This window comes from Herbaspirillum sp. LeCh32-8 (assembly GCF_017814915.1).
In the GTDB taxonomy this organism is placed as follows: Bacteria; Pseudomonadota; Gammaproteobacteria; order Burkholderiales; family Burkholderiaceae_D; genus Herbaspirillum.
Genome location: NZ_JAGIPZ010000006.1, coordinates 228,347 through 283,617, shown reverse-complemented (window position 1 = coordinate 283,617; position 55,271 = coordinate 228,347). Strand labels below are relative to the sequence as shown.

Sequence of the window (55,271 nt, the reverse complement as noted above, 5' to 3'; positions counted from 1 at the left end):
GCCGGCAAAGTCGAAATGGCCGTTGCCCGCGCCGCGCATCGGATAGCCGACCAGCTTCAACTTGCTGCCGCCGTCTTCGAAGCTGGATTGATAGATCGCCACGTTCTTGTAGATCAGCGGCTCGTTGACCTTGATGGTGGCGGCGGTTTCGTGGCCGGTCTCATGATCGCGCACTACCACTTCGCTGGCGAACAGCTTGGGCATGCCGGTCGAGTAGAACTCGATGATGAAGCGCTTCAGGTGGATGGAGAACGGCAGGTCCTGGATCATCACGCCATCCTGCTGCGGGATGATGGCGGTGCTGCTGGTCGAACCTTCCGGGATCATGGTATTGCCGCGGAAGGTCGGGTTGCCGATACCCAGGCGATAACGGTCGGGGATCTGCGAGATGATGCCGTTGCCGGCGAAGGCCTGCTTGCCGTAGAACCATTGCTGGAAGCGGATCGGCAAGTCGGAGTCGAGCAAGCCGCCCAGGCAGATGATGACGATGGCCGCATGCGCGAAGATGTAGCCCCACTTGTTGGCCGCGCCCTGCTTGGCCGCCAGCAAGGTGCTGCCGTCTTTGTCGACCAGCTTGACCTTGTAACCGCGGCCGGCCACCTGCCTGGCCAACACCGCCGCCGCTTGCGCCGGCGCGCCGGCGATGCGCCATTCGGCCTTATGGTGGAAATTGCGCAGCGACTGCTCGCGCACGTTGTCGCGCCAGCTCTTGACGTCGCGCAGCATCTTGGGCGCATTGCGCGCGATGCACAGCGAGGTCGACAGCACCAGAAAGCCCATGATCAGCAGGAACCACCATGCCGAATACACCGCATACAGGCCCAGCTTGTTGAACACCTCGAACCAGAACGGGCCGAACTGGTTGACGTAGTTGGGCATCGGCTCGTTCTGCTTCATCACCGTGCCGATCACCGAGGCGATGGCGATCAGCGTCAACAGGCTGATGGCAAAACGCATCGATGACACCAGCTCCACCGCGTCGCCGAGCCAGCGCTGCCGGGTCCTGAGTTGTATGCCTGCGGTACTGCCTGTCATAAGTGCTACCTTTAAATACTGCTCAGCCCTGCTCCGTCCTCCGGCAGGAAGCCGTCAACAGGCCTCCTGCCACACAGGCGTTGAAGGGGTGTTCAAGAAGATTCGTGACAATAGACGATGCGCCAGCCTTCAGGGCGCTTTTGCCACACAGCGGAATAAATGGTCATGGAGCGCAGCTGTTTGCCGTCTGCCTGCGTGCGAACTGAACCGATGCTTGCCGTTTCCAACATGAGATCGGGGGAGAGCACCTGAAAAACCGGCTGATCTTCCCTCGTATACACGGCATCGGTTTTTCCGTTACCCCACCAAGCGGTCTGCTGCACATGCAATGCATCCCAGCCCCTCACTTTTTTCGTATTGTAGACAAAGATCAGGTCGGGTTCTTTGACGTAGTACTTCAAATGCTTGTCGACGTTGTGCTCGTTGGCCGCGGCCAGCATTTCATTTGACATGGCCCGGATCTCTTCTTCGGGCGTTGCCGCACTCGCCGGAGCCGTCACGGTCAGCCCCGCCATCATGGCCACAGAGACAATAAGAAAGTACCAACGCCCCACACGGGCCTTGCATTGCGCTTGAAACTTCATAACACACCTCCAAAGTTAGACTCAAAAAACGCACGGACAGCTGTGCGAGTTGCGACTCTAACGACGGGGGTAACATTTATTTCCAAAGTAGCGATGTTAACACCAACAAATAAAAAAGGAGCGACACCCCTGCCGCTCCTCTTTATTGACTGCCACCCGACGCTTACTTCAGGCCGGCGATGTAGTCCGCCACCGCTTTGATTTCCTTGTCCGACAGGCGCTCGGCGATGGCCGTCATCTGCGGGCTGTTGGTGCGGCCGCCGCCACGGAAGTTGGTCAGCTGGGCCACGGTGTAGTCCTGATGCTGGCCCGCCAGGCGCGGATACTGCGCGGGGATGCCGGCGCCGTTGGGGCTGTGGCAGCCGGCACAGGCCGGTACGTTCTTGGCGGCAATGCCGCCGCGCCAGATGTGCTTGCCCAGGTCGATGGTGTCCTTGTTCTTGGCCGCGCCGGGCTTGGGCGCCTGCGCCGACAGGAAGGCCGCGAGGTTCTTGATGTCCTCGTCGGTCAGGGCCTTGGCCAGCGGCGACATCACCGGGTTGTTGCGCTCCGGCGTGCGGAAGTTCATCAGCTGCTTGGCGATATAAGCCTCATGCTGGCCGGCCAGCTTGGGGTTCTGCGTGATGGTGGAGTTGCCTGCGGCACCGTGGCAGGACACGCAGGCCACGATGTTGCGGGCGTTATCGCCGTTGGTGTAGAGGGTTTCGCCTTTGGCCGGATCGGCTTTGGCTACTGCTTTTTTTTCATCAGCGGCATGTGCCAGGGAAGACACTGCCAGCACTGCAACAAACACGGACTGCAAGAATGGGGAAAAGGCACGGTTCATTCGTCACCCTAATACTTATTGTGGTTGTGGAATTAGAGCGTATTAGGCACTTTTACAGGCCCCGCGCAGCCCCGGGAAGGGATTGGCTGCAAGGCGCGGCAACGCGCCGTAGCGGTGCTACGGCAAGGCGTCGCAACGCCGCAGACGGTCCCTTCGCGGGGCTGCCCGAAGGGTTCGGTCAAGGAGAGCACATGTCAGCGTTGCGATGCTCGTACAGGGCACCGCCCTGTACAGCACACCGCGCCTTGCCCTGCACTCTCCTCGACCGAACGCGGGGCCTGTAAAAGTGCCTAACACGCTCTGCGATTCTGCCCGTTTGGCGGCTGGCTGCCCCCTACTCAAATGCCGGTCTTTTGACCTGTCTCCAATGGCCGCCATATTTTTTGATTGCTTGGCGTCAACACGGCAATGGGTATCGGGCCATTGTACAATAGCTTTTCTGCGTTTCCAGTCCCCTCTTTCGGATTTCCCCCCACCATGTCGCAACTTTGGCAAGCCCGCTTTTTCACCACCGTCAACCATCTGCGGGACCTGCCCAAGACTACCGTGCCGGAAATCGCCTTCGCCGGCCGTTCCAACGCCGGCAAGTCGACCGCGATCAATATCCTGTGCAACCAGAAGCGCCTGGCCTTCGCCTCGAAGACGCCGGGTCGCACCCAGCACATCAATTTCTTCTCCGTCGGCGGCGCCCACGTGGGCCAGCACCGCAATGACGAAGCGCGCCCGGACGAGATCCGCGCGATGATCGTCGACCTGCCGGGCTACGGCTACGCCGAAGTCTCGGGCGGCGCCAAGCATCACTGGCAGGCGCTCTTGGGCGACTACGTGCGCCTGCGTCCGCAGCTGGCCGCGCTGGTGCTGATCGTCGATTCGCGCCGCCCGTTCACCGAGCTGGATATCCAGATGATCGAGTGGTTCGCCCCCACCGGCAAACCCATCCATTGCATCCTCAGCAAGGCCGACAAGCTCAACCGCAACGACGCCACCAACGCGTTGCGCCAGGCGCGCACTTTCCTGGAAAGCTATGTCGATGCGGATGGCAAGCCCTTCCCGTTCACGGCCCAGCTGTTCTCGGCATTGAAGCGCATCGGGCTGGACGAGGCCAACGACCGCATCCTGGAAATGGCCGGCCTGCTGGATGAGCCGGACACCGGCGAGACGCAGGTCGCAACCGACGACCAGACCGAACAATGATCGCCGACAAGGCGCATTGGATCGAAAAAAGGTAAAAGAGGAAAACCGGAGGAGAGAAAAAAGACCCTGGAGAAAGTGAACCATCTCCAGGGCCGAACGCCTTTCGCTCGCGCGATCGGCCCCGCTCAGGGAGGGAAGGGGAAGCGGGGGGCAACGAATTGCCCGAACACAAGATAAAGTAATCTTCAAGGAAGGTTGTCGAGTCCGCCCCAAAACCCGGCAACTTTCAGAATTTAACGAGAAATATCTAGAATTTATTCTAGGTTATCGTCCGTTAGCCTCATTTTGAACTGAAAGAAGCCAATGCCAGTTTCCGATTCCCGTCCGCAAGCCGCCTACCCCGCCATCCGCATGCGCCGCATGCGCCGCGACGCCTTCTCGCGCGCGCTGATGGCTGAAAACGTGATCACCGCCGCCGACCTGATCTACCCGGTCTTCGTCCAGGAAGGCCAGAATCTGCGCACAGCGGTGCCCTCGCTGCCCGGCGTCGATCGCCTCTCGCTGGACACCCTGCTGCCGGTGGCCGAAGAATGCGTCAAGCTGGGCGTGCCGGTCATGGCGCTGTTCCCGGTGATCGATCCTGCGCTGAAGACGCCTGACGGCATCGAAGCCACCAACCCGGACGGCCTGATCCCGCGCGTGGTGCGCGCGCTGAAGGATCGCTTCCCCGAGCTGGGCGTGCTGTGCGACGTCGCGCTGGACCCCTACACCAGCCACGGCCAGGACGGCGTGCTCGACGACACCGGCTACATCCTCAACGACGAAACCATCGCACTGTTGGTTAAACAGGCCAAGACCCAGGCCGATGCCGGCGTCGACGTGGTCGCCCCGTCGGACATGATGGACGGCCGCATCGCCGCCATCCGCGCCATGCTGGAGTCGAGCGGGCATATCTACACCCGCATCATGGCCTACTCGGCCAAGTACGCCTCGGCCTTCTACGGTCCCTTCCGCGACGCGGTCGGCTCGGCCGCCAACCTCGGCAAGGGCAGCAAGTCCACTTACCAGATGGATCCGGCCAACAGCAACGAAGCGCTGCGCGAAGTCGCGCTGGATCTCCAGGAAGGCGCCGACATGGTGATGGTCAAGCCCGGCATGCCCTATCTGGACATCGTGCGCCGCGTGAAGGATGAGTTCAAGGTGCCGACCTTCGCCTACCAGGTCAGCGGCGAATACGCGATGATCAAGGCCGCCGCCCAGAACGGCTGGCTGGACCACGACAAGACCATGATGGAAGCCATGATGGCCTTCAAGCGCGCCGGCGCCGACGGCGTGCTGACCTACTTCGCGCTGGACATCGCGCGCAAGCTGAAGCAGGCCTGAGCCGCCCGCCATGAGCGCCGACGCCGGCGGTATCGATATCTTCAGCCGGCACCGGCCGCGCCTGTTCGGCGTCGCCTATCGCATGCTGGGCTCGCGCAGCGACGCCGACGACGTGCTGCAGGATGCCTGGCTGCGCTGGCACAACCAGGACGCCGCGGCGCTGGATTCGCCCGAGGCCTGGCTGGTCACCGTGGTCACCCGGCTGTGCATCGACCGCCTGCGCCAGGCGCAGCAGGAACGCCTGTCCTACGTCGGCCACTGGCTGCCGGAGCCGCTGGTGGACCTGGCCGAGGCCGGCCCCGATATCGACCTGTTCGGCCACGCCATGCTGGCGCCCTCGCCCGAGTCGCTGCTGGAACAGCACAGCGACGTCTCCTTCGCCTATCTGCTGCTGCTCGAGCGCCTCAAACCCGAGGAGCGCGCCGCCTTCCTGCTGCGCGAAGTGTTCGACAACGACTATCCCGACATCGCCGCCATCCTGCAAAAGAGCGAAGCCGGCTGCCGCCAGCTGGTGCATCGCGCGCGCGAACGGCTGGCCCGGCAGGAGGATGCCGGCCCGCGCAGCGCAACGCCGCGCAAGGCGCTGCGCGCGGCCTCCAGCTCGCCCAATGCCGTCTCCCGCGAAGCGCACCACACCCTGCTGCAAAAGTTCATGCAGGCGGTGCAAAGCGGCGAGCGCGAGGCCATGCTGAGCCTGCTGGCGGAAGACGCCCGCCTGATCGGCGACGGCGGCGGCAAGGTGTCGTCCTTCCCCCACCCGCTGTTCTCGGGACAGCGCATCTCCTGGCTGTACTACGCCAACATGCGCCGCTTCGGCCAACGCATTGCCTATCGCGCCGCCTGGATCAACGGCAGCCCCGGCCTGCTGCGTTATGTGGATGGCAAGCTGGAATCAGCCCAGGTGCTGGAGACCGAGAACGGCCTCATCGCCGAGATCTACGTAGTGCGCAATCCCGACAAGCTGGCCGCGATCGCGCGCCAGACCCTGGCCGCCTGAGATCTTTTTTCACTTTTTTCGCAAAAGCTGTCACAAGCCGACCGGCTGCTCCGTCTTGTGGAGGTACAGCGGCAATTCATGCCGATGTCCCATCCCAACCCAAAGGAGAAAGCCATGTCGGACTTCAAGCAACGCCTGCAACACACCAAGCTCGCCGCGCCCGCCTTCAACGCCCTGCTCAAGGCCAGCGAGGCCGTGCACACCAGCGGCGTCGATCCCAAGTTGCTGGAACTGATCTTCCTGCGCGTGTCGCAGATCAACGGCTGCGCCTTCTGCGCCGACATGCATTCGCACGACCTGCTCAAGTCCGGCGAAGACCAACAGCGCCTGAACACCCTGGCCGCCTGGCGCGAGATCGCCTTCTTCACCGAACAGGAACGCGCCGCGCTGAACTGGGCTGAGCGTTTCACCGACCTGAAGAACCAGGACGGCGAGCAAGAAGACGCCGCCTTCGCGCTGATGCAGCAGCACTTCAGCGAATCCGAGATCGCCAACATCACCTTCGCGGTGGCGATCATCAATGCGTGGAATCGTCTGGGTGTATCGATGCGTCCGCAGGTGATGCGTCGTAGCTGAGCGTCGTCAACGTCACACGAACGCGACGAACGACACTGGGTCCCGGCCTGCGCCGGGACGACACTGAAGAGGGGACTTGAACCGCTGCCGGTTCGAGTCGCCACAGAGTTGTCGCCCTGACGAAGGTCAGGACCCAGCGTCGTTAAGCCTGTGCCGCACTTCACGAAACACATCTGAGCACACTCGCTTGATCTGATCGACGTGCAGAGCCCCGACGGACGAAAAAAAACGCACCCCGGTTTCCCGGGATGCGCTGAACATGGTCCGATCCACATCAGACTTGGTGCTCAAAATCGTGCGGGCGGCGATGCATCAGCCGCCCGGCTTGTTATGTCAGCTTGCGCCGGCCGTGATCACTTCCACAGGGCGCACTTCGACTCGGCCTTGGTCATGTAGGCCTGCTCCCCGGGGATGGTCTGTACCAGCTTGTAGTAGTCCCACGGGCGCTTGGATTCCGACGGCTTCTTCACTTCCATCAGGTACATGTCGTGCACCATGCGGCCGTCCGGGCGGACCACGCCGTTGCTGGTGAAGAAGTCGTTGATCTTGTTCTTGCGCAGGTAGTCCATCACCTTGTCGGCGTCGGTGCCGCCCACCGCCTTGACCGCCTTCAGGTACTGGCCCACGGCGGAGGCATCGCCGGCCTGGAACATGGTCGGCATCTTCTTCATCTTGCCGAAGTAGCGATTGCCCCATGCACGCGCCTGGTCGTTCATGTCCCAGTACCAGCCGTCGGTGAGGTACATGCCTTGCGTGACCTGCAGGCCCAGCGCGTGGGTGTCGGTGATGAAGATCAGCAGGCCGGCCAGCTTCATGGTCTTGTTCACGCCGAACTCGTTGGCCGCCTTGATGGCATTGATGATGTCGCCGCCCGCCACCGCCAGGCCCAGGATCTGCGCCTTGGAGGACTGCGCCTGCAGCAGGAAGGACGAAAAGTCCGAGGTCGCCAGCGGCGCACGCACCTGGCCCACCACGGTGCCGCCGCCGGCCTTGACGACGTCGCTGGTGTCCTTCTCCAGCGAGGTGCCAAAGGCGTAGTCGGCGGTGACGAAGAACCACGACTTGCCGCCCTGCTTGGTGATGGCCGCACCCGTGCCGCGCGCCAGCGCGGTGGTGTCGTAGGCGTACTGGATGGTGTAGGCGTTGCATTCCTCGTTGGTCTGGCGCGTGGTGCCGGCGCCGACCGAGATGAAGACCTTCTTCTTCTCGCCCGCGACCTTGCCCATGGCCAGGCTGGCGGCGGAGTTCACGCCACCGACCAGCATGTCCACGCCGTCGCGGTCGAACCATTCACGCGCCTTGTTGGCGGCGATGTCGGCCTTGTTCTGGTGATCGGCGAAGACGAACTCGATCTTCTTGCCGTTGATGCTGCCGCCGGCATCGGCAATGGCCATCTTGATGGCTTCGATGCCGCCCTGGCCGTCCATGTCGGCGTAGGTGCCCGACAGGTCGGTGATGAAGCCGATCTTGATGGTGTCGCCGGCGGCTTGGGCCGGCAGGGATGCGCCGAACGCGGCGCAGACGGCGGCCGACAATGCCGCGCGTTTGATGATGTTCTTCAACAAGGTCTCCTCCTGATGATGTAAGCCGCGGCGGTGCGCCGCGAACCCGTTTCGATTTCTTGTGGTGTTCTTGTTCGACGCCGCAATCGAGTGCGGCGAAGCTGGTGCAAGTGCTGGTGCTGCAGGAAACTGCAATGTTGCCGGCATGCGCCGCGCATTCACGCGCGGCGCACACCTTGTTGAGAAAGGACGATCAGCCCACGGTGGCGCGCGTCTGTTCGCCATCCACCAGGCGCAGCAGGCCCAGCGGGTTGGCGTTCTTCAGCGGCGCCGGCAGCATGCTGTCCGGGTAGTTCTGGTAGCACACCGGGCGCAGGAAGCGCTCGATGGCCAGCGTGCCCACCGAGGTGCCGCGCGCGTCGGAGGTGGCCGGGTACGGACCGCCGTGGACCATCGCGTCGCACACTTCAACGCCGGTCGGATAACCGTTGAGCAGCAGGCGGCCGGCCTTCTGTTCCAGGATCGCGATCAGGTCTTCATTACCCTGCAGGTCGCCGATCTCGGCTTGCAGCGTGGCGGTCAGCTGGCCGTGCATGTTGGCGGCGAAGTCCAGCAGCTGTTCGCGGCTTTCCAGTTCGACGATCACGGTCGAGGGGCCGAACACTTCTTCTTCCAGCGGCGCTTCCTTGGAGAACAGCAGCGAAGCATCCGCCTGGAACAGGTGCGGCACCGCCTGGGTGTAGCTGCTGCCGCCGGTGGAGATCACCTTCACGCCGGGCAGCTGGGTCAGGCGCGCCACCCCGCTGTTGTAGTGCGACAGGCCGCCGCTGTTCAACATGGTGGCCGGGTTGGCGCCGCCGAAGGCCGCCGACAGTTGCTCGATGAAGGCCGACAGCTCGGGCGACTTCACGCCCATCAGCAGGCCCGGGCTGGTGCACAGCTGGCCCACGCCGACGGTGACCGAGCCGGCCAGGTCCTTGGCGATGGATTCGCCGCGCACCTTCAGCGCCTCGGGCATCAGGATGATGGGGTTGATGCTCGACATTTCGGCGAACACCGGGATCGGCTGCGGACGCGCCGCAGCCATGTCGCACAGCGCGCGACCGCCGCGCAGCGAACCGGTGAAGCCGACCGCCTGGATGCCGGCGCTCTTGACCAGCTGGGCGCCGACGCGGTCGCCGTAGATCATGTTGAAGGTGCCGGCCGGCATGCCGGTCTTCTTCACCGCGCGCTCGATGGCGTCAGCCACCAGCTCGGAGGTCACCATGTGGCCGGTGTGGGCCTTGAACACCACCGGGCAGCCTGCGGCCAGCGCGGCCGCGGTATCGCCGCCGGCCACCGAGAAAGCCAGCGGGAAGTTGCTGGCGCCGAACACGGCCACCGGGCCTACGCCGATCTTGTACTGGCGCACATCCGGACGCGGCAGCGGCTTGCGCTCGGGCAGCGCGGTGTCGATGCGCGCGCCGTAGAAATCGCCGCGGCGCAGCACCTTGGCGAACAGGCGCATCTGGCCGCTGGTGCGGCCGCGTTCGCCGGTCAGGCGCGGTGCGGCCGGCAGTGCGGTTTCGCGCACCACTTGCGCGATAAAGTCGTCGCCCAGCGCGTCGATCTCATCGGCGATCGCTTCCAGGAAGGCGGCGCGCTGCTCCGAGGTGGTGGCGCGGTAGGCCGGGTAAGCCTTCTCGGCCGCGTGCACGGCGGCGGCCACTTCCTTTTCGGTCGCGGTCAGGAAGGGTGTCTCGAACAAGGCGCCGGTGGCGGCGTCCACGCTGTGCAGTTGCTCGCTGCCTTCGCCGCTGCGTTGGCCGCCGATGTAGTTGTGTCCCAGAATCTTGAAGCTCACGGTGTTCTCCTGCTGTGTTCGTTGGCGCCGTCCTTGCGGATCATGCGCGAATGGCCGCGCCCGCGAAACGGGAACGGCCGGTGGTTGGGTCAGGCGCTTGCGCGCATCGCTGCGCGCACGCCGTCATTTTGCGTCATCACATGGACTGCTGCAGCATGCGTTCGTAGTCGGCTTCCGAAGCCACGCGCGGATTGGTCTTGTGGCTGTGGTCGGCCAATGCGCCCTTGATGATCCTGGGGAACATGTCGACCGTCACGCCCAGCTCGCCCAAGCCTGCGGGCAGGCCCAGACGCTTGCTCATGGCCTTGATCGCGAGGCCGATCTCGGCGCCGCTCTGCAGGCCCATGGCATGCGCCATGCGCGCCATCTTGTTGTCCTTGACCATGGTCTCGGCGCTTTCGTTGAAGGCGATGATGGCCGGCAGGAAGATGGCGTTCAGGGTGCCGTGGTGCAGCTTGGGATTGATGCCGCCCAGCGAGTGCGACAGGCTGTGCACGCAACCCAGGCCCTTCTGGAACGCCATCGCGCCTTGCATCGACGCGCTCATCATGTTCAGGCGCGCTTCGCGATCGCCCGGCTCCTTGGTGGCGCGCTCGATGTGCGCCCAGGCGCGCCACAGGCCGTCCAGCGCGATACCGTCGGCCGGCGGGTTGAAGGCCGGCGCCATGAAGGTTTCCAGGCAATGGGCAATGGCATCCATACCGGTGGCCGCGGTCATCAGCGGCGGCAGGCCCAGCGTCAGTTCCGGATCGCAGATGGCGACCTTGGGCACGATGAACGGGGACAGCACGCCGACCTTGCGGCCGTCGTCGAGGATCAGGATGGCGCCGCGGCCGACTTCGCTGCCGGTGCCGGCGGTGGTCGGGATGGCGATCACCGGCGCGGTCTTGGCGGTGATGTTGGACAGGCCGCCTTCGATCAGCGCGAAGGATTTCAGCGGACCTTCGTGCGTGCCGCACACCGCCACGCCCTTGGCCAAGTCGATCGAGGACCCGCCGCCGACGGCCACGATGCCGTCACAGCCGGCTTCGCGAAACATCGCCACGGCGCCGCGCACGGCGTTCTCGTTCGGGTTGGGGGGAGTCTGGTCGTACACGGCGACGGATGCGCCGTCCTTCAATTGGCCCAGCACCTTGTCGAGGATGCCGGCGTTGCGGATGCCCATGTCGGTCACGACCAGCGGCTTCTTGATGCCGAAGCGCTCGCACTCCTGCTGCAGCAGCGACAGCGCGCCGTAGTCGAACTGGACCTGGGTAATGTAATTGATGAGTGCCATCACATAGCCTTGATTTATAGATGTCAGCCCCACGGCGGCCCGGGCGTCCTGCCTGGCGGGAATCGTCCGGAGAACCGGTTTTCCGCATGCAGCCGTGGTTTGGAAAGCCAGACTCTAAGCCAATGCGCACGCCTTGCCTAATGAGAGCTGTTGATATGGGTATAACCAACCGTCATACTTGAGGCTTTTCCGCCCGGGAGCCGCCATGCAAGCCACCCTGCCCTCGCTCGTCTCGATCACCTCCAGGTTGCACCTGAGGCAACTGCGCCTGTTGATCGCCCTGTCCGATCACGGTTCGCTGCTCAAGGCGGCGGAGCAGGTGGCCCTGACCCAGCCCGGCGCCAGCAAGGCCTTGCAGGAAATCGAGAGTACCCTGGGCGCGCAGCTGTTCACCCGCACCAACCGCGGCCTGGAGCCGACCGACCTCGGCCATTGCGTGATCCGCTATGCGCGACTGATCCAGACCGACCTCACCCACCTGCGCGAGGAAATGCTGTCGATCATGCAAGGCAACGGCGGGCGATTGGCGGTGGGCACCATCATGGGTGCGGTGCCGCTGCTGACCGATGCACTGACGCGCCTGCTGGAGAAACGCCCGTCGCTGTCGGTGGAAATCGTCGAAGACACCAGCGCGCGGCTGTTGCGCCTGTTGGATCAGGGTCGGCTGGACATGGCGATCTGCCGCACCAGCATCAGCCAGCGCCCGCATCTCTACGACGCCTTCAACATCCATGACGAGCAGCTGGCGGTGGTGGCCAGCGTCAACCATCCGCTGGCGCATGCGCAGGAGCTGCAGCTGTCCGACCTGGCTGATTCGCGCTGGGTGGTCTACTCGGCCAACATGCCGATGCGGGTCTCGCTGGAGCGCGAATTCCACGACGCCGACCTGCGCTTCCCGCTGCACCTGATGGAAACCACCTCGGCCTTCACCACGCTCTCGCTGCTGCAGAAGAATCCGCATTTCGTGGCGCTGCTGTCGGTCGATGTGGCGCAGTTCTGCACGCGCTTCGGCATGACCTGCATCCTGCCGCTGCAGCTGCACACCCGCAGCGAGCCCTATCAGCTGGTGACGCGCCACGGCACGCAACTTTCGCCGGTGGCGCGGCTGTTCATCGAAGATTTCGCGCAGGCGATGGCGCCGGAGGCGATGACGGCGCGCTGAACCGTCTCCTGCACAATTGCGCGTCCATCATGATGACGCACCCATGAAAAAAGCGCTCCCGCGGGAGCGCTTTTTTTCCTGCCAAGCCGGCAGCGTCTTACTTGTTCGGCTGCGGGGTGATGCGCAGGTAAGGACGCGGGGACCTGTAGCCCTTCGGGTACTTCTGCTTGATCACTTCCTCATCCTTGACCGACAGCGGGATGATCACGTCGTCGCCGTCCTTCCAGTTGCCCGGGGTGGCCACGGTGTAGCCGTCGGTCAGCTGCAGGGCGTCGATCACGCGCAGCACTTCGTCAAAGTTGCGGCCGGTGCTCATCGGGTAGGTGATGATCAGGCGCACCTTCTTCTTCGGGTCGATCACGAACAGCGAGCGCACGGTGGCGGTCTCGGACTGGTTCGGGTGGATCATGTCGTACAGGCCCGCGACCTTCTTGTCGACGTCGGCCACGATGGGGAAGCCCACCACGGTCTGCTGGGTTTCCTCGATGTCCTTGATCCACTGGTTGTGGGCCTCGGCGCCGTCCACCGACAACGCGATGGCCTTGACGTTGCGCTTGTCGAACTCGGGCTTGAGCTTGGCGGTCAGGCCCAGCTCGGTGGTGCAGACCGGCGTGAAGTCGGCCGGGTGGGAGAACAGCACGACCCAGGAGTCGCCTGCCCAGTCATGGAATTTGATCTTGCCGATGGAAGAGTCTTGTTCGAAATCGGGTGCGGTATCGCCCAGGCGCAGGGTCATGACAGTCTCCTTGTTGGGGAATGAGGGGAAAAGAGAACGCTGACTATAACGTGGGGGAGGTTTTACTCCAACAACTATTAAGTCTTATCCAAATAACGCCGAGCAATGACGAGCTTGCCGACGAAGAAACACGTTCGGAAACGCGTCCGGCCGCTCGTGAAGGCGGCCGGTACAGGGAAAAAGCAGAAGTGAACGGGTTACAGGCTTTGCAAGGTAGCCATGAAGCGCTCGGCATCCTGATAACCGATCACGCGGCGCTCGGCCAGCTCCTTGCCGTCGCCATTGAAGAACATGATGCCCGGCGGGCCGAACAGATTGAAGCGCTTGAGCATCGCGCGGTCGTCGGCGTTGTTGGCGGTGACGTCGATCTGCAGCAGCAGCATCCGGCCGAAGCGCTCCTGCACCCGTGCGTCGCTGAAGGTGAAACGCTCCATCTCCTTGCAGGAGACGCACCAGTCGGCATAGAAATCCAGCATCACCGGGCGACGCTCGCCGGCGGCATTCTGCGCCAGCGCGGCGTCGAGCTCGGCCGACGAGCGCACCCTGACGAAATCGGTGTGCGTGGCCGCTTGGCCGGCGCCATGCAGCTGCGACAGCGGCGCCAGCGGATCGCGCCCGCCGGTGGCCACATTCACCAGCTGCAGCAGGCCGAGCGCGGCGAACGCCAGGCCGAAGCCGCGCGCCACCCAGCCCGGCGGACGCGACCACAGCAGGAAGGCGCCGTAGCCGATGCCCAGCACCGCCCAGCCCAACACCTGCAACCAGGCAGGAATCACCGGCGACACCATCCACAGCGCCGTTCCCAGCATCAGCACGCCGAAGAAGCGCTTGACCGCATCCATCCAGGCGCCGGCGCGCGGCAGCAGCGCCCCGGCGGAAGCGCCGATCAGCAGCAGTGGCACGCTCATGCCTGCGGCCATGGCAAACAGGGCGCTGCCGCCCAGCACCACGTTGCCGGTCTGGCTGATGTAGAGCAGCGCACCGGCCAGCGGTGCGGCCACGCAGGGGCCGACGATCAGCGCGGAGATCGCCCCCATCAGGAACACGCCCACCCATTTGCCGCTGCCGCCGCCGGAGGCGTCCGACAATTTCGATTGCAGCGACGCCGGCACCTGCAAGGTGTAGACGTCGAACATCGACAGGGCGAGGCCCGCCATCAGCAAGGCGAAGGCGCCGAGGATCCAGGGGTTCTGCAGATAGGCCGACAGGCCTTCGCCCAGCATGCCGGCGGCCACGCCCAGCGCGGTGTAGACCAGCGCCATGCCGATCGCGTAATCCACCGACAGCAGGAAGCTGCGCGCGCGCGCTCCAGAGGCATTGGCGCCGCCCTGCTGGCCGACGATGATGGAGGAGAGGATGGGCACCATCGGCAGCACGCAGGGCGTGAACGACAGGCCGACGCCGAGAATGAAGAACAGCGACAGGATGCTCCACAAGCGGCCGCTCTTGAGCACGGCGGCGATGCCGTCAAGGTCGCTGCCGCCTGCCGCCCCCTGCGCAGCCGCGTCGCCGCTCACACCCTTGACCACGATGCCGGCGGCCTGCGACGACATGGACAGCGTCAGGGTCATCGGCGGATAGCACAGGCCCTTGTCGGCGCACCCCTGCGAAACCGCATGCACGGTGAAGTTGCCGGCGGCGCCGGACACCGGCACGCGCACGGCCACCGCCTGGTGATAGGTCTCGACCTCCTTCTGGAAATTCTCATCGTACTTGGTGACGCCATGCGGGAATTGCGGCTCGCCCAGCGTCGCGCCTTCGGCGCTGAAATGGAAGCGATCGCGGTACATGTAATAGCCGTCGGCGATCTTGTAGCTCAGCTCCAGCGTACCGGCGTCGAGCATGCGGGCGCTGAGCTGGAAGGCTTGCTCCGGCGCCAAGTAGTCATCGGCAGCGTGCGCCGGGGGCGCCAGCACGGCGGCCAACGGCAGCAACAACATGACCAGCAACAGCAGGCGGCATAGGCCGGCGTCGATACGGTTGGGTGAGCGATGGGATGTCTTGTTCATGCGGTTCAAAGCGTTCCTTCACATCAGACGCGCAGGGGCTTGCCCGTCTCGTCCTGCATCCATGCCAGATAGGCCGGCAAGCCGGCCGACAACGGCAGGGCGACGATTTCCGGCACGTCGTAAGGGTGCGCCTCCAGGATCGCCTGTTCCAGCTCCTGGTAGCGCGCCTGCGTGGTTTTGATCAACAAGGGAATCTCGGTGGCATGCTCGATGGCGCCCTGCCAGCGATAGACCGACGCCACCGGCGCCTGGATATTCACGCACGCGGCCAGCCCCCGCTCGACCAACGTGCGCGCCAGCGATGTCGCCAGCGCCTGCTCCGGTACATTAGTCAGCACCAGCAACGGCTGGTTCAACAGCGATGATGTCATGTCTGCCCTCCTTGTCCATGCGCCGGCGCAGATGGCGGGCATGCGTTGCGCCGTATCCGTCAATTGTCACGCCGCCGGCGCAACCCATGCCGTATTCAACCACATCCGCACCGGCCGCGCCGCCATGCAACGCAAGGACAATGCGTGAAAGGATCCTGCATCGCGCTACTGAGCGCTAAAAACAAAAAAGCCAGGCAAAGCCTGGCTTTTTTTGTGTGACAACCGAAATTACTCGGCGGTCGGGACTGCTGCTTCGTCGGTGACTTCCGGACGATCGACCAGCTCGACGAATGCCATCGGAGCGTTGTCGCCTTGACGGAAACCCATCTTCAGGATGCGCAGGTAGCCGCCGTTACGGGCAGCGTAGCGCGGGCCCAGTTCGGCGAACAGCTTCAGCACGATTTCGCGATCGCGCAGGCGGCTGAAGGCCAGACGCTTGTTGGCCAGGGTGTCGGTCTTGCCCAGGGTCAGGATCGGCTCGACAACGCGGCGCAGTTCCTTGGCCTTCGGCAGGGTGGTCTTGATGGCTTCGTGCTTCAGCAGCGAAACGGTCATGTTGCGCAACATGGCCAGACGGTGGGACGAAGTACGATTCAGTTTGCGGAGACCGTGACGGTGACGCATGGTGATTTCCTTTCAGATAACAGTTTTGATCCAGTTCTTCGATCGGACGGGCTTGCAGCCTTGCCTGTCCGCGGACCGGTATATGACGATTAAAAAACGACGTTACAACTCAGGTACTACGTGATGCTGCATTCTTGCCGGTACGGCCGGGCGGATCTTCATCCGCGCCGGCCATGCCGTCAAAATTACTTCTCCAGGCCGGCAGGCGGCCAGTTTTCCAGCTTCATGCCCAGGGTCAGGCCACGCGAAGCCAGGACTTCCTTGATTTCGTTCAGCGACTTGCGACCCAGGTTCGGGGTCTTCAGCAGTTCGTTTTCGCTGCGCTGGATCAGGTCGCCGATGTAGTAGATGTTCTCGGCCTTCAGGCAGTTTGCCGAACGCACGGTCAGCTCCAGGTCGTCCACCGGACGCAGCAGGATCGGATCGACCTGCGGTGCGCGCGACGGCGCTTCCGCGGTCGCTTCGGTGCCTTCCAGGGCGGCGAACACGTTCAACTGGTCAACCAGCACGCGGGCCGATTGGCGGATCGCTTCTTCCGGGGTGATGACGCCGTTGGTCTCGATGTTCATGACCAGCTTGTCCAGGTCGGTACGCTGTTCCACACGCGCCGATTCGACGGCGTAGGAAACGCGGCGCACGGGCGAGAACGATGCGTCCAGGATGATGCGGCCGATGGTCTTGTTGGTGTCTTCCGACAGACGACGGACGTTACCCGGCACGTAGCCACGGCCCTTTTCGACCTTGATCTGCATGTCCAGCTTGCCGCCACCGGTCAGGTTGGCGATCACGTGGTCAGGGTTGATCAGTTCCACGTCGTGCGGCAGATCGATGTCGGAAGCCAGGACGACGCCTTCGCCTTCCTTCTTCAGGGTCAGGGTGACTTCGTCACGGTTGTGCAGCTTGAAAACCACGCCCTTCAGGTTCAGCAGGATATCGACCACGTCTTCTTGCACGCCGTCCAGCGACGAGTACTCGTGCACGACGCCGGCGATGGTGACTTCAGTCGGAGCGTAACCGGTCATGGTCGACAGCAGGACGCGACGCAGCGCGTTGCCCAGGGTGTGACCGTAACCGCGCTCGAACGGCTCCATCACGACCTTGGCGTGACCGGGAGCCAGTGCTTCCACTTCGATGATGCGGGGCTTCAACAAACTGTTTTGCATGAAATGTCCTTTTCAATACCCTCGGCTCGTTACACCGATAAGGCTGATGGCTTTCGGAAAAATGCCCACCGGGTGGTGGGCACGGGTGATGCAGTACTGCGGATTAACGCGAATACAGTTCGACGATCAGCGATTCGTTGACGTCGTTGGCGATCTCGGTGCGGTCCGGGAAGGACTTGAAGGTGCCTTCCAGCTTCTTCGCGTCAACGGCAACCCATGCCGGGAAACCGGTCGACTCGGCCAGCGACAGGGCTTCGGCGATACGCACTTGCTTCTTGGCCTTTTCGCGCACGGCGACGACGTCACCGGCCTTGACCAGGTAGGAAGCGATGTTCACGACTTGACCGTTCACGGTCAGGGCCTTGTGGGACACCAGCTGACGCGCTTCAGCGCGGGTCGAGCCGAAGCCCATGCGGTAGACGACGTTGTCCAGGCGCGATTCCAGCAGCTTCAGCAGGTTTTCGCCGGTGTTGCCCTTGCGGCGGTCGGCTTCGGCGAAGTAGCGGCGGAACTGACGCTCGAGGACGCCGTACATGCGCTTGACCTTCTGCTTTTCACGCAGCTGGTTGCCGTAGTCGGAGGTGCGGGCGCCCGAAGTGCGGCCGTGTTGACCCGGCTTGGAATCCAGCTTGCACTTGGAATCCAGCGAGCGGCGTGCGCTCTTCAGGAACAGGTCGGTGCCTTCGCGGCGGGAGAGTTTTGCTTTCGGTCCGATATAACGTGCCACAGTATTTCCTTTGATTAAATGACGTCCCGTACTGCCGGACGCTAGTCTGGCTTGCATGCAGCCAGACAGTGGTCTTAAGAACAAAACCCGCCAAGGTCATTGGCGGGTAGTTTCCGGCGCCTTGCGCGACCCTTTTCAGGGCAAATCACGCGAAGCGCAAGATTATACTACAAATTAGATGCGACGGCGCTTCGGCGGACGGCAGCCGTTGTGCGGGACCGGAGTCACGTCCTGGATCTGGGTGATCTTGATGCCCAGGTTGTTCAGAGCGCGCACTGCGGATTCACGGCCCGGGCCTGGGCCCTTGATACGCACTTCCAGGTTCTTGATGCCGCATTCGATCGCGACCTTGCCGGCAGTCTCAGCTGCGACCTGGGCTGCGAACGGAGTCGACTTGCGCGAACCCTTGAAGCCAGCACCACCCGAAGTCGCCCACGACAGAGCGTTGCCCTGACGGTCGGTGATCGTGATGATGGTGTTGTTGAACGAAGCGTGAACGTGCGCGATGCCTTCAGCAACGTTCTTCTTAACTTTCTTACGAACACGCGATGCTGCTGCGTTGTTGGGGGACTTTGCCATAATTTCTTCCTTGAATCCGACCAGTGACTAGCGCTGCCGGGATTATTTCTTCAGCGATTGAGCGGCCTTGCGCGGACCCTTGCGAGTACGGGCGTTGGTGCGGGTGCGTTGACCACGGACCGGCAGACCACGACGGTGACGCAGGCCACGGTAGCAACCCAGGTCCATCAAACGCTTGATGTTCATGGACAGCTCACGGCGCAGGTCGCCTTCGACCACGAACTTGGCGATTTCGTCACGCAGCTTTTCCAGCTCGTTATCGTCCAGGTCCTTGACCTTCTTGTTGGTCGGAACGCCGGTTGCTGCGCAGATGTCTTCCGCGCGCGGACGGCCAATACCATAGATGGCGGTCAGGCCGATCACGGTGTGCTGATGGTTGGGGATGTTGACCCCTGCAATACGTGCCATTCGTTATTCCTCGATCAATAACGTTAATTAACCCTGGCGCTGCTTGTGGCGGGGTTCGGTGCAGATCACGCGAACGACGCCATGGCGCTTGATGATTTTGCAGTTGCGGCAGATCCGCTTGACTGATGCGAGCACTTTCATTGTGGCCCTCTTTCTTTCAATGTTTCACTGTTACTTGGTTCGGAACACGATACGTGCCCGGCTCAAATCGTAAGGCGTCAGTTCCACCGTTACCTTATCGCCTGGCAGGATGCGGATGTAGTTCATGCGCATCTTCCCGGAAATATGGCCGAGTACAACGTGACCGTTTTCCAACTTAACCCTGAATGTCGCATTGGGGAGATTTTCAAGAATCTCACCCTGCATCTGAATAACGTCGTCTTTTGCCATGCCGTATTCTTATCCTTGGGTGCCGATCCGCTTATCGCGGTGTCATGCCACCCTTGAAATTAGCCTTGCGGAGCAACGATTCGTACTGCTGCGACATTACATAATTTTGTACCTGGGCCATGAAATCCATCGTCACGACCACAATGATCAGCAGGGAGGTGCCACCAAAATAGAACGGCACTTTCCAACGTGCGATCAAGAACTCGGGCAGCAAGCACACCAGCGTGATGTACACGGCGCCGGCCAGAGTCAGACGCATCAGGATCTTGTCGATATAACGCGCCGTCTGGTCACCCGGACGGATACCCGGAACAAATGCACCACTCTTCTTCAGGTTGTCTGCCGTTTCCTTGCTGTTGAACACCAGCGCGGTATAGAAGAAACAGAAGAACACAATTGCAACCGCGTACAGCAGAGCATGGATCGGTTCGCCCGGCGCCATCGAAGCCGCCAGATCCTTCAGGAAACGAATGAAGGGATTCGACGTGTCACCCGACGTAAACCAGCTGGTGATCGTTGCCGGGAACAGGATGATCGACGATGCGAAGATCGGCGGAATCACGCCTGCCATGTTCAGCTTCAGCGGCAAGTGGCTGCTTTGGCCACCGTAGATCTTGTTACCGACCTGACGCTTGGCGTAGTTCACCAGGATCTTGCGCTGGCCGCGTTCAATGAACACCACCAGGAAGGTCACCAGCGCCACGATCACGCAAATCAGGATCGCCGACAGCGCGCTCATCGAACCGGTGCGAACCAATTCAAACAAACCGCCCAGTGCGTTCGGCAGACCTGCAGCAATACCGGCGAAGATGATGATCGAGATGCCGTTGCCCAAACCACGTTCGGTAATCTGCTCACCCAGCCACATCAGGAACATCGTGCCGGTGATCAGCGTCACCACCGTCGTCAGACGGAAGGCCAGACCCGGATCCAGAACCAAACCTGCTTGCGACTCCAGCGCCACCGCGATGCCAAGCGCCTGGAAGGTCGCCAGCACCAGGGTGCCGTAGCGGGTGTACTGGGTAATCTTGCGACGACCTGCTTCACCCTCTTTCTTCAACGCCTCCAGCTGCGGCGAAACCACCGACAGCAGCTGCATGATGATCGATGCCGAGATATACGGCATGATCCCCAGTGCGAAGATCGTAAAGCGCGACAGAGCACCACCGGAGAACATGTTGAACATGCCCAGGATGCCGCCCTGATTCTGCTTGAACAGCTGCGCCAACTGCGTCGGATCAATACCCGGAACCGGGATATGTGCACCGATGCGATAAACGATCAACGCCCCCAGCAGGAACCACAAACGACCCCATGGGAAGCCTTTTGCGGCGCCTTTCGCTAATTGAGGAGTAGTTGCCAATTAATGCTCCGGGACCGGATCACTCAGCGACGGAACCGCCGGCAGCTTCGATAGCAGCCTTGGCACCGGCAGTTGCGATCAGACCCTTGACGGTCACCTTCTTGGTCAGCTCGCCGGCCTTGATGATGCGCACGACACGAGCCAGTTCCGACACCAGGCCGGCTTGCTTCAGTGCCAGCACGTCGATATCGGCGACGGGCAGCTTTTCCAGGTCGGACAGGCGCACTTCAGCCTTGAACGGGGTTGCCAGCGACTTGAAACCGCGCTTGGGCAGACGACGTTGCAGGGGCATCTGACCGCCTTCGAAGCCGACCTTGTGGAAGCCGCCCGAACGGGACTTTTGACCCTTGTGACCGCGGCCGGCAGTTTTGCCCAGGCCGGAGCCGATACCACGACCGACGCGACGCTTAGCGTGCTTCGCGCCTTCTGCGGGTTGGATTGTGTTTAATTGCATGATTCGCTCCGTTCGCAAGCAGATGCTTACGACACAACTTTCACAAGATAGGACACTTTGTTGATCATGCCGCGCACCGACGGGGTGTCTTCCAACACCGACACCGAGTTGACGCGACGCAGACCCAGACCACGCACGGTTGCGCGGTGATCCTGACGAGTACCGATCAGACCCTTGACCAGCTGAACTTTGATTGTGTTAGCCATCTGAATCACCTTAGCCCAGGATTTCTTCGACCGACTTGCCGCGCTTGGCAGCAATTTCAGCCGGAGTGTTCATCTTCGACAGGCCGTCCAAAGTGGCACGGACCATGTTGTAGGGGTTGGTCGAACCGGTCGACTTGGCCACCACGTTGGTCACGCCCATCACTTCGAAGATCGCGCGCATCGGACCGCCGGCGATCACGCCGGTACCATCCTTGGCGGGCGAGATCATGACCGACGAAGCGCCGTGCTTGCCGATGACGGTGTGCTGCACGGTACCGTTCTTCAGGGTGACCTTGATCAGCTTGCGACGTGCTTCTTCCATTGCCTTTTGCACGGCGACAGGCACTTCCTTCGACTTGCCCTTGCCCATGCCGATGCGGCCATCGCCGTCACCGACCACTGCCAGCGCTGCGAAACCCATGATACGGCCGCCCTTCACCACCTTGGTGACGCGGTTGACCGCAATCATTTTTTCGCGCATGCCGTCATCAGGCTTGTCGCTTTGCGTTTTCGATTGCATTTTTGCCATGATCGATATTCCTTAGAACTTCAGGCCGGCTTCACGCGCAGCCTCAGCCAGCGCCTTGACGCGGCCGTGATAACGGAAACCAGAGCGGTCGAATGCGACTTCGGTCACACCAGCCTTCAGTGCCTTTTCCGCAACGCGCTTGCCGATCAGGGCAGCAGCAGCGGCATTGCCGCCGTTGCCCGACTGAGCAGCCAGCTCGGCGCGCACTTCAGCTTCCAAGGTGGAAGCCGAAGCCAGCACGTTTGCATCGGGGCCGATGACGCTGGCGTAGATGTGCGTGTTGGTACGGTGCACGGCCAGACGATTGACCTTCAGTTCTGCGATCTTGGCGCGGGTCTGAGTCGCGCGGCGCAGGCGAGATTGTTTCTTATCCATCGTCAACCCCTATTACTTCTTCTTGGTTTCTTTGAGCGTCACCACTTCGTCAGCGTAGCGCACACCCTTGCCCTTATAGGGTTCAGGTTCACGGTACGCGCGAATTTCTGCGGCGACCTGGCCAACCACCTGGCGATCGATACCCTTGATCAGGATTTCGGTCTGAGTCGGGGTCTCAACCTTGATGCCGGCAGGCATCTGGTGAACGATGGGGTGCGAGAAGCCCAGCGACAGGTTCAGCTTGTCGCCTTGTGCTTGCGCACGGAAACCCACGCCGACCAGGTTCAGCTTCTTTTCGAAGCCCTTGGTGACGCCGTTGACCATGTTGTTGACCAGAGCACGCAGGGTGCCCGACATCGCATTGGCTTCGCGGCTGTCGTCAGCCACTTCGAAGCTCAGCGAGCCATTGTTGTTAGCCACCTTGACCAGCTTGGTCAGCGGCTGCGTCAGCGAGCCCAGCGGGCCCTTGACGGTGATTTGCTCTGCAGTGATGGTCGCTTCCGCGCCATTCGGCAGTGCAACAGGCATTTTACCTACACGAGACATCTTGCACTCCTTAGGCCACGTAGCAAATCACTTCGCCACCGACACCGGTTGCGCGTGCTTTGCGGTCAGTCATGACGCCGCGGGGGGTGGACACGATGGCCACGCCCAGACCGTTCATCACGTTAGGGATATCGTTCTTGCCCTTGTAGATGCGCAGACCCGGACGGGACACGCGCTCCAGGCGCTCGATAACCGGACGGCCGGCGTAATACTTCAAACCGATTTTCAGTTCAGCCTTGCCTTCAGCGTCGACAACGGCGAAATCTTCAATGTAACCCTCGTCCTTCAGGACGTTGGCAATGGCAACCTTCACTTTGGAAGACGGCATGGCGACGGAAGTCTTGTTCACGCCTTGCGCATTGCGGATACGGGTCAGCATATCGGCGATAGGATCGCTCATACTCATTGCTTCTTCTCCTATTACCAGCTAGCTTTGGTCAAACCCGGAATCTCGCCGCGCATGGCGATTTCACGGACCTTGATACGGCCCAATCCGAACTTGCGGAAAGTACCACGGGGACGGCCAGTCAGAGCGCAACGGTTGCGCTGACGGGTCGGAGCGGAGTTACGCGGCAGAGCCTGCAGCTTCAGGCGTGCTTCGTAACGCTCTTCTTCCGACTTCGATTGGTCGTCGATAATAGCCTTCAACTCGGCGCGCTTGCCGGCGTACTTCTTCACCATCGCGGCGCGCTTCTGTTCACGGTTAATCAGTGCCAGTTTTGCCATGGCATCCTCAGTTTCTGAACGGGAATTTAAATGCGGCGAGAAGCGCCTTCGCTTCGTCGTCGGTCTTCGCAGTCGTGGTGATGCTGATGTTCATGCCACGCAGTGCATCGATCTTGTCGTACTCGATTTCGGGGAAGATGATCTGCTCTTTCACACCGATGTTGTAGTTGCCACGACCATCGAACGAACGACCCGACACGCCACGGAAGTCACGCACGCGCGGCAGGGCCACGGTGATGAAGCGATCCAGGAATTCGTACATACGGGCGCCGCGCAGGGTCACCATGCAGCCGATCGGATAGCCTTCGCGGATCTTGAAACCTGCGATAGCCTTACGGGCCTTGGTCACCACCGGCTTTTGACCAGCGATCTTGGTCAGATCGCCAACGGCGTGCTCGATGATCTTCTTGTCCGCAACTGCTTCCGACAGACCCATGTTCAGGGTGATCTTCAGGATGCGCGGAACTTCCATCACCGACTTGTACGAATACTTCGCAGTCAAATCGGCGACGACTTTATCTTTATAAAACTGTTGAAGACGTGCCATGATGTTTAAACCTTAACGACTTCGCCGCTGGACTTGTAAGCGCGGACCTTCTTGCCGTCCACTTCCTTGTAAGCCACGCGATCTGCCTTGCCGGTAGCTGCGTTGAACAACGCAACGTTCGACACATGAATTGGCATCAGCTTATCGACGATGCCGCCAGTTGCACCAGTCATCGGGTTCGGACGGGTCGCTTTCTTAGCGACGTTCACGCCTTCCACAACAACATAATCGGTGCCGACGCGAGCAGTCACGACACCGCGCTTGCCCTTGTCTTTACCGGTCAACACGATGACTTCATCGTTTTTACGAATCTTTGCCATGACCACTCCTTACAGAACTTCAGGCGCCAGGGAGACGATCTTCATGAAGCGTTCCGTACGCAGCTCACGAGTCACCGGCCCAAAGATACGGGTGCCGATCGGCTCCAGCTTAGCGTTCAGCAGGACGGCTGCATTACCATCGAACTTGACCAGCGAACCATCCTGACGACGCACGCCCTTGGCGGTACGAACGACGACAGCGTTATAAATTTCACCCTTCTTGACGCGACCACGCGGGGCAGCGCTTTTGACAGTAACCTTGATCACATCGCCAATGCCGGCATAGCGGCGCTTGGAACCACCCAAGACCTTGATGCACAGGACTTCGCGCGCACCAGTGTTGTCGGCTACTTCGAGCCGGCTTTCAGTTTGAATCATGATATTTTCTTTCCCAACTTAATCCGCTTCGCACGATGCGCTGGCGGTCAGTCTTGGTCCTGTTAGCAAGCGAGCTCGCTAGTTAGGGGACGAATAGCTACTTTTTTTGCCTTTCCTTACTCACAGAACGCAAGAAGGAAAGAGCTCGATATTATGGCAGCATAATATCGAGCGCGCAAGTACTACAGTATTACTTAGACGATCTGTGCTTCTTGTACCACACGAGTCACAGTCCAAGACTTGGTCTTGGAGATCGGACGGCTTTCCTGGATTTCCACCACGTCGCCGGCCTTCGCCGTATTTTGCTCATCGTGCGCGTGGTACTTCTTGGTGCGCTTGATGATCTTGCCGTACAGCGGGTGCTTCATTTGACGCTCGATTTCGACAGTGACGGTCTTATCCATCTTGTCCGACACAACCTTGCCAATCAGCGTGCGCTGGAGCGCTTGTTTCACTTGATCGTTCATTGTTGGCCATCCTTCGAGTTGATCACAGTTTTCACACGTGCGATGTCGCGACGTACCTTCTTCAGCTGTGCGGTATTGTTCAATTGCTGAGTTGCAATTTGCATACGCAGGCTGAACTGGGCCTTCAACAACTCACCCAGTTCTTTTTGCAGCGCAGCTTGGTCCTTACCGCGGAGTTCAGATGCTTTCATGTTCCGCTCCTAATTATTGACCGACTTGGCGGACAACGAAAGTGGTCGCCAGCGGCAATTTGGCGGCTGCCAAACGGAACGCCTCGCGCGCCAGGGTCTCGTCCACACCGTCCATCTCGTACAGTACCTTACCCGGCTGAATTTCAGCCACGTAGTACTCCGGGCTACCCTTACCATTACCCATACGCACTTCAGCAGGCTTCTGGGAAATTGGCTTGTCCGGGAAAACGCGGATCCAGATACGACCACCGCGCTTGATGTGACGGGTCATCGCACGACGTGCAGCTTCGATCTGACGTGCGGTGATACGGCCACGGCCGACCGCCTTCAGACCAAAGTCGCCGAACGACACAGCGGTACCGCGGGTGTGCGAAATACCGGTGTTACGACCTTTTTGCTCTTTACGATATTTTCTACGTGCTGGTTGCAGCATGATTATTCTCCTGCTTTCTCAGCCGACACACCGGCATCGGCAGCTTGAGGACGGCCACCACGCTTCGCACCGGCGCCAGCGGCACCAGGCTTGGAGCGGGGACGTGCACCCGGCTTGCCGTCGTCACGACGCGGACCACGACGCTTCTTGTCGTCTTCCGGCTCGCCGACCAGCACCGGGGATTCGCCGTTTGCCAGGCGATCGCCCTTGTAGACCCACACCTTCACACCGATGATGCCGTAGGTGGTTTCAGCTTCGCCGAAACCGTAGTCGATATCGGCGCGCAGGGTGTGCAGAGGCACACGACCTTCACGGTACCATTCGGTACGTGCGATTTCGATGCCGTTCAGACGGCCCGACGACATGATCTTGATGCCTTGAGCGCCCAGACGCATTGCGTTCTGCATCGCACGCTTCATGGCGCGACGGAACATGATGCGCTTTTCGAGCTGCTGGCAGATCGAATCGGCGATCAGCTGAGCATCGGCTTCCGGCTTGCGGATTTCTTCGATGTTGACGTGCACGGGCACGCCCATCAGCTTGGCCAGTGCGGACTTCAGCACTTCGATGTCTTCGCCCTTCTTGCCGATCACAACGCCCGGACGGGAGCTGTAAATGGTGATGCGGGCGTTCTTGGCCGGGCGCTCGATCACGACGCGACCAACCGAAGCGTTCTTCAGCTTCTTCTTCAGGTAAGCACGGACCTTCAGGTCCTCATTGAGCATGTCGGCAAAGTTGTTATTGCCGGCATACCAACGCGAGCCCCAGTTACGTGTAACCGCCAGACGGAAACCGGTTGGATGAATCTTCTGTCCCATCGTGACTCCTTAGTTTCCGACGGTCACGTAGATGTGACACGACTGCTTGGAAATACGATCACCACGGCCCTTTGCACGCGCTGTGAAGCGCTTCAGGACCGCACCCTTTTCCACATAAATGGTCTTGACTTTCAGCTCGTCAATGTCAGCGCCATCGTTGTGTTCGGCGTTCGCGATTGCGGACTCCAGAACCTTCTTGATGATCGCCGCGCCCTTTTTGGGGCTGAAGGCCAAGATATTCAGTGCCTGATCAACTTTTTTACCGCGGATCAGGTCTGCAACCAGGCGACCCTTCTGGGCCGACAGGTGCACACCGCGCAGGTTAGCTTTAGTTTCCATCATAGGACCTTATTTCTTAGCCTTCTTATCGGCAGCGTGACCCTTGAAAGTACGGGTCAGCGCGAATTCGCCGAGCTTGTGACCAACCATGTTTTCCGACACATAGACCGGCACGTGTGCCTTGCCATTGTGCACGGCGATCGTCAGGCCGATGAAGTCCGGCATGATGGTCGAACGACGCGACCAGGTCTTGATCGGCTTCTTGTCCTTGGTTGCCTGAGCAGCCTCAACCTTTTTCACCAGGTGGGCGTCGCAGAAAGGACCTTTTTTCAATGAACGTGTCATGTTTTATCCCTTATTTCTTACCGCGACGCGAGACAATCATCGAAGTCGTACGCTTGTTGCTACGAGTCTTCTTGCCCTTGGTCTGCTGGCCCCACGGCGAAACCGGGTGACGGCCAGCCGCAGTCTTACCTTCACCACCACCGTGCGGGTGGTCGACCGGGTTCATGACCACGCCACGAACGGTCGGGCGGATACCGCGCCAACGAGTCGCACCGGCCTTACCGATCTTGCGCAGGTTGTGCTCGCCGTTACCGACTTCACCGATGGTTGCGCGGCATTCGATGTGAACGCGACGCACTTCACCGGAGCGCAGACGAACCTGAGCGTAGGTGCCTTCACGCGCCATCAGCACCACAGCGGCGCCGGCGGTACGTGCGATCTGGGCGCCCTTGCCCGGCAGCATTTCCACGCAGTGGATAGTGGTACCCACGGGAATGTTGCGGATCGGCAGGGTGTTACCCGACTTGATCGGCGCTTCGGAGCCGCTGATCAGTTGATCGCCAACGGTCAGGCCCTTGGGAGCGATGATGTACTTACGCTCGCCGTCCGCGTAGCACAGCAGTGCGATGTGCGCGGTACGGTTCGGGTCGTATTCGATACGCTCGACCTTGGCAGGGATGCCATCCTTGTTGCGACGGAAATCGACAACGCGGTAGTGCTGCTTGTGACCACCGCCGATGTGACGGGTGGTGATGTGACCGTTGTTGTTGCGGCCAGCGGTCTTGGACTTCTTTTCGACCAGCGATGCCAGCGGACGGCCCTTGTACAGGTCGGGATTAACGACCTTGACCATGCCGCGCCGACCGGGCGAGGTCGGCTTCACTTTTACGAGTGCCATTATTTAGCCTCCTCGGTGAAGTTGATTTCTTGACCCGGCTTCAGGCTGACGAATGCACGGCGGGTGTGGTTGCGACGACCCATACCGTTCTTCGAGCGCTTTTGCTTGCCCTGACGGTTGGCGACTTGCACCGCTTCCACTTCCACCTTGAACAGCAGTTCGACGGCGGCCTTGACTTCCAGCTTGGTTGCATCCTTGGCGACCAGGAAGACGACTTGCTCGTTCTTCTCGGCCACGAAGGTTGCCTTTTCGGAGATGACCGGTGCCAGCAGCACCTTCATCAGGCGCTCTTCGCTATGTTTCACGATTGCGTTCATGCCAGCAACTCCTCAATCTTTGCCAGTGCAGGCTTGGTGATCAAGACGTTCTTGAAGTACACCAGCGACACGGGATCAGCTTGACGCGGCTCAACCACCAGCACGCCCGGCAGATTGCGCGATGCGAGCAGCAGCTTTTCGTCCAGGCTGTCGGTAATAACCAGCACCGAATCCATGCCCATGCCCTTCAGCTTTTGGGCCAGCAGCTTGGTCTTCGGGGCTTCAACGGCGAACTCTTCGACGACCGACAAGCGGCCTTCACGAGCCAACTGAGACAGGATCGAGCAGACACCTGCGCGATACATCTTCTTGTTGACCTTGTGGGTGAAGTTTTCGTCAGGCGAGTTCGGGAAGATACGACCACCACCGCGCCACAGAGGCGACGAGGACATACCGGCGCGAGCGCGGCCAGTACCCTTTTGACGCCACGGCTTCTTCGTGGTGTGACTGACTTCTTCACGGTCTTTTTGCTTGCGGTTGCCGCTGCGAGCGTTTGCTTGGTAAGCAACCACGACCTGGTGAATCAGTGCTTCATTGTAGTCACGACCGAAAATGGTATCCGGTGCAGCGACGTTCGAAGCAGCTTGACCTTGGTCATTCAGGAGCTTCAGTTCCATTATTGGGCTCCCTTCTTCGCTTTGACTTTGACTGCCGGCGAGACGATCACTTGACCGTTCTTGGCGCCGGGAACGGCACCCTTCACCAGCAGCAGCTGACGTTCTGCGTCGACACGAGCGATCTCCAGGTTTTGCACGGTAGTCGTGACATCACCCAGGTGACCGGTCATGCGCTTGCCAGGGAACACGCGGCCCGGATCCTGCGCCATACCGATGGAGCCAGGAACATTGTGCGAGCGGGAGTTACCGTGGGTCGCGCGACCCGACGAGAAGTTGTAACGTTTGATGGTACCGGCGTAGCCCTTACCAATCGACACGCCTTGCACGTCGACCTTTTGGCCGGCTTCAAACAGGGCGATGCCAACGGCGTCGCCTGCCTTGAATTCGGCAGCCTTGGCGGCGTCAACACGGAATTCTTTGAGAACGGTACCAGCTTCAACGCCAGCTTTGGCGTAGTGGCCGGCAGCGGCTTTGGTCACGCGGGAAGCGCGACGTTGACCGAAGGTCACCTGAACAGCGGAATAACCATCCACTTCAGGCGTTTTGATTTGTGTCACGCGGTTGTTGGACACGTCCAGCACGGTCACAGGGATCGAATCCCCATCTTCCGTGAAGATGCGCATCATACCAACCTTGCGACCAACAAGGCCCAGGCTCATTGTTTTCTCCATTCCCGCCTGCGATTGGGCGGGGCTGATGTTCGTACTACCAATAATTGCGGGCCTTGCAGACGCAAAACCCACATCGAAGCCGAGCATTATAGCCCGGAATAAAAAAGCGCACAACCAAGGGTTGTGCGCTTTTCCAACACATTGCCTACTTTTATTGCAGCTTGATTTCTACGTCAACGCCAGCGGGCAGGTCCAGCTTCATCAGTGCATCAACCGTCTTGTCGGTCGGATCGACGATGTCCATCAGACGCTGATGGGTACGGATTTCGAACTGGTCGCGCGAGGTCTTGTTGACGTGCGGCGAACGCAGAACGTCGAAACGCTGGATGCGGGTCGGCAGGGGAACCGGACCCTTGACGACAGCGCCGGTGCGCTTGGCGGTGTCAACGATTTCCAGTGCGGACTGGTCGATCAGACGATAGTCGAAAGCTTTCAGACGGATACGGATTTTTTGGCTAGGAACCGACATGATTTTCCTTTAAAGAGCGAACCGGGGATGAGGATCATCCCCGGCGATGGTGAAAAAATTACTGGTATTGCGATTCGACGATTAGTCGAAGATCTTGGCGACGACGCCGGCGCCGACGGTACGACCGCCTTCACGGATAGCGAAACGCAGACCTTCTTCCATAGCGATCGGGTTGATCAGCTTCACGGTGATCGACACGTTGTCGCCCGGCATGACCATTTCCTTGCCTTCCGGCAGTTCGATCGCGCCAGTCACGTCAGTCGTACGGAAGTAGAACTGCGGACGGTAGTTGTTGAAGAACGGGGTGTGACGGCCGCCTTCGTCCTTCGACAGAACATAGATCTCGCCGGTGAAGTGCTTGTGCGGCTTGATCGAACCCGGCTTGGCCAGAACCTGACCACGCTGGACGTCTTCACGCTTGGTGCCGCGCAGCAGCACGCCAACGTTGTCGCCTGCTTGACCTTGGTCCAGCAGCTTGCGGAACATTTCCACGCCGGTGCAGGTGGTCTTCTGGGTGTCAGCGATACCGACGATTTCGATTTCTTCGCCGACCTTGATCACGCCGCGTTCAACGCGACCGGTCACCACGGTGCCGCGACCCGAGATCGAGAACACGTCTTCCACCGGCATCAGGAAGGTACCGTCAACAGCACGTTCCGGGGTCGGGATGTAGGTGTCCAGCGCTTCGGCCAGGGCCATGATCGCTTGCTCGCCCAGGGGACCGGTGTCGCCTTCCAGCGCCAGCTTGGCCGAACCCTTCACGATGGGCAGGTCGTCACCAGGGAACTCGTACTTCGACAGCAGTTCACGGACTTCCATTTCCACCAGTTCCAGCAGCTCAGCGTCGTCCACCATGTCAGCCTTGTTCAGGAAGACGATGATGTAAGGAACGCCAACCTGACGCGACAGCAGGATGTGTTCGCGGGTCTGGGGCATCGGGCCGTCAGCGGCCGAGCACACCAAGATCGCGCCGTCCATCTGCGCTGCGCCGGTGATCATGTTCTTGACGTAGTCGGCGTGGCCGGGGCAGTCAACGTGGGCGTAGTGACGGTTTGCGGTTTCGTATTCGACGTGCGCGGTGTTGATGGTGATGCCGCGAGCCTTTTCTTCAGGCGCTGCGTCGATCTGGTCGTAGGCCTTCGCTTCGCCGCCGAACTTCTTCGACAGAACGGTTGCGATTGCTGCAGTCAGCGTGGTCTTGCCATGGTCAACGTGGCCGATCGTGCCAACGTTCACGTGCGGCTTGGTCCGCTCGAATTTACCTTTTGCCATTTTCTCTATCCTTCAAAAGAACGATTTGTTCAATATCAACTAGTTTCAGCCCGCCCCACACGGGACGGGCCGTATTTCGCAAGCTTACTTGGCCTTCGAAGTGACGATCGCGTCGATCACGTTCTTCGGTGCTTCGGAGTAGTGCTTGAATTCCATCGAGTAGGTTGCGCGGCCTTGAGTTGCCGAACGCAGCGTGGTCGAGTAACCGAACATTTCCGACAGCGGCACTTCTGCCTTGATGATCTTGCCGCCACCGCCGGCGATTTCATCCATGCCTTGCACCATACCGCGGCGGGACGACAGGTCGCCCATCACGGTACCGGCGTAGTCTTCCGGGGTTTCCACTTCCACAGCCATCATCGGCTCCAGAATGACCGGGCTGGCGCGACGGCAGCCGTCCTTGAAGGCCATCGAACCGGCCATGCGGAAGGCGTTTTCGTTCGAGTCAACGTCGTGGTACGAACCGAAGAACAGGGTGACCTTGACGTCCACCACCGGGTAGCCGGCCAGCACGCCGGTGTTCAGGGTTTCGCGCACGCCCTTTTCAACTGCAGGGATGAATTCGCGAGGAACGGTACCGCCCTTGATCGCGTCGACGAACTCGAAGCCCTTGCCGGCTTCTTGCGGTTCGATCTTCAGAACCACGTGACCGTACTGACCACGACCGCCCGACTGCTTGACGAACTTGCCTTCGGACTCTTCGCAGGTCTTGCGGATGGTTTCGCGGTACGCCACCTGCGGCTTGCCGACGGTCGCTTCCACGTTGAACTCACGCTTCATGCGGTCGACGATGATGTCCAGGTGCAGCTCTCCCATACCGGCGATGATGGTCTGGCCCGATTCTTCGTCGGTACGCACGCGGAACGACGGATCTTCTGCTGCCAGGCGGTTCAGGGCCAGGCCCATCTTTTCTTGGTCGGCCTTGGTCTTCGGCTCGACGGCCTGCGAGATCACCGGCTCAGGGAAGACCATGCGCTCCAGCACGACCACGGACTTGTCGTCGCACAGGGTGTCGCCGGTGGTGGTGTCCTTCAGACCCACGACGGCGGCGATGTCGCCTGCCAGCATTTCCTTGATTTCTTCGCGCTGGTTGGCGTGCATCTGCACGATACGGCCGATACGTTCCTTCTTCGACTTCACCGAGTTCAGCACGGTGTCGCCCGAATTCAGGGTGCCCGAGTAGCAGCGGATGAAGCACAGCTGGCCGACGAACGGGTCGGTTGCGATCTTGAATGCCAGGGCGGAGAACTTCTCGTCGTCCTTGGCTTCACGCACGACCGGCGCATCATCTTCATCCAGACCCGGAACCGGCGGAATATCGACCGGCGACGGCAGGTATTCGATCACGCCGTCCAGCATCGCTTGCACGCCCTTGTTCTTGAAGGCGGTGCCGCACATCATCGGGACGATTTCGCCGGCGATGGTGCGTTGACGAATAGCAGCCTTGATGTCGGCTTCGCTCAGGTCGCCGTCTTCCAGGTACTTGTTCATCAGTTCTTCCGATGCTTCAGCAGCGGTTTCGACCAGGTTTTCACGCCACTTCTGCGAGTCAGCCTTCAGGTGCTCGGGGATGTCGCGGTAGTCGAACTTCATGCCCTGGGAAGCGTCGTCCCAGTAGATTGCGCGCATCTTGACCAGGTCGATCACGCCTTCGAAGTTTTCTTCGGCGCCGATAGGCACTTGCATCGGGATCGGGTTGGCCTTCAGGCGAGCACGCATTTGCTCGTAGACCTTGAAGAAGTTCGCGCCGGTACGGTCCATCTTGTTGACGAACGCCAGACGGGGAACCTTGTACTTGTTGGCTTGGCGCCACACGGTTTCGGACTGCGGCTGCACGCCGCCGACTGCACAGTAAACCATGCAAGCGCCGTCCAGAACGCGCATCGAACGCTCAACTTCAATGGTGAAGTCAACGTGGCCCGGGGTATCGATGATGTTGATGTGGTGAGCCGGGAAGTTGTTCGCCATGCCCTTCCAGAAGCAGGTGGTTGCCGCGGAAGTGATGGTGATGCCGCGCTCTTGCTCCTGCTCCATCCAGTCCATGGTGGCGGCGCCATCGTGCACTTCACCGATCTTGTGGTTCACGCCGGTGTAGAACAGGACGCGTTCGGTGGTGGTGGTCTTGCCAGCATCGATGTGGGCGGAAATACCGATGTTACGGTAGCGCTCAATGGGGGTCTTGCGAGCCATGATTTATTCCTAAGTCTTTAATGCACGAAACCGAGCGTCATTTTTTTCAAATAAACGCTCGGCTCGAACCAATTCAGATATAGACGAAGCCCCTGCCGATGCGACCAGGGCTTCATCCTGTCTTTGTTAGAAGCGGAAGTGCGAGAACGCCTTGTTCGCTTCTGCCATACGGTGCACTTCGTCACGCTTCTTCATTGCACCGCCGCGGCCTTCGGCGGCTTCCATCAGCTCGCCACCCAGACGTTGCGGCATGGACTTCTCGCTGCGCTTGTTGGCAGCTTCACGCAGCCAGCGCATCGACAGCGCCATACGACGAACCGGACGCACTTCGACCGGCACCTGGTAGTTGGCGCCGCCAACGCGACGCGACTTCACTTCCACCATCGGCTTGCAGTTGGCCAGGGCGGCAGCGAACACTTCCAGCGGGTCCTTGCCGGACTTTTGCTGGATGTGATCGAAGGCGCCGTAGATGATGTTTTCGGCGACAGACTTCTTGCCGGACAGCATCAGCACGTTCACAAACTTGGCGACATCAACATTGCCGAACTTCGGATCCGGCAGAATTTCACGCTTGGGTACTTCACGACGACGTGGCATTTCGATTCCTTTCAATCTTCAGTTGAGTGGGCGAACCCTGATTCAACTTCGCCTGCACTCGCGGAGAGCCATCATGGCTTCCACTTACTCGGCCCATCCGGACCGACACTTTTCATCAGGCGACAAGCGCCATGATAAAGACCAATTATTACTTCTTCGCTGCCTTGGCGCGCTTGGCACCGTACTTCGAGCGAGCTTGCTTACGATCCTTGACGCCCTGGGTATCCAGTGCACCGCGAACCATGTGGTAACGCACACCCGGCAAGTCCTTCACACGGCCGCCGCGGATCAGCACGACGCTGTGTTCTTGCAGGTTGTGGCCTTCACCGCCGATGTACGAAATGACTTCGAAACCGTTGGTCAGGCGCACCTTGGCGACCTTACGCAGCGCGGAGTTCGGCTTCTTCGGGGTGGTGGTGTACACGCGAGTGCAAACACCACGCTTTTGCGGGCTGTTCTCCAGCGCCGGCGATTTGCTCTTCACGGTCTCGCGGACACGTGGGTTGCTAATCAATTGATTGATGGTTGGCATCGTTTTAATCCAACAAAGTACGACATTGAAAACAGATTCCGGAAACGGTTGCCCGGAACCACACAGAAAACTTTCACGCGAGAAACCGCGCGCTTCGATTTAAGACCGGAGAGGAATAGGCGTCGCAGAAGCGAAAGATCAGACCAAAGAACGCATAAGCCCGGGCGAGCCTAAAATCGAGAACTCGCGAGTATATGCCTCAAAAACAGCCCGGTCAACCTGGACCGGGCTTTTGGGGCTGAAATGGCCTTCCTGAGGCCATTTTGCGACGTTTACCGCATTGCCACGGAGACACTATTGGCAGACTGGAAATTTAGCCGCGCGGCAAGGCGCCCACGATATTGCGCCAGAGCACCGTTTCCTCCTGCCCGCGCTCGCGGCGCGAGAAGAAGTTGACGATCATGTTGCCGCGGGCGTCATAGAACTCGACCGACGTCACCACGCCATGGTCGGTCGGCCGGCGCACCACCCAACCGTGGTCCACTGCCGCCTGTCGCAGGTGGAGATTGAAATCCGGGTCGAGCACGTTGTACCACTCGCCGGAGCTCGAGGTCTTTTCGATGGGCCCGCTGTAGATCTGCGTCATGCCGCGGTTGCTGACGAACACCATGATGGGCTGCTGACGGGTGCGCGCCTGCTCGATCAGCGCCTGCGCCGCCTGCGGCTGGATGCGCCAGGCCGATTCGGCGCCGATCAGTTGCAATGCCTGCTCGCGGGTGAGCTTGAGCTCGCGCAGCAGGCGCGGGAACTGGTGCACATCGGTCAACTCATGCCACGACAGGCGCAGCTCCTTGATGTCTTCCTCGGACGGCTTCGGATTGGCGATCACCGGGCCGGGAGCCGGTGCCGGCTCCACCGTCAACGCGGTGTTCTGCACGCTCATCCTGAAATCGGCAACCAGCTTGTCGAAGGCGGCGACGTGCTCCTCATTGTCGAGATAGACCTTGTGCACGGCGTCGCCATGGCGGTCAAAGAATTGCAGGCTGTGGCTGGTCTTGCCGGCGCGCCCAGGCTGCACCACGGCAAAGGCGCTGGCCCACTGCCCCGTCGAAAAGCGCAGATCGATCGGCCCGCCGGCGAATCCGGTGCCCGGACGCGCGCGCCCTTCGGCGTCCCGCTGCGCAGGCGTGACAACGCCGGCGCGCTCCAGCACAACGTTGTCGTTACGGGTGATGGCCTTGATCCGGCCCAGCTCAGGCAAGCGCTCGAAGATGGCCTTGAAATTCTGCTCGCCGTCGTTCAGACGCACAGCCTGGCGACCCACCTCGGTGGCGACCAGCTGGGCTTCCGACACGCCCAGTTTTTGCGCGGCGTCGCGCGGATGTACCTTGGGCTCTGCGGTGCGCAACTGCGCCCAGCGCTCGGCCAGCGGCTGCTGCGAGGCGCAGCCGGCGGCCAGCATGGCGGCGGCCAATGCAATGGCGGTCGTGGCCGCGCGCAGCGTCCTGCTCTTGCTGTGTTGCTTGTTCATGTGTGCTTCCTTTCAGGTCTTGGCGTTGCAATGGAAACGGCCGCGCCTCCACCGGCGCGCAGGCGCGGCCGGTGGCGGATCAGTATTCGAACTTCATGCTCACGTTGAAGCTGCGGCCCGGCTCGGTGTAGGCATCCTTGTTGACCGCGCTGTCGGCCAGCGACAAGCCGCGGATGTCGGTCCAGCTCCAGTACTTCTTGTCGAACAGATTGCGGATGCCTGCGTACAAGATCATGTTCTTGTTGAAGCGGTAGCCGCCCGACAGGTCCATCACGAAGAAGGACGGCGAAACGAAGTTGGTCGAGGTCGGGATGTCCCCCTTCTTCTTGGCCGCGTTATAGACCATGTCGGTCTGCACGAACCACACCTTGGTCGGCTCATAGCGCACGCCGGTCACCACCGACAGTGGCGCCACCGATTCCAAGCCCTGCTCGACGCCGTTGTTGGTGGTTGTGCCCTTGGTCCAGGCAAAGCCGCCCTTGACGCTCACGCCGTTGTCCATCTGCCAGTCCACGCGTCCCTCGAAGCCGTGGATCTCGGCCTTGTAGGCATTGCGGTACTGGAAGATGGTCGGGTTGGCCACGGTCAGGTTGCCGCCCACGGTCACCAGGTCGATGAAGTTGCGGTAGCTGCCCTTGTAGGCGGCCGCGCTGTAGCGCAGCGCGCCCTCGCCGGCGGGCAGCTTGCCGCGCAGGCCGAGTTCGAAGGTATTGCTGGTCTCCGGCTTCAGATCAGGATTGGAGATCTGCTTGTAGACGGTGTTGTTGAAGAAGGAATTGACCTCCTGTGGCGAGGGAGAACGGAAGCCGCGCGCGTACTGGATGTAGGGGATGAACGCCGGCGTGACCTCATACAGGAACGCCAGGCGCGGCGAGAACGCGCTGTCCTTGCTCGACGCTGCCGGCTGGCCGCTGGCCACGGCCTGCGCATCGTACTTGGCGCTGGCCTGGGGCTTGAGATCGTAGGCGTCGTAGCGCAGGCCGGCGATGGTGGTCAGCGCGCCGGTGCGCATTTCATCCTGCACGTAGGCGCCCAGCGAGGTGTACTCGGTCTTGGGGAAGTATTCGCAGTACTGGGTGCCGGTACACGTGGTCCAGCCGGTGCCGTTGGCGTTCACCTTCAGCGTCGACACGCTGAGGTCGAGGCCGTAGACCAGCTTGTGACGCCACCATTGCGGCCCGAAGTTGCTCTCGGCCAGCAGGTTGCCGCCGACCACCTGGTCGCTGTACCAGACCTCGCGGAAGCGCGGGCGGGCCGGCGACGTGGTGGTGCCGCCTTCGAAGGTGTACTGATTGGTGTCGGCGTCGCGGTAGTACACGTTGGCCTTGAATTTTTGCAGCCACGGATGCTCGGGATCCACGTGCTCATAGCCCAAGACGACGCGATTGCTCTTGGCCTTGCTGCTGGTCTGGTAGCTGGTGATGCCGCTGCCCAGGGCAGAGAGGCTGTCGCCGCTGTCGCGCTGCTCGGTGTTTTCCAGCGTCAGCTTGAATGTGTCCAGGCCGTTGGGCTTGAACACCAGCTTGCCCAGTGCCGAGCGGTTGGTGTAACTCATTGGATCCGGCGTGGTGCGCGCGCTGCCGGTGACGTTGTTGCTGCCCTTGTTGTCGGCTTCGTGGCCGTGACGCGCATTCAGGATCAGCATGCCCTGCCACTGTTCGCCGCCCCATGCGGCGCTGGCGGTGCCGCCGTAGCTGCGGTCGCCCGAGTCGTAGGAAGGCTTGAAGGAGAAATAGGTGCTCTTGCCGAACACCTTCAGCAGATCCTGCGGATCCTTGGTGATGAAGTTGACCGCGCCGGTCATACCGTCGCTGCCATACAGCGATGACGCCGGGCCACGCAGCACTTCGATGCGCTGGTACAGCTCGGTGTCGGTGTAAGCGCCGCGGCCGACGCTGGCCACGCCCTGGCTGAAGGCGCGCGGCATGGCGATACCGTCTTCCAGCATCAGCACGCGGTTGCCGTCCAGCCCGCGGATGGTGATGCCCTCGTTGCCGCCGCGCCCGGTGGTCGCCGATGCACCGGTGATGCCGGACATGCGGTAGACGTTGCGACGCACTTCAACGCCCGGCTCATAGCGCAGCGCATCCTTGATGTCGCGCGCGTTGTGCTCTTCGATGTCCTCGGAGGTAATCACCGACACTGTGGCCGCCGCGTGATCGAGATCAGTGCTGCCCGAGCGGTTGGCCGTGACGACCACGTCCTGCAGCCGCTTGCCGGCAGTCGCTTTGGATGTCTCGCTGTCGGAGGCCTGCGCGAGATTGATGGAATCATTGGCCGTCTGCGCGAAAGCGTTCGCGCAGGGCCACTGCTGCAGCGCCAACAACATGGCCGCTGCAAATGTCGATTTGCATGGAAACACTGGTAACCACCCCTTCTATGGATCGGTTACTAGCGTCGGCTGGCTACCTCGATGTTGAATCCTCCTTGCGCGTTGTGGCGACGGCAACGCAATTCACCGCTCCCCGGAGCGGAATACGAAGCCTGAGCGCGCAAGTCGGGACGTGATAATTATTTTTTTGAGGCAACTCAAATGAGAATAATTATTATTTGAAGATGATAAGAGATTGCGCGAATTTAGGCAATCCCGACTTGATCCTGCTCGCATATGACGGGTATGCGCACAGCACTGATAGGTGCCGTGTGATGCCTTGCAATAGCCGGCCGTCTCGACAGGACACGAAACACGTCGCTCCACCGCCTGCGTCGGCAAACGTCGATTTATCCCTTGGCATTCCGACGGACAGCGCGAGCGCAGATCCCTATTCTCAGGACGAAAAAAACGGCGCCGGAATTTCTTCCGGCGCCGTTCTGTCTTGCATGGCGCTTGCGGCGAGACGACCGATGTTCCGGTCGCCTCAGCGGACAACTCAAGCTTCGCTGTCGTTGCCGCCGATCGCTTCGGTCGAGGAGATTTCCTCGCCTTCGCCTTCCGGACGGGAGGCGCGTTCGGCTTCCAGCAGCGCTGCGCGCTCTTCGGCTTCCCACACGTCCTTTTCCTTGCGGGCGCGGTGGAACGCCAGGCCGGTACCGGCCGGGATCAGGCGGCCGACGATCACGTTTTCCTTCAGGCCGCGCAGGCCGTCCTTCTTGCCCATGATCGCAGCTTCGGTCAGCACGCGGGTGGTTTCCTGGAACGATGCGGCCGAGATGAACGAGTCGGTCGACAGCGATGCCTTGGTAATACCCAGCAGAACGTTCTCGTAAGTCGCCTGCAGCTTGCCTTCGGCGGCCACGCGATCGTTCTCGTCCAGCAGTTCCGAACGCTCGACCTGCTCACCGGTGATGTAGTTGGTGTCGCCCGGCTCCACCACCTGCACGCGGCGCAGCATCTGACGCACGATCACTTCGATGTGCTTGTCGTTGATCTTCACGCCCTGCAGACGGTACACGTCCTGCACTTCGTCGACGATGTAACGCGCCAGCGCTTCGATACCCAGCAGACGCAGGATGTCCTGCGGATCGGCCGGGCCGTCCACGATCATTTCGCCCTTGTTCACCACCTGGCCGTCGTGCACCAGCACTTGCTTGTCCTTGGTGATCAGGAACTCGTGCTTGGTGCCTTCCATGTCGGTGATTTCCAGGCGCTGCTTGCCCTTGGTCTCCTTGCCGAATGCCACGGTACCGGTGACTTCGGCCAGCATGCCGGCGTCCTTCGGCGAACGTGCTTCGAACAGTTCGGCCACGCGTGGCAGACCGCCGGTAATGTCACGGGTCTTCTGCGATTCGGTCGGGATACGCGCCAGCACTTCACCCACGTGAACTTGCTGACCGTCCTTGACGGTAATCAGCGCGCCGACCTGGAAGCCGATAGTCACCGAGTGTTCGGTGCCGGCGATCTTCACTTCTTCGCCGGCTTCGTTCAACAGCTTGACCTGCGGACGCAGCACCTTGGACGACGGACCACGACGCTTGGCGTCGATAACCACCAGGGTCGACAGACCGGTCACTTCGTCGATCTGCTTGGCCACGGTGGAGCCTTCTTCCACGTTCTCGAACTTCACGGTACCGGTGTACTCGGTGATGATCGGACGGGTCAGCGGGTCCCAGGTTGCCAGTGCGGTGCCGGCCTTGATCGCCAGACCATCCTTGACGATCAGGGTCGCACCGTACGGCACTTTGTGACGCTCGCGCTCACGGCCCAGGTCGTCGGTGATCAGCACTTCGCCGGAACGGGAAATGACGATCTGCTCGCCCTTGCCGTTGGTGACGTAACGCATCGTCGCGGTGAAGCGAACGGTGCCGTTCGACTTGGCTTCCACCGAGGAGGCCACTGCCGCACGCGATGCCGCGCCACCGATGTGGAAGGTACGCATGGTCAGCTGGGTACCCGGCTCACCGATCGACTGCGCTGCCACCACACCGACGGCTTCACCGGAGTTGACCAGCAGGCCGCGGCCCAGGTCGCGACCGTAGCACTTGGCGCACAGGCCGTAGCGGGTGTCGCAGGTCAGCGGGGTACGGACCTTCACCTCGTCGATGCCCAGACGTTCGATCTCTTCGACCTTGTCTTCGTCCATCAGGGTGCCGGCTTCGTACAGAGTCGCCTGGTCTTCCGGATTGACGATGTCGGTCGCGGCGACGCGGCCGAGGATACGGTCGCGCAGCGCTTCGATGACTTCACCGCCTTCGACCAGCGCCTTCATGGCCGCGCCGTTGGAGGTGCCGCAATCGTCTTCGATCACGACCAGATCCTGGGTCACGTCCACCAGACGACGGGTCAGGTAACCGGAGTTCGCAGTCTTCAGCGCGGTATCGGCCAGACCCTTACGGGCGCCGTGCGTCGAGATGAAGTACTGCAGAACGTTCAGACCTTCGCGGAAGTTCGCGGTAATCGGCGTTTCGATGATGGAGCCGTCAGGCTTGGCCATCAGGCCGCGCATACCGGCCAGCTGGCGAATCTGCGCTGCCGAACCACGGGCGCCGGAGTCGGCCATCATGTAAATCGCGTTGAACGATTCCTGAGTGGTCTTCTTGCCTTCGCGGGTGATGACGTCTTCTACCTTCAGCTGGTCCATCATGGCCTTGCCGACTTCGTCGCCGGCCTTGCCCCAGATGTCCACCACCTTGTTGTAGCGCTCGCCGGCGGTCACCAGACCGGAGGCGTACTGCTGCTCGATCTGCTTGACTTCCGATTCAGCAGCGGCGATCAGGGTGGCCTTTTGCGGCGGCACCAGCATGTCGTCCACGCAGATCGAGATGCCGGCGCGGGTCGCCAGGCGGAAGCCCGACTGCATCAGCTGGTCGGCGAACACCACGGTGGCGCGCAGACCGCACTTGCGGAAGGACGTGTTGATCAGCTTCGAGATTTCCTTCTTCTTCAGGGCGCGGTTCAGCACGGTGAACGGCAGGCCCTTCGGCAGGATCTCGGACAGGATCGCGCGGCCGACGGTGGTCTCGTAGCGCTTGATGGTCTTGACGAACTCACCGGTCGCCGGATCCTTCGGATGCTCGACGATACGCACGGTGATGCGGGTGGCCAGTTCGACTTCCTTGTTGTCGTACGCGCGGATGACTTCCGACACGTCCGGGAACATCATGCCTTCGTTCTTGCCGTTGATGGCTTCACGGGTCGCGTAGTACAGACCCAGCACAATATCCTGCGACGGCACGATCGACGGCTCGCCGTTGGACGGGAACAGGATGTTGTTGGAGGCCAGCATCAGGGTGCGGGCTTCCATCTGCGCTTCGATCGACAGCGGCACGTGGACGGCCATCTGGTCGCCGTCGAAGTCGGCGTTGAACGCCGCGCAAACCAGCGGGTGCAGCTGGATCGCCTTGCCTTCGATCAGCACCGGCTCGAACGCCTGGATGCCCAGACGGTGCAGGGTCGGCGCACGGTTCAGCATGACCGGATGCTCGCGGATGACTTCTTCCAGGATGTCCCAGACCACCGGCTCTTGCGCTTCCACCAGCTTCTTGGCCGCCTTGATGGTGGTCGACAGACCCATCAGCTCCAGCTTGTTGAAGATGAAGGGCTTGAACAGTTCCAGCGCCATCAGCTTGGGCAGACCGCACTGGTGCAGCTTCAGCTGCGGACCCACCACGATGACCGAACGGCCCGAGTAGTCGACGCGCTTGCCCAGCAGGTTTTGACGGAAACGGCCGCCCTTACCCTTGATCATTTCAGCCAGCGACTTCAGCGGACGCTTGTTGGCGCCGGTCATCGCCTTGCCGCGACGGCCGTTGTCCAGCAGCGAGTCAACCGCTTCCTGCAGCATGCGCTTTTCGTTGCGCGTGATGATTTCAGGCGCGCGCAGCTCCATCAGACGCTTCAGACGGTTGTTGCGGTTGATGACGCGGCGATACAGGTCGTTCAGGTCGGAGGTCGCGAAACGGCCGCCGTCCAGCGGCACCAGCGGACGCAGTTCCGGCGGCAGCACCGGCAGCACTTCCATGATCATCCAGTCGGGCTTGATGCCCGAGCGCTGGAACGCCTCCAGCACCTTCAGGCGCTTGGCGTACTTCTTGATCTTGGCTTCGGACTTGGATTCCTTCAGTTCCTGGCGCAGGGTCTCGGCGTCGCGGTCGATGTCGATCGAGCGCAGCAGTTCGCGGATACCTTCGGCGCCCATGAACGCGACGAAGTCGTCACCGTACTCTTCGTACTTGGCGGCGTAGTCGTCTTCGGACATGATCTGGCACTTCTTCAGCGGGGTCATGCCGGGATCGGTCACGACGTAGGCTTCGAAGTACAGCACGCGTTCGATGTCGCGCAGGGTCATGTCCAGCACCATGCCCAGACGGGAGGGCAGCGACTTCAGGAACCAGATGTGGGCGGTCGGCGAGGCCAGCTCGATGTGGCCCATGCGCTCACGACGCACCTTGGCCAGGGTCACTTCAACGCCGCACTTTTCGCAGATCACGCCGCGGTGCTTCAGGCGCTTGTACTTGCCGCACAGGCACTCGTAGTCCTTGATGGGGCCGAAGATCTTGGCGCAGAACAGACCGTCGCGCTCAGGCTTGAAGGTACGGTAGTTGATGGTTTCCGGCTTTTTGACTTCGCCGAAGGACCACGAGCGGATCTTGTCCGGCGAAGCCAGACCGATCTTGATCGCGTCGAATTGTTCGTTTTGCTGGACTTGCTTGAATAGATCGAGCAGTGCTTTCATGTATCACTCCAGTTGGCGTGAAAAAACTAAATTTACGTGTGGGCCGGTTCACCCTGCTGAACCCTGTTCGCACCGGCGGGAGAGCCTTGAAGACTTCTCGTCTTCTGGTTCCGCTCGGTACCGGGACAGACCTCCCCGGCCTAATGAATAACCGGCGTATATGCAACATTGCGATATAGCGCCGGCGACTCTACTGCTTTGACTTCTTGAATTCTTGTCTTCGCCGGCCGTTCAAAGCGCCGGCGGGGATGCACGGCGTGGCGCCATGCATCCCCTGTTACATCATTCGCGTTCCAGGTCGATGTCGATACCCAGCGAGCGGATTTCCTTCACCAGCACGTTGAAGGATTCCGGCATGCCGGCGTCGATCACGTGATCGCCCTTGACCAGGTTCTCGTAGACCTTGGTACGGCCGTTCACGTCGTCGGACTTCACGGTCAGCATTTCCTGCAGGACGTACGATGCGCCGTAAGCTTCCAGCGCCCAGACTTCCATTTCGCCGAAACGCTGGCCGCCGAACTGCGCCTTGCCGCCCAGCGGCTGCTGGGTCACCAGCGAGTACGGGCCGGTGGAGCGGGCGTGCATCTTGTCGTCGACCAGGTGGTGCAGCTTCAGGTAGTGCATGTAGCCGACTGTCACGGTGCGCTCGAAAGCTTCGCCGGTACGGCCGTCATACATGGTGACCTGGTTCTTCGACGGGGTCATGCCCAGCTGCTTGGCGATCGGATCCGGGTACGCCAGGTCCAGCATGCGGCGGGTTTCCTTTTCGTGCGCGCCGTCGAACACCGGAGTGGCGAACGGAACGCCCTTCTTCAGGTTGGCCACCAGCTCGACGATTTCCTCGTCGCTGAACTTGTCCAGCTCTTCCTTCTTGCCCGACTCGTTGTAGATGGTGGTCAGGAACTTGCGCAGTTCCGCGACCTTGGCTTGCGCCTGCACCATCTCGCCCAGACGCAGGCCCAGGCCCTTGGCTGCCCAGCCCAGGTGCACTTCCAGAACCTGACCGACGTTCATACGCGACGGCACGCCCAGCGGGTTCAGCACGATGTCGGCCGGAGTACCGTCGGCCATGTGCGGCATGTCTTCGATCGGCAGGATGCGGGAAACCACACCCTTGTTGCCGTGACGACCCGCCATCTTGTCGCCGGGCTGCAGGCGACGCTTCACGGCCAGGTAGACCTTGACCATCTTCTGCACGCCAGGCGGCAGTTCGTCGCCCTGGGTCAGCTTCTTGCGCTTCTCTTCGAAGGCCAGGTCGAACTGGTGACGCTTCTCGGCGATCGATTCCTTGATCGCTTCGAGCGCGTTGGCCATGTCGTCGTCGGCCGGACGGATGTCGAACCAGTGGTACTTGTCCAGATCGTCCAGGTAAGCCTTGTCCAGCTTGGTGCCCTTGACCAGCTTCTTCGGGCCGCCGTTGGCGACCTTGCCGATCAGCAGACGCTCCAGACGCTGGAAGGCGTCGCCTTCCACGATACGCAGCTGGTCGTTCAGGTCCAGGCGATAGCGCTTGAGTTCATCGTCGATGATCTGCTGGGCGCGCTTGTCGCGCTGGATGCCTTCGCGGGTGAACACCTGCACGTCGATGACGGTGCCGACCATGCCCGAAGGCACGCGCAGCGAGGTGTCCTTCACGTCGGAAGCCTTCTCGCCGAAGATCGCGCGCAGCAGCTTCTCTTCCGGAGTCAGCTGGGTCTCGCCCTTCGGGGTGACCTTACCGACCAGGGTATCGCCTGCTTCGACTTCGGCGCCGATGTAGGTGATGCCGGACTCGTCCAGGCGAGCCAGTTGGTTCTCGGCCAGGTTGGAGATGTCGCGGGTGATTTCTTCCGCGCCCAGCTTGGTGTCACGCGCCACGACCGACAGTTCCTCGATGTGGATCGAGGTGTAGCGGTCATCGGCAACAACCTTCTCGGAGATCAGGATCGAGTCTTCGAAGTTGTAGCCGTTCCACGGCATGAAGGCCACCAGCATGTTCTGACCCAGCGCCAGTTCGCCCAGGTCGGTCGATGCGCCGTCGGCGATCACGTCGTGCTTGGCGACGCGGTCGCCCACCTTCACGATCGGACGCTGGTTGATGTTGGTGTTCTGGTTGGAACGGGTGTACTTGATCAGGTTGTAGATGTCCACGCCGACTTCGCCGGCTTGCGCCTCGTCGTCGTTCACGCGGATCACCACACGACCGGCGTCGACGTAGTCGACCACGCCGCCGCGCAGGGCCTGCACGGTGGTGCCCGAGTCAACCGCCACGGTGCGCTCGATGCCGGTGCCGACCAGCGGCTTTTCCGGACGCAGGCAAGGCACGGCCTGACGTTGCATGTTGGCGCCCATCAGCGCGCGGTTCGCGTCATCGTGCTCCAGGAACGGAATCAGCGAGGCTGCCACCGACACCACCTGACCCGGGGCCACGTCCATGTACTGCACGCGCTCAGGCGAGACCAGGATGGTTTCGCCGGCTTCACGCGCAGACACCAGTTCGTCGGACAGCTTGCCGGAACCGTCGATGGTCGCGTTCGCCTGGGCGATCACGTAGCGACCTTCTTCGATGGCCGACAGGTAGTCGATCTGGTTGGTCACCTGGCTACCTTCGACCTTGCGGTATGGGGTTTCCAGGAAGCCGTATTCGTTCAGGCGTGCGTACAGCGCCAGCGAGTTGATCAGGCCGATGTTCGGGCCTTCAGGCGTTTCGATCGGGCACACGCGGCCGTAGTGGGTCGGGTGCACGTCACGGACTTCAAAGCCTGCGCGTTCGCGGGTCAAACCGCCAGGGCCCAGAGCGGAAACACGACGCTTGTGCGTGATTTCCGACAGCGGGTTGGTTTGGTCCATGAACTGCGACAGCTGCGAGGAACCGAAGAACTCACGAATCGCGGCCGAGATCGGCTTGGAGTTGATCAGGTCGTGCGGCATCAGGTTGTCCGCCTCGGCTTGGCCCAGGCGTTCCTTGACGGCGCGCTCCACGCGCACCAGGCCGGCGCGGAACTGGTTTTCGGCCAGCTCGCCCACGCAACGCACGCGGCGGTTGCCCAGGTGGTCGATGTCGTCGACTTCGCCGCGGCCATTGCGCAGCTCAACCAGAATCTTGATGACTGCCAGGATGTCTTCATCCGACAGGGTCATCTTGCCGGTCAGCTCGTCGCGGCCGACGCGACGGTTGAACTTCATGCGGCCCACGGCCGACAGGTCGTAACGGTCTTCGCTGTAGAACAGGCCGTTGAACAGCGCTTCCACCGATTCTTCGGTCGGCGGTTCGCCAGGACGCATCATGCGATAGATCGCCACGCGCGCGGCGGTCTTGTCGGCGGTGTCGTCGGTGCGCAGGGTGGTCGAGATGTAGCCGCCCTGGTCCAGGTCGTTGGTGTACAGGGTCTGGATCGAAGCGATGTTCGATTCGCGCAGCTTGGCCAGCAGTTCTTCGGTCAGCTCGTCGTTGGCGCTGGCAATGACTTCGCCGGTGTCAGGATCGACGATGTTCTTGGCCAGCACGCGGCCCAGCAGGTAGTCCTCGGGAACCGAGATGTGCTTGATGCCGGCGGCTTCGATGTCGCGCACGTGCTTGGCGTTGATGCGCTTGTCCTTGGCGACCATCACCTTGCCCGACTTGTCGGTGATATCGAAACGCGCGACTTCACCGCGCAGGCGCTCGGAGACGAACTCCATGTCGGCGCCTTCGGCGTGCAGGTTGAAGTTGTCGAAGACGAAGAAGTTCGCCAGGATCTGCTCGGACGTCATGCCGATGGCCTTGAGCAGGATCGTGACCGGCATCTTGCGACGGCGGTCGACGCGGAAGAACAGGATGTCCTTCGGGTCAAATTCAAAGTCCAGCCAGGAGCCGCGGTAAGGAATGATGCGTGCCGAGAATAGCAGCTTGCCCGACGAGTGCGTCTTGCCGCGGTCGTGTTCGAAGAACACGCCCGGCGAACGGTGCAGCTGGGACACGATCACACGCTCGGTGCCGTTGATCACGAACGAGCCGGTGGTGGTCATCAGGGGCAGTTCGCCCATGTAGACTTCCTGCTCCTTCATTTCCTTGACGACCGGCTTGGTCGGCGATTCACGATCCAGGATCACCAGACGCACCTTGGCGCGCAGCGGCGAAGCGAAGGTCAGACCGCGCTGTTGGCATTCCTTGACGTCGAACGGAGGAGCGCCCAGCACATAGGAGAGGAACTCGAGGCGCGCAAAACCGTTGTGCGACACGATGGGGAAAATCGAGGTGAAAGCCGATTGCAGGCCTTCGTTCTTGCGCTCCGACGCGGTACGCTCGGGTTGCAGGAAATTCTGGTACGACTCGATCTGAGTCGCGAGCAGGAACGGAACGTTGTGGACGTTTGCGCGTTTCGCGAAGGATTTGCGAATGCGCTTCTTCTCAGTAAATGAGTAGTGCATGGACACTCCGTGAGTGACAGGAAGGATAGAGAGTTCAAGATTCGATCAAACCGCGCGGCCTGCGGGGGGACATGCAGACCCGGAAAACCGGCAACTCAAATCTTCAAGTTTCTACCCTAGTTTTTTGCTTCGTTCGCGCTTAATATTCCGAGCATTGCGGGCGGGGAAAGATTGCAGCGCACAAACGACGTACAAAAATAAGAAACGACAAAGGAGCCAAAGCCGAATCCCTTTTTCAAGGGATTCTGCACTTTGACTCCGGAGTAATAAACTAGCCTTTGGAAGGCAAGAGAATTACTTCAGTTCGGCCTTGGCGCCAGCTTCTTCCAGCTTCTTCTTGGCAGCTTCGGCGTCAGCCTTGGCAACACCTTCCTTCAGCGGCTTCGGTGCACCGTCGACCAGATCCTTGGCTTCCTTCAGGCCCAGACCGGTGATTTCACGCACGGCCTTGATGACGCCGACCTTGTTGGCGCCGACTTCAGCCAGAACCACGGTGAATTCGGTCTGTTCTTCAGCAGCGGCAGCACCACCACCAGCAGCGCCACCGGCGGCCGGAGCGGCCATAGCGGCAGCGGAAACACCAAACTTCTCTTCGAATGCCTTGACCAGGTCATTCAGTTCCATCACGGACAGCGCGCCAACGGCTTCCAGGATGTCTTCTTTGCTAATTGCCATTTGAAACTCCTAAATTTATTTCGGTAATAACATCAGATTGGTAGTGACGCGGAACGTCGAAACTGCAGAGCTGGCCGCCCATGGCGGCCGTGCATCATGCGGCTTCGGCTTCCTTCTTGGCTGCCAGAGCAGCCAAGGCGCGAGCAAAGCCCGACACGGGAGCCTGCATCATGCCCAGAACCTGGGCCAGCAGAACTTCGCGGGACGGGATGTTTGCCAACGCAGCAACAGCAGCCTTATCCAGCTGCTTGCCTGCGAAGTTACCTGCCTTCACAACCAGCTTGTCGTTGGTCTTGGCAAAGTCGGACACGACTTTGGCAGCGGCCACGGCGTCTTCCGAGATCGAGTAGATCAGCGGACCGGTCAGTTGCGAGGCGAGGTCGGCAAACTGGGTGCCTTCAACAGCGCGACGAGCCAGCGTGTTTTTCAACACGCGCAGGTACACGCCTTGGGCACGCGCTTGTGCGCGCAGTTGCGTCAAGGAACCAACCTGGATGCCACGGTATTCGGCCACGACGATAGTTTGCGCGGTTGCAACTTTCGCGGAAACTTCGGCGACAACGGCCTTCTTGTCATTCAGATTGAGACTCAAGATCAACCTCCAAAAATAGTGCTCGGCGACGACACAGGCGAAGATGCCTGCTTGCCTTACACCGGTTCGAACACGGCGTCCGAGGTTTAGGAGTTCATTGCAGCATAGAGCAAAGCTCGATTCGCTGCCTGAGACTACAAAACTTGTTCGGGTTCACCATCTGCGTTGGGTCGATTGCATTTGCATGCGCTCTGTTTAACTTCTCCCGGCGTTGTTGCTGCCGATGTCCGCCCAACGGTCTTTGATTGCCTGCAGCGATCAGCTTCAACCGCTACAGCCCAAAGATGCGCCCCGCGCTCCAACCGGAGTGCGGGGACTTGATTCCTTCTTAGCCAGCCAGGGAAGCCTGGTCGACACGCACGCCGGCACCCATGGTGGACGACAGTGCGATCTTGCGCAGGTAGATACCCTTGCTCGAAGCCGGCTTGGCCTTGTTCAGGGCGTCGATCAGGGCCAGCAGGTTGGCCTTCAGATCGGCATCGGAGAACGACTTGCGGCCGATGGTAGCGTGGATGATGCCCGACTTGTCGGTACGGTACTGAACCTGACCAGCCTTGGCGTTCTTGACGGCGGTAGCGACGTCCGGGGTCACGGTGCCGACCTTCGGGTTCGGCATCAGGCCGCGGGGACCCAGGATCTGACCCAGGGTACCGACGATACGCATGGTGTCCGGCGAAGCGATCACGATGTCGAACGGCATGTCGCCGGCCTTCACGCGCTCTGCCAGATCTTCCATGCCGACCACGTCGGCGCCGGCTGCCTTGGCAGCCTCAGCCTTGTCGCCGGAGGCGAACACGGCCACGCGAACGGTCTTGCCGGTACCAGCCGGCAGCACCACGGAGCCACGGACCACTTGGTCGGACTTCTTGGCGTCCACGCCCAATTGCACCGAGACGTCGATCGACTCGTTGAACTTGGCAGTGGCGAATTCCTTGATCAGGGAAACGGCGTTGTCGAACGGATAGGCCTTGGTACGATCGACCTTTTCCTTCAATGCCTTCATGCGCTTGGATACCTTAGCCATTACAGACCCTCCACCGTGATGCCCATCGAACGTGCGGAACCAGCGATGGTGCGCACTGCAGCTTCCAGATCAGCAGCGGTCAGGTCCGGCTTCTTCTGGGTTGCGATCTCTTCCGCTTGCTTGCGGGTGATCTTGCCGACCTTGTCGGTATGCGGCTTGGCGGAACCCTTCTGGATGCCGGCGGCCTTCTTGATCAGGATCGTTGCCGGCGGGGTCTTCATCACGAAGGTGAAGGACTTGTCGGCGAAAGCGGTGATCACGACGGGAATCGGCAAACCCGGTTCAACACCTTGAGTCTGGGCGTTGAAGGCCTTGCAGAATTCCATGATGTTCAGACCGCGCTGACCCAGCGCAGGACCGATCGGGGGGGACGGGTTGGCCTTACCAGCTGGCACTTGCAGCTTGATAAAACCGATGATTTTCTTTGCCATGACGGCTCCTGTATTGATTGAGTTTTAGCGCCGGTTCATTCGTCTTGCGACTCTTTACTTTGGCTCCTCGGCTTGCCGGATTGAGCGAACGGGGATACCCGTCCGATGCGCTCCTGCGGGCGCTGATTCTGTACAGAGAAAGCGGGATTCCGGGAAAGGGATCAGACTTTTTCCAGCTGGCCGAACTCGAGTTCGACCGGGGTGGCGCGACCGAAGATGGTGACCGAAACGCGCACACGCGATTTTTCGTAGTTCACTTCTTCGACGTTGCCGTTGAAATCGGTGAACGGGCCTTCCTTGATGCGCACCATTTCGCCGACTTCGTAGAGCACCTTCGGACGCGGCTTTTCAACGCCTTCCTGCATCTGGCGCACCAGCGCATCCACTTCGTGCTGCGGCAGCGGCGTCGGACGATTCGACTTGCCGCCGATGAAACCGGTCACCTTGCTGGTGTTCTTCACCAGGTGCCAGGTTTCGTCGGTCATTTCCATCTCGACCAGGACGTAGCCCGGGAAGAAACGACGCTCGGTCACCGACTTGTGACCGTTTTTCATATCCACGACTTCTTCGGTCGGCACCAGGATCTGGCCGAACTGGTCCTGCATGCCTGCACGCGTGATGCGCTCGGTCAGCGCACGCTGAACGCTCTTTTCCATGCCGGAATACGCATGCACCACGTACCAGCGCTTTTTTCCGGCGCCTGAAACGCTTTGCGCACCAATCGGTGCGCTGTCTTGTGTGCTATCGCTCATGTTATTTCCAGCCCAAAATTACGTCGTACAACAAGAACTCGAGCAACTTGTCCGTGCCCCACAGGAAGATCGCCATGATCAGCACGAATGCGAACACCACCGCGGTGATCTGCATCGCTTCCTTGCGGGTGGGCCAGACGACCTTCTTGGTTTCGCGCACGGACTCCTTGGCGAAACCGACAAAGCCGCGGCCTTGTGCAGAGGTCCAGGCAAATGCCACAGCCACCAGCAGACCTGCGACCAGGGCGGCGGCGCGCACCGGGGTCGCTTGATCAGACAACACAAAAAAACCGACCACGCCTGCGACGACAGCCACGATTGCCAGGGCAATCTTGATCTTGTCGTTGGAGGTGTTGACGGTTTGGACTGGCTGGTTAGACATTGCTTACTTTCTGTACCCTGCACCAGATTCGGTGGCAGGGGCGGAGGGCCTCGAACCCCCAACCTTCGGTTTTGGAGACCGACGCTCTGCCAATTGAGCTACGCCCCTACAAAAACTCGCGATTGAGACACGAATGCCGCGATACGAAATTCGCACCGCGGCAAGGTGTTTTGCTGCTTGATCTTAGTCGAAGATCTTGGCGACGACGCCGGCGCCGACGGTACGACCGCCTTCACGGATAGCGAAACGCAGACCTTCTTCCATAGCGATCGGGTTGATCAGCTTCACGGTGATCGACACGTTGTCGCCCGGCATGACCATTTCCTTGCCTTCCGGCAGTTCGATCGCGCCAGTCACGTCAGTCGTACGGAAGTAGAACTGCGGACGGTAGTTGTTGAAGAACGGGGTGTGACGGCCGCCTTCGTCCTTCGACAGAACATAGATCTCGCCGGTGAAGTGCTTGTGCGGCTTGATCGAACCCGGCTTGGCCAGAACCTGACCACGCTGGACGTCTTCACGCTTGGTGCCGCGCAGCAGCACGCCAACGTTGTCGCCTGCTTGACCTTGGTCCAGCAGCTTGCGGAACATTTCCACGCCGGTGCAGGTGGTCTTCTGGGTGTCAGCGATACCGACGATTTCGATTTCTTCGCCGACCTTGATCACGCCGCGTTCAACGCGACCGGTCACCACGGTGCCGCGACCCGAGATCGAGAACACGTCTTCCACCGGCATCAGGAAGGTACCGTCAACAGCACGTTCCGGGGTCGGGATGTAGGTGTCCAGCGCTTCGGCCAGGGCCATGATCGCTTGCTCGCCCAGGGGACCGGTGTCGCCTTCCAGCGCCAGCTTGGCCGAACCCTTCACGATGGGCAGGTCGTCACCAGGGAACTCGTACTTCGACAGCAGTTCACGGACTTCCATTTCCACCAGTTCCAGCAGCTCAGCGTCGTCCACCATGTCAGCCTTGTTCAGGAAGACGATGATGTAAGGAACGCCAACCTGACGCGACAGCAGGATGTGTTCGCGGGTCTGGGGCATCGGGCCGTCAGCGGCCGAGCACACCAAGATCGCGCCGTCCATCTGCGCTGCGCCGGTGATCATGTTCTTGACGTAGTCGGCGTGGCCGGGGCAGTCAACGTGGGCGTAGTGACGGTTTGCGGTTTCGTATTCGACGTGCGCGGTGTTGATGGTGATGCCGCGAGCCTTTTCTTCAGGCGCTGCGTCGATCTGGTCGTAGGCCTTCGCTTCGCCGCCGAACTTCTTCGACAGAACGGTTGCGATTGCTGCGGTCAGCGTGGTCTTGCCATGGTCAACGTGGCCGATCGTGCCAACGTTCACGTGCGGCTTGGTCCGCTCAAACTTGCCTTTTGCCATTTTAGACTCCTAAATTTGATGAGAATGTCCAGGCAACACGCCCGACCGATTGCTGACCTGCTATAGCGTACGACTCAAAACTGGTGCCCTTGACGTGGATTGAACACGTGGCCTCTCCCTTACCAAGGGAGTGCTCTACCACTGAGCTACAAGGGCATTTTGTCGATTGCACAACAACCAAACATGCAACCGAACCAAAACTTGGAGCGGGTGAAGGGAATCGAACCCTCGTCTTAAGCTTGGAAGGCTTCAGCTCTACCATTGAGCTACACCCGCGAGGACCAACTTTCACTTCACATCCGCCGCGACTTTTTGTCGCGAACTTCTTTTTACTTCCCGGCCTTATGGTGGAGAGGGCTGGATTCGAACCAGCGTACTCGTAAGAGGGCAGATTTACAGTCTGCTGCCATTAACCACTCGGCCACCTCTCCTCGCAGGGAACTCAAAACTATAGAGGAACATCTTTTGGTTGTCAACTAAAAACAAGCAATTAAGCAAATATTTTTAGCGAAGGCCCGAGAGTTGCTCTCAGGAACGAACCGCGACGTTTTTTCGAATCTTCAGGCTTTTGTTGTCTGCGACTCAACCGGCTTTTCATTCCAGGGCGCAATTCTAGGCAACATCAGCATTCCAGGCAAGGCCAGAACGAAGCAAATGATAAAAAAATTTAACCAGCCTGTTTCCGCCACGATATATCCGACCGAAGAATTGACGAAAGTCCGGGGCACCGCCATCAAACTAGTGAACAGCGCAAACTGGGTCGCCGTGTAGCGCGGATCGGTCTCGCGCATGATGTAGGCCACGAATGCGGTGGTCCCCAGCCCCACGCCGAAGGCCTCCACGCCGATCACCGCGGCCAGCACCGGCAGGCTGGCGCCGACATGGGCCAGCCAGGCAAAGCCCAGGATCGGAATCGCCTGCAGCACGCCGAACACCCACAAGCCGCGATTGATGCCCAGCTTCACCATCCAGATGCCGCCGAGGATGCCGCCGGCCACGCTGGCCCACAGGCTGGTGGTCTTGGAGACCACGCCGATCTCGGTCATCGAAAAGCCGAGGTCGATATAGAACTTGGTGGCCAGCGCAGTAGCCATGCTGTCGCCCAGCTTGTAGAGGAAGATGAAGCCCAGCACCCACAGCGCATTGCGCCAGCCGCCGCGCGCGATGAATTCGCGGAACGGCAGCACCACCGCCTCGGACAGGTTCTTGGGCGGCGCGCCGTAGACCTTGGGCTCCGTCACCAACAGCGAGCACAGCAGGCCCGGCAGCATGAAGGCGGCGGTGATCCAGAACACGCTGGTCCACGGCATCTGGTCGGCCAGCACCAGCGACAGCGCGCCCGGCACCATGCCGGACAGCTTATAGGCGTTGACGTGGATGGCGCTGCCCAGACCCAATTCTTCGTCCGGCAGGATCTCGCGCCGATAGGCGTCGATGGCGATGTCCTGGCTGGCCGAAAGGAAGGCCACCACCGACGCCATGAATGCGATGGCGCCGACTTCGGTCTGCGGATCGAGCATGCCCATGGCGCCGATGCCGAGAAACAGCAGCAGCTGCGTGAAGAACATCCAGCCGCGCCGGCGCCCCATACGGCCGAAATGGAAGCGATCCATCAGCGGCGACCAGACGAACTTCCAGGTGTAAGGGAACATCACCAGCGCGAACAGGCCGAGCGTCTTCACGTTCAGGCCCGACTTGGCCAGCCAGGCCTGCAGCAGCGACAGCAGGATGAACAAAGGCAGGCCGGAAGTGAAACCGAGGAATACGCAGATCAGCATGCGCCGGTTGAGGTATTGACGCCAGGAAGCGGCGGGTGCGGTCATGGGCGAAACCGAATCAGAAGAAGAAAAGAAAAACGCCGGTGGCCGGCGGACATGCCGCGGTCGAACCGGCGTTCGGGGATAGGCAGGGAGGGCGAGAAGATGGCCGGCGGGCTTACTTCTTGCGCAGCCTGAACACCGCCAGGCTGCCACGCCAGTTGGACAGATAACGCACCGGCTTGCCGTCCTTGAGCGCCACGCATTCCAGCACCTCCAGCCCGACCTCGTTGGCCAGCGCCTCGAAATCCCTGATCGTGGCGCAGCGCAGGTTCGGCGTATCATACCATTGGTAAGGCAGCGATTTGGACACCGGCATGCGCCCGCGCAAGAGCGCCACACGGTGCGGCCAGTACGCGAAGTTGGGGAAGGAAACCGTGGCCTCGCGCCCCACCCGCGCGATCTCGCGCAAGGTGCCCTCGACGTCCTTGACCATCTGCAGCGCCG

The 55,271-nt window shown here is 60.8% G+C and carries 61 protein-coding genes and 4 tRNA genes (2 of these 65 running past the window's edge); 6 read left to right on the top strand and 59 right to left on the bottom strand.

Going from position 1 to position 55,271, the window contains the following annotated elements; translation table 11 throughout:
* The 3 genes from J8I26_RS13525 to J8I26_RS13515 form a co-directional block, all read right to left on the bottom strand.
* Positions 1-1,035 carry the beginning of a cytochrome c biogenesis protein ResB gene (locus J8I26_RS13525; protein WP_209607611.1) on the bottom strand. The gene continues 1,113 nt to the left of window position 1, outside the view, so the window shows 1,035 of its 2,148 coding nt (coding positions 1-1,035); it begins with the start codon at positions 1,033-1,035; its stop codon lies beyond the left edge, outside the window.
* A gap of 92 nt (positions 1,036-1,127) precedes the next feature.
* Entirely contained in the window at positions 1,128-1,619 is a 492-nt protein-coding gene (locus J8I26_RS13520) for a nuclear transport factor 2 family protein (RefSeq protein WP_209607610.1), read from the bottom strand.
* A 163-nt stretch (positions 1,620-1,782) separates the two neighbouring features.
* Entirely contained in the window at positions 1,783-2,445 is a 663-nt protein-coding gene (locus tag J8I26_RS13515; protein WP_209607609.1) for a c-type cytochrome, read from the bottom strand.
* A gap of 477 nt (positions 2,446-2,922) precedes the next feature.
* Between J8I26_RS13515 and yihA the strand changes: the two genes are divergently transcribed.
* The 4 genes from yihA (at position 2,923) to J8I26_RS13495 (ending at position 6,535) form a co-directional block, all read left to right on the top strand.
* Positions 2,923-3,639 carry a ribosome biogenesis GTP-binding protein YihA/YsxC gene (yihA, locus tag J8I26_RS13510; protein WP_209607608.1) on the top strand — a complete coding sequence of 239 codons (717 nt, stop codon included), beginning with the start codon at positions 2,923-2,925 and terminating at the stop codon, positions 3,637-3,639.
* Positions 3,640-3,942: 303 nt separating this feature from the next.
* Positions 3,943-4,962, top strand: a complete 1,020-nt coding sequence (gene hemB / locus J8I26_RS13505) for a porphobilinogen synthase (RefSeq protein ID WP_209607607.1) — start codon at positions 3,943-3,945, stop codon at positions 4,960-4,962.
* 10 nt (positions 4,963-4,972) lie between these two features.
* Positions 4,973-5,959, top strand: coding sequence for an RNA polymerase sigma factor SigJ (gene sigJ, locus J8I26_RS13500; RefSeq protein WP_209607606.1), 987 nt, complete (start codon positions 4,973-4,975; stop codon positions 5,957-5,959).
* A gap of 114 nt (positions 5,960-6,073) precedes the next feature.
* Complete coding sequence (locus tag J8I26_RS13495; protein ID WP_209607605.1) at positions 6,074-6,535, top strand: carboxymuconolactone decarboxylase family protein; 462 nt, start codon at positions 6,074-6,076, stop codon at positions 6,533-6,535.
* Positions 6,536-6,888: 353 nt separating this feature from the next.
* Here the strand turns inward: J8I26_RS13495 and J8I26_RS13490 are convergent, their stop codons facing one another.
* The 3 genes from J8I26_RS13490 to J8I26_RS13480 form a co-directional block, all read right to left on the bottom strand.
* On the bottom strand, positions 6,889-8,097 hold the full coding sequence (locus tag J8I26_RS13490; protein WP_209607650.1) for an ABC transporter substrate-binding protein: 1,209 nt from the start codon (positions 8,095-8,097) through the stop codon (positions 6,889-6,891).
* 193 nt (positions 8,098-8,290) lie between these two features.
* Positions 8,291-9,880: an aldehyde dehydrogenase (NADP(+)) gene (locus J8I26_RS13485; RefSeq protein ID WP_209607604.1), complete on the bottom strand. Its 1,590-nt coding sequence runs from the start codon at positions 9,878-9,880 to the stop codon at positions 8,291-8,293.
* A 136-nt stretch (positions 9,881-10,016) separates the two neighbouring features.
* Positions 10,017-11,156: an iron-containing alcohol dehydrogenase gene (locus J8I26_RS13480; protein WP_209607603.1), complete on the bottom strand. Its 1,140-nt coding sequence runs from the start codon at positions 11,154-11,156 to the stop codon at positions 10,017-10,019.
* A gap of 205 nt (positions 11,157-11,361) precedes the next feature.
* On the opposite strand from J8I26_RS13480, the gene J8I26_RS13475 reads away from it, so the two are divergent.
* On the top strand, positions 11,362-12,318 hold the full coding sequence (locus J8I26_RS13475) for a LysR family transcriptional regulator (RefSeq protein ID WP_209607602.1): 957 nt from the start codon (positions 11,362-11,364) through the stop codon (positions 12,316-12,318).
* A 97-nt stretch (positions 12,319-12,415) separates the two neighbouring features.
* On the opposite strand, the gene J8I26_RS13470 is transcribed toward J8I26_RS13475, so the two are convergent.
* The 3 genes from J8I26_RS13470 to cutA all read right to left on the bottom strand — a co-directional run bounded on the left by J8I26_RS13470 (position 12,416) and on the right by cutA (position 15,434).
* Positions 12,416-13,054 (bottom strand): peroxiredoxin, encoded by a 639-nt coding sequence (locus tag J8I26_RS13470; protein WP_209607601.1) that lies wholly within the window; start codon positions 13,052-13,054, stop codon positions 12,416-12,418.
* Between the two features lie 197 nt (positions 13,055-13,251).
* The gene (gene dsbD / locus J8I26_RS13465; RefSeq protein ID WP_209607600.1) at positions 13,252-15,063 is read right to left on the bottom strand and encodes a protein-disulfide reductase DsbD; all 1,812 of its coding nucleotides are present in this window, start codon (positions 15,061-15,063) and stop codon (positions 13,252-13,254) included.
* 23 nt (positions 15,064-15,086) lie between these two features.
* Positions 15,087-15,434, bottom strand: coding sequence for a divalent-cation tolerance protein CutA (cutA, locus tag J8I26_RS13460; protein WP_209607599.1), 348 nt, complete (start codon positions 15,432-15,434; stop codon positions 15,087-15,089).
* On the opposite strand from cutA, the gene J8I26_RS13455 reads away from it, so the two are divergent.
* Positions 15,433-15,582 carry a hypothetical protein gene (locus tag J8I26_RS13455; RefSeq protein ID WP_209607598.1) on the top strand — a complete coding sequence of 50 codons (150 nt, stop codon included), beginning with the start codon at positions 15,433-15,435 and terminating at the stop codon, positions 15,580-15,582. The genes cutA and J8I26_RS13455 overlap by 2 nt on opposite strands.
* An 80-nt stretch (positions 15,583-15,662) precedes the next feature.
* On the opposite strand, the gene rplQ is transcribed toward J8I26_RS13455, so the two are convergent.
* From rplQ to metW, 50 genes are all read right to left on the bottom strand, one after another.
* A complete protein-coding gene (gene rplQ / locus J8I26_RS13450; protein WP_209607597.1) occupies positions 15,663-16,058 on the bottom strand; it encodes a 50S ribosomal protein L17 in 396 nt (131 codons plus the stop codon).
* A gap of 185 nt (positions 16,059-16,243) precedes the next feature.
* The gene (gene rpoA, locus J8I26_RS13445; protein WP_079217263.1) at positions 16,244-17,221 is read right to left on the bottom strand and encodes a DNA-directed RNA polymerase subunit alpha; all 978 of its coding nucleotides are present in this window, start codon (positions 17,219-17,221) and stop codon (positions 16,244-16,246) included.
* A 103-nt stretch (positions 17,222-17,324) separates the two neighbouring features.
* Complete coding sequence (gene rpsD / locus J8I26_RS13440) at positions 17,325-17,948, bottom strand: 30S ribosomal protein S4 (protein ID WP_209607596.1); 624 nt, start codon at positions 17,946-17,948, stop codon at positions 17,325-17,327.
* A gap of 174 nt (positions 17,949-18,122) precedes the next feature.
* Entirely contained in the window at positions 18,123-18,527 is a 405-nt protein-coding gene (gene rpsK, locus J8I26_RS13435; protein WP_050469922.1) for a 30S ribosomal protein S11, read from the bottom strand.
* A 42-nt stretch (positions 18,528-18,569) separates the two neighbouring features.
* Positions 18,570-18,935, bottom strand: a complete 366-nt coding sequence (gene rpsM / locus J8I26_RS13430; protein ID WP_196872240.1) for a 30S ribosomal protein S13 — start codon at positions 18,933-18,935, stop codon at positions 18,570-18,572.
* Between the two features lie 27 nt (positions 18,936-18,962).
* Positions 18,963-19,076, bottom strand: a complete 114-nt coding sequence (gene rpmJ, locus J8I26_RS13425) for a 50S ribosomal protein L36 (protein ID WP_209607595.1) — start codon at positions 19,074-19,076, stop codon at positions 18,963-18,965.
* Positions 19,077-19,106: 30 nt separating this feature from the next.
* Positions 19,107-19,325, bottom strand: a complete 219-nt coding sequence (gene infA / locus J8I26_RS13420) for a translation initiation factor IF-1 (RefSeq protein ID WP_005663428.1) — start codon at positions 19,323-19,325, stop codon at positions 19,107-19,109.
* Between the two features lie 31 nt (positions 19,326-19,356).
* The gene (gene secY, locus J8I26_RS13415; protein WP_209607594.1) at positions 19,357-20,688 is read right to left on the bottom strand and encodes a preprotein translocase subunit SecY; all 1,332 of its coding nucleotides are present in this window, start codon (positions 20,686-20,688) and stop codon (positions 19,357-19,359) included.
* 19 nt (positions 20,689-20,707) lie between these two features.
* Positions 20,708-21,142: a 50S ribosomal protein L15 gene (gene rplO / locus J8I26_RS13410; protein ID WP_209607593.1), complete on the bottom strand. Its 435-nt coding sequence runs from the start codon at positions 21,140-21,142 to the stop codon at positions 20,708-20,710.
* Positions 21,143-21,168: 26 nt separating this feature from the next.
* Entirely contained in the window at positions 21,169-21,348 is a 180-nt protein-coding gene (rpmD, locus tag J8I26_RS13405) for a 50S ribosomal protein L30 (RefSeq protein ID WP_209607592.1), read from the bottom strand.
* Between the two features lie 10 nt (positions 21,349-21,358).
* The gene (gene rpsE / locus J8I26_RS13400) at positions 21,359-21,877 is read right to left on the bottom strand and encodes a 30S ribosomal protein S5 (RefSeq protein ID WP_006464917.1); all 519 of its coding nucleotides are present in this window, start codon (positions 21,875-21,877) and stop codon (positions 21,359-21,361) included.
* Between the two features lie 12 nt (positions 21,878-21,889).
* Positions 21,890-22,252 (bottom strand): 50S ribosomal protein L18, encoded by a 363-nt coding sequence (gene rplR / locus J8I26_RS13395; RefSeq protein WP_209607591.1) that lies wholly within the window; start codon positions 22,250-22,252, stop codon positions 21,890-21,892.
* Between the two features lie 12 nt (positions 22,253-22,264).
* The gene (rplF, locus tag J8I26_RS13390; RefSeq protein WP_209607590.1) at positions 22,265-22,798 is read right to left on the bottom strand and encodes a 50S ribosomal protein L6; all 534 of its coding nucleotides are present in this window, start codon (positions 22,796-22,798) and stop codon (positions 22,265-22,267) included.
* A gap of 10 nt (positions 22,799-22,808) precedes the next feature.
* Positions 22,809-23,204 carry a 30S ribosomal protein S8 gene (rpsH, locus tag J8I26_RS13385; RefSeq protein WP_209607589.1) on the bottom strand — a complete coding sequence of 132 codons (396 nt, stop codon included), beginning with the start codon at positions 23,202-23,204 and terminating at the stop codon, positions 22,809-22,811.
* Between the two features lie 14 nt (positions 23,205-23,218).
* Positions 23,219-23,524, bottom strand: coding sequence for a 30S ribosomal protein S14 (rpsN, locus tag J8I26_RS13380; protein ID WP_209607588.1), 306 nt, complete (start codon positions 23,522-23,524; stop codon positions 23,219-23,221).
* 7 nt (positions 23,525-23,531) lie between these two features.
* A complete protein-coding gene (rplE, locus tag J8I26_RS13375) occupies positions 23,532-24,071 on the bottom strand; it encodes a 50S ribosomal protein L5 (protein ID WP_209607587.1) in 540 nt (179 codons plus the stop codon).
* A 5-nt stretch (positions 24,072-24,076) separates the two neighbouring features.
* The gene (rplX, locus tag J8I26_RS13370; protein ID WP_079217274.1) at positions 24,077-24,391 is read right to left on the bottom strand and encodes a 50S ribosomal protein L24; all 315 of its coding nucleotides are present in this window, start codon (positions 24,389-24,391) and stop codon (positions 24,077-24,079) included.
* Between the two features lie 9 nt (positions 24,392-24,400).
* On the bottom strand, positions 24,401-24,769 hold the full coding sequence (gene rplN, locus J8I26_RS13365) for a 50S ribosomal protein L14 (RefSeq protein WP_006464924.1): 369 nt from the start codon (positions 24,767-24,769) through the stop codon (positions 24,401-24,403).
* Between the two features lie 194 nt (positions 24,770-24,963).
* The gene (gene rpsQ / locus J8I26_RS13360; protein WP_209607586.1) at positions 24,964-25,236 is read right to left on the bottom strand and encodes a 30S ribosomal protein S17; all 273 of its coding nucleotides are present in this window, start codon (positions 25,234-25,236) and stop codon (positions 24,964-24,966) included.
* Positions 25,233-25,427: a 50S ribosomal protein L29 gene (gene rpmC, locus J8I26_RS13355; RefSeq protein ID WP_209607585.1), complete on the bottom strand. Its 195-nt coding sequence runs from the start codon at positions 25,425-25,427 to the stop codon at positions 25,233-25,235. Before rpmC ends, rpsQ begins: the two co-directional genes overlap by 4 nt.
* A gap of 13 nt (positions 25,428-25,440) precedes the next feature.
* Positions 25,441-25,860, bottom strand: a complete 420-nt coding sequence (gene rplP, locus J8I26_RS13350; RefSeq protein WP_209607584.1) for a 50S ribosomal protein L16 — start codon at positions 25,858-25,860, stop codon at positions 25,441-25,443.
* A gap of 2 nt (positions 25,861-25,862) precedes the next feature.
* The gene (gene rpsC / locus J8I26_RS13345) at positions 25,863-26,678 is read right to left on the bottom strand and encodes a 30S ribosomal protein S3 (RefSeq protein ID WP_209607583.1); all 816 of its coding nucleotides are present in this window, start codon (positions 26,676-26,678) and stop codon (positions 25,863-25,865) included.
* A 9-nt stretch (positions 26,679-26,687) separates the two neighbouring features.
* Positions 26,688-27,020 carry a 50S ribosomal protein L22 gene (gene rplV, locus J8I26_RS13340; protein ID WP_175354815.1) on the bottom strand — a complete coding sequence of 111 codons (333 nt, stop codon included), beginning with the start codon at positions 27,018-27,020 and terminating at the stop codon, positions 26,688-26,690.
* 6 nt (positions 27,021-27,026) lie between these two features.
* Positions 27,027-27,302: a 30S ribosomal protein S19 gene (rpsS, locus tag J8I26_RS13335; RefSeq protein WP_006464930.1), complete on the bottom strand. Its 276-nt coding sequence runs from the start codon at positions 27,300-27,302 to the stop codon at positions 27,027-27,029.
* 10 nt (positions 27,303-27,312) lie between these two features.
* A complete protein-coding gene (rplB, locus tag J8I26_RS13330; protein WP_209607582.1) occupies positions 27,313-28,140 on the bottom strand; it encodes a 50S ribosomal protein L2 in 828 nt (275 codons plus the stop codon).
* Entirely contained in the window at positions 28,140-28,457 is a 318-nt protein-coding gene (gene rplW / locus J8I26_RS13325; protein WP_209607581.1) for a 50S ribosomal protein L23, read from the bottom strand. Before rplW ends, rplB begins: the two co-directional genes overlap by 1 nt.
* The gene (rplD, locus tag J8I26_RS13320; protein WP_209607580.1) at positions 28,454-29,074 is read right to left on the bottom strand and encodes a 50S ribosomal protein L4; all 621 of its coding nucleotides are present in this window, start codon (positions 29,072-29,074) and stop codon (positions 28,454-28,456) included. The genes rplW and rplD overlap by 4 nt, the downstream gene beginning before the upstream one ends.
* Positions 29,074-29,733 (bottom strand): 50S ribosomal protein L3, encoded by a 660-nt coding sequence (gene rplC, locus J8I26_RS13315; RefSeq protein WP_209607579.1) that lies wholly within the window; start codon positions 29,731-29,733, stop codon positions 29,074-29,076. The genes rplD and rplC overlap by 1 nt, the downstream gene beginning before the upstream one ends.
* 163 nt (positions 29,734-29,896) lie before the next feature.
* The gene (gene rpsJ, locus J8I26_RS13310) at positions 29,897-30,214 is read right to left on the bottom strand and encodes a 30S ribosomal protein S10 (protein WP_006464935.1); all 318 of its coding nucleotides are present in this window, start codon (positions 30,212-30,214) and stop codon (positions 29,897-29,899) included.
* 81 nt (positions 30,215-30,295) lie between these two features.
* On the bottom strand, positions 30,296-31,486 hold the full coding sequence (tuf, locus tag J8I26_RS13305) for an elongation factor Tu (RefSeq protein ID WP_209607568.1): 1,191 nt from the start codon (positions 31,484-31,486) through the stop codon (positions 30,296-30,298).
* Between the two features lie 84 nt (positions 31,487-31,570).
* Positions 31,571-33,676: an elongation factor G gene (gene fusA, locus J8I26_RS13300; RefSeq protein WP_209607578.1), complete on the bottom strand. Its 2,106-nt coding sequence runs from the start codon at positions 33,674-33,676 to the stop codon at positions 31,571-31,573.
* 126 nt (positions 33,677-33,802) lie between these two features.
* Positions 33,803-34,273: a 30S ribosomal protein S7 gene (rpsG, locus tag J8I26_RS13295; protein WP_079217283.1), complete on the bottom strand. Its 471-nt coding sequence runs from the start codon at positions 34,271-34,273 to the stop codon at positions 33,803-33,805.
* 148 nt (positions 34,274-34,421) lie between these two features.
* Positions 34,422-34,805, bottom strand: coding sequence for a 30S ribosomal protein S12 (rpsL, locus tag J8I26_RS13290; RefSeq protein WP_209607577.1), 384 nt, complete (start codon positions 34,803-34,805; stop codon positions 34,422-34,424).
* A gap of 313 nt (positions 34,806-35,118) precedes the next feature.
* Complete coding sequence (locus J8I26_RS13285) at positions 35,119-36,276, bottom strand: ChuX/HutX family heme-like substrate-binding protein (RefSeq protein ID WP_209607576.1); 1,158 nt, start codon at positions 36,274-36,276, stop codon at positions 35,119-35,121.
* Positions 36,277-36,355: 79 nt separating this feature from the next.
* The gene (locus tag J8I26_RS13280; RefSeq protein ID WP_209607575.1) at positions 36,356-38,605 is read right to left on the bottom strand and encodes a TonB-dependent hemoglobin/transferrin/lactoferrin family receptor; all 2,250 of its coding nucleotides are present in this window, start codon (positions 38,603-38,605) and stop codon (positions 36,356-36,358) included.
* Positions 38,606-39,146: 541 nt separating this feature from the next.
* Positions 39,147-43,388 (bottom strand): DNA-directed RNA polymerase subunit beta', encoded by a 4,242-nt coding sequence (gene rpoC, locus J8I26_RS13275; protein ID WP_209607574.1) that lies wholly within the window; start codon positions 43,386-43,388, stop codon positions 39,147-39,149.
* A 282-nt stretch (positions 43,389-43,670) separates the two neighbouring features.
* Positions 43,671-47,777, bottom strand: a complete 4,107-nt coding sequence (gene rpoB / locus J8I26_RS13270) for a DNA-directed RNA polymerase subunit beta (RefSeq protein ID WP_209607573.1) — start codon at positions 47,775-47,777, stop codon at positions 43,671-43,673.
* A gap of 294 nt (positions 47,778-48,071) precedes the next feature.
* Positions 48,072-48,452, bottom strand: coding sequence for a 50S ribosomal protein L7/L12 (gene rplL, locus J8I26_RS13265; RefSeq protein ID WP_209607572.1), 381 nt, complete (start codon positions 48,450-48,452; stop codon positions 48,072-48,074).
* A gap of 94 nt (positions 48,453-48,546) precedes the next feature.
* On the bottom strand, positions 48,547-49,044 hold the full coding sequence (gene rplJ / locus J8I26_RS13260; RefSeq protein ID WP_209607571.1) for a 50S ribosomal protein L10: 498 nt from the start codon (positions 49,042-49,044) through the stop codon (positions 48,547-48,549).
* 328 nt (positions 49,045-49,372) lie between these two features.
* Complete coding sequence (rplA, locus tag J8I26_RS13255) at positions 49,373-50,068, bottom strand: 50S ribosomal protein L1 (protein ID WP_209607570.1); 696 nt, start codon at positions 50,066-50,068, stop codon at positions 49,373-49,375.
* The gene (gene rplK, locus J8I26_RS13250; protein WP_007875265.1) at positions 50,068-50,499 is read right to left on the bottom strand and encodes a 50S ribosomal protein L11; all 432 of its coding nucleotides are present in this window, start codon (positions 50,497-50,499) and stop codon (positions 50,068-50,070) included. Before rplK ends, rplA begins: the two co-directional genes overlap by 1 nt.
* 161 nt (positions 50,500-50,660) lie before the next feature.
* A complete protein-coding gene (nusG, locus tag J8I26_RS13245) occupies positions 50,661-51,251 on the bottom strand; it encodes a transcription termination/antitermination protein NusG (RefSeq protein WP_079217290.1) in 591 nt (196 codons plus the stop codon).
* A 1-nt stretch (position 51,252) separates the two neighbouring features.
* Entirely contained in the window at positions 51,253-51,633 is a 381-nt protein-coding gene (secE, locus tag J8I26_RS13240) for a preprotein translocase subunit SecE (protein WP_209607569.1), read from the bottom strand.
* 32 nt (positions 51,634-51,665) lie between these two features.
* A tRNA-Trp gene (locus J8I26_RS13235) sits at positions 51,666-51,741 on the bottom strand.
* A 75-nt stretch (positions 51,742-51,816) separates the two neighbouring features.
* Positions 51,817-53,007 carry an elongation factor Tu gene (gene tuf / locus J8I26_RS13230; RefSeq protein WP_209607568.1) on the bottom strand — a complete coding sequence of 397 codons (1,191 nt, stop codon included), beginning with the start codon at positions 53,005-53,007 and terminating at the stop codon, positions 51,817-51,819.
* A gap of 81 nt (positions 53,008-53,088) precedes the next feature.
* Positions 53,089-53,163 (bottom strand) — tRNA-Thr (locus J8I26_RS13225).
* 46 nt (positions 53,164-53,209) lie between these two features.
* Positions 53,210-53,283: transfer RNA gene (locus tag J8I26_RS13220), tRNA-Gly, on the bottom strand.
* 69 nt (positions 53,284-53,352) lie between these two features.
* Positions 53,353-53,438 (bottom strand) — tRNA-Tyr (locus J8I26_RS13215).
* A gap of 129 nt (positions 53,439-53,567) precedes the next feature.
* Complete coding sequence (locus J8I26_RS13210) at positions 53,568-54,830, bottom strand: AmpG family muropeptide MFS transporter (protein ID WP_209607567.1); 1,263 nt, start codon at positions 54,828-54,830, stop codon at positions 53,568-53,570.
* Positions 54,831-54,942: 112 nt separating this feature from the next.
* Positions 54,943-55,271: the 3' portion of a methionine biosynthesis protein MetW gene (gene metW / locus J8I26_RS13205; protein ID WP_209607566.1), read on the bottom strand. Its footprint extends 274 nt past the window's final position; the window shows 329 of its 603 coding nt (coding positions 275-603); its start codon lies off the right edge, out of view; it ends in the stop codon at positions 54,943-54,945.

Bases quoted from the DNA above. Each gene is read 5' to 3' on its own strand.
- rpsJ (WP_006464935.1), bottom strand. From the start codon at position 30,214: ATGTCGGTTCCTAGCCAAAAAATCCGTATCCGTCTGAAAGCTTTCGAC.
- J8I26_RS13210 (WP_209607567.1), bottom strand. From the start codon at position 54,830: ATGACCGCACCCGCCGCTTCCTGGCGTCAATACCTCAACCGGCGCATG.
- rplK (WP_007875265.1), bottom strand. From the start codon at position 50,499: ATGGCAAAGAAAATCATCGGTTTTATCAAGCTGCAAGTGCCAGCTGGT.
- sigJ (WP_209607606.1), top strand. From the start codon at position 4,973: ATGAGCGCCGACGCCGGCGGTATCGATATCTTCAGCCGGCACCGGCCG.
- rpsM (WP_196872240.1), bottom strand. From the start codon at position 18,935: ATGGCACGTATTGCAGGGGTCAACATCCCCAACCATCAGCACACCGTG.
- rpmD (WP_209607592.1), bottom strand. From the start codon at position 21,348: ATGGCTAACACAATCAAAGTTCAGCTGGTCAAGGGTCTGATCGGTACT.
- tuf (WP_209607568.1), bottom strand. From the start codon at position 53,007: ATGGCAAAAGGCAAGTTTGAGCGGACCAAGCCGCACGTGAACGTTGGC.
- tuf (WP_209607568.1), bottom strand. From the start codon at position 31,486: ATGGCAAAAGGTAAATTCGAGCGGACCAAGCCGCACGTGAACGTTGGC.
- rplD (WP_209607580.1), bottom strand. From the start codon at position 29,074: ATGGAACTGAAGCTCCTGAATGACCAAGGTCAAGCTGCTTCGAACGTC.
- rplF (WP_209607590.1), bottom strand. From the start codon at position 22,798: ATGTCTCGTGTAGGTAAAATGCCTGTTGCACTGCCGAATGGCGCGGAA.
- rplN (WP_006464924.1), bottom strand. From the start codon at position 24,769: ATGATTCAAACTGAAAGCCGGCTCGAAGTAGCCGACAACACTGGTGCG.
- cutA (WP_209607599.1), bottom strand. From the start codon at position 15,434: ATGACATCATCGCTGTTGAACCAGCCGTTGCTGGTGCTGACTAATGTA.
- rpmC (WP_209607585.1), bottom strand. From the start codon at position 25,427: ATGAAAGCATCTGAACTCCGCGGTAAGGACCAAGCTGCGCTGCAAAAA.
- rplV (WP_175354815.1), bottom strand. From the start codon at position 27,020: ATGATGGAAACTAAAGCTAACCTGCGCGGTGTGCACCTGTCGGCCCAG.
- fusA (WP_209607578.1), bottom strand. From the start codon at position 33,676: ATGGCTCGCAAGACCCCCATTGAGCGCTACCGTAACATCGGTATTTCC.
- rpsL (WP_209607577.1), bottom strand. From the start codon at position 34,805: ATGCCAACCATCAATCAATTGATTAGCAACCCACGTGTCCGCGAGACC.
- rpsC (WP_209607583.1), bottom strand. From the start codon at position 26,678: ATGGGACAGAAGATTCATCCAACCGGTTTCCGTCTGGCGGTTACACGT.
- rplR (WP_209607591.1), bottom strand. From the start codon at position 22,252: ATGGATAAGAAACAATCTCGCCTGCGCCGCGCGACTCAGACCCGCGCC.
- J8I26_RS13285 (WP_209607576.1), bottom strand. From the start codon at position 36,276: ATGAACAAGCAACACAGCAAGAGCAGGACGCTGCGCGCGGCCACGACC.
- J8I26_RS13480 (WP_209607603.1), bottom strand. From the start codon at position 11,156: ATGGCACTCATCAATTACATTACCCAGGTCCAGTTCGACTACGGCGCG.
- rpsK (WP_050469922.1), bottom strand. From the start codon at position 18,527: ATGGCAAAGTCCCCCAACAACGCAGCAGCATCGCGTGTTCGTAAGAAA.
- J8I26_RS13515 (WP_209607609.1), bottom strand. From the start codon at position 2,445: ATGAACCGTGCCTTTTCCCCATTCTTGCAGTCCGTGTTTGTTGCAGTG.
- J8I26_RS13455 (WP_209607598.1), top strand. From the start codon at position 15,433: ATGTCTGCCCTCCTTGTCCATGCGCCGGCGCAGATGGCGGGCATGCGT.
- hemB (WP_209607607.1), top strand. From the start codon at position 3,943: ATGCCAGTTTCCGATTCCCGTCCGCAAGCCGCCTACCCCGCCATCCGC.
- rplE (WP_209607587.1), bottom strand. From the start codon at position 24,071: ATGGCACGTCTTCAACAGTTTTATAAAGATAAAGTCGTCGCCGATTTG.
- rplC (WP_209607579.1), bottom strand. From the start codon at position 29,733: ATGAGCCTGGGCCTTGTTGGTCGCAAGGTTGGTATGATGCGCATCTTC.
- rplP (WP_209607584.1), bottom strand. From the start codon at position 25,860: ATGCTGCAACCAGCACGTAGAAAATATCGTAAAGAGCAAAAAGGTCGT.
- J8I26_RS13495 (WP_209607605.1), top strand. From the start codon at position 6,074: ATGTCGGACTTCAAGCAACGCCTGCAACACACCAAGCTCGCCGCGCCC.
- rpsS (WP_006464930.1), bottom strand. From the start codon at position 27,302: ATGACACGTTCATTGAAAAAAGGTCCTTTCTGCGACGCCCACCTGGTG.
- rpoC (WP_209607574.1), bottom strand. From the start codon at position 43,388: ATGAAAGCACTGCTCGATCTATTCAAGCAAGTCCAGCAAAACGAACAA.
- rpsQ (WP_209607586.1), bottom strand. From the start codon at position 25,236: ATGAACGATCAAGTGAAACAAGCGCTCCAGCGCACGCTGATTGGCAAG.
- J8I26_RS13470 (WP_209607601.1), bottom strand. From the start codon at position 13,054: ATGACCCTGCGCCTGGGCGATACCGCACCCGATTTCGAACAAGACTCT.
- J8I26_RS13475 (WP_209607602.1), top strand. From the start codon at position 11,362: ATGCAAGCCACCCTGCCCTCGCTCGTCTCGATCACCTCCAGGTTGCAC.
- rpsH (WP_209607589.1), bottom strand. From the start codon at position 23,204: ATGAGTATGAGCGATCCTATCGCCGATATGCTGACCCGTATCCGCAAT.
- rpmJ (WP_209607595.1), bottom strand. From the start codon at position 19,076: ATGAAAGTGCTCGCATCAGTCAAGCGGATCTGCCGCAACTGCAAAATC.
- J8I26_RS13520 (WP_209607610.1), bottom strand. From the start codon at position 1,619: ATGAAGTTTCAAGCGCAATGCAAGGCCCGTGTGGGGCGTTGGTACTTT.
- infA (WP_005663428.1), bottom strand. From the start codon at position 19,325: ATGGCAAAAGACGACGTTATTCAGATGCAGGGTGAGATTCTTGAAAAT.
- secE (WP_209607569.1), bottom strand. From the start codon at position 51,633: ATGTCTAACCAGCCAGTCCAAACCGTCAACACCTCCAACGACAAGATC.
- rpoB (WP_209607573.1), bottom strand. From the start codon at position 47,777: ATGCACTACTCATTTACTGAGAAGAAGCGCATTCGCAAATCCTTCGCG.
- rplX (WP_079217274.1), bottom strand. From the start codon at position 24,391: ATGGCAAAGATTCGTAAAAACGATGAAGTCATCGTGTTGACCGGTAAA.
- J8I26_RS13280 (WP_209607575.1), bottom strand. From the start codon at position 38,605: ATGTTGTTGGCGCTGCAGCAGTGGCCCTGCGCGAACGCTTTCGCGCAG.
- rplB (WP_209607582.1), bottom strand. From the start codon at position 28,140: ATGGCACTCGTAAAAGTGAAGCCGACCTCGCCCGGTCGGCGCGGCATG.
- rpoA (WP_079217263.1), bottom strand. From the start codon at position 17,221: ATGCAAAACAGTTTGTTGAAGCCCCGCATCATCGAAGTGGAAGCACTG.
- rplO (WP_209607593.1), bottom strand. From the start codon at position 21,142: ATGCAATTAAACACAATCCAACCCGCAGAAGGCGCGAAGCACGCTAAG.
- rpsG (WP_079217283.1), bottom strand. From the start codon at position 34,273: ATGCCACGTCGTCGTGAAGTACCCAAGCGTGAAATTCTGCCGGATCCG.
- rplL (WP_209607572.1), bottom strand. From the start codon at position 48,452: ATGGCAATTAGCAAAGAAGACATCCTGGAAGCCGTTGGCGCGCTGTCC.
- rplQ (WP_209607597.1), bottom strand. From the start codon at position 16,058: ATGCGTCACCGTCACGGTCTCCGCAAACTGAATCGTACTTCGTCCCAC.
- yihA (WP_209607608.1), top strand. From the start codon at position 2,923: ATGTCGCAACTTTGGCAAGCCCGCTTTTTCACCACCGTCAACCATCTG.
- nusG (WP_079217290.1), bottom strand. From the start codon at position 51,251: ATGAGCGATAGCACACAAGACAGCGCACCGATTGGTGCGCAAAGCGTT.
- rplW (WP_209607581.1), bottom strand. From the start codon at position 28,457: ATGAACGCAATCGTGAAACATAGCGAAGAGCGCCTGATGAAGGTGCTG.
- rpsE (WP_006464917.1), bottom strand. From the start codon at position 21,877: ATGGCAAAAATGCAATCGAAAACGCAAAGCGACAAGCCTGATGACGGC.
- rpsN (WP_209607588.1), bottom strand. From the start codon at position 23,524: ATGGCAAAACTGGCACTGATTAACCGTGAACAGAAGCGCGCCGCGATG.
- rplA (WP_209607570.1), bottom strand. From the start codon at position 50,068: ATGGCTAAGGTATCCAAGCGCATGAAGGCATTGAAGGAAAAGGTCGAT.
- dsbD (WP_209607600.1), bottom strand. From the start codon at position 15,063: ATGAACAAGACATCCCATCGCTCACCCAACCGTATCGACGCCGGCCTA.